Below are 55,240 nucleotides of genomic sequence, written 5' to 3'. Positions count from 1 at the left end.
TGCCTTTTCCACCGTTCCCTCTTGCGGAGGCGTACTTGCTAGCACTGCCACTCCTTACCCTCGGACTTAATTAGGCCGGATTCGCAGCCGGAAGCACCAAGGCTCTGCTCCCGTTCAAGCGGCAAGCGTTGTAGGAGCACAGCAACCCGCGAGGCAGTCAAAGCGTAGCTCCGCCTGCAGAAAGCCTGGGGAGAAGGCCCGGGCGAGAATCATATGCGCCCTGCAACATCCACCATGCCGGGCCACACTTGCATCTCGTATCGTGAAAGCAGTGTGGGAACCACTAGAACCACGCTAGGACGGCCCTCGCCTAAAATCATCCGTACCGACTACTCGAATTTGAGGACCGGCGGCTACCTAAGTACTTGTAGGCAGGGAAGAGCCGAACAGCTCCCGGGCCTACGGAAATGAAACGGAGTATCTTGGCACTGGCAGATGCCCTTCTGCAGAACATTCAGATTATTAGTCTCAGAATGTGGAAGTTGGGAAGTGAGCTCGAGGCCCTTGCCGGCTCCAACCGAAGGATGGTGCAGATGCTCCAGCCTGCGCCGACGATGGCCCGCGGGCCGCAGGTGCAGCCTGTCCAGCCGACCCCTGTCTTGATGCGCGGCGTTGATCCGACGGTGTTGCCGTAGTACTAGAGGGTCCCGGCGGCGTCGTAGGCAAGGATTCCCGGATACTGGTCGTTTTACGCCAGTGGCCGACGGTGACGTGGCACCGGCCGGGCATCGTCCTGGACACAGAGGGCCACATCCTCACCAACACGCATGTGGTGAGCATTTCCCCAGGGTTTGTCCCTCCCGCACCTTGCACTGGCAAACCCCGCCTCTTCGTTTCCCACGGAGAGGGCGATGCCGTCCTGCCGACTGACCGCACCAGCCGCCGGTTGGTGCCCCTCCTAAGAACGGACGGCTACGAGGTCACTTACGCGGCGTTCCCAGGGCCCCCATACGGTATTCACAGCCATCGCCGGGGAAGCTATCAACTGGTTGGGCTGGCAGAGGTAGAGGAACAGAAGCGCTAAGCGGCACTTCCGTTTAGCGGGTTCCCGCCGGGCCTCCCTTGGGGACGCTGAACAAGTCACAGGGCGTGTGTCCATGAAGAGTACCGCCACCGTCCGTGAGTGGACCACCGTGTACCGGCTGACGCCGTCCACCCAGGAATGAATCCCGGTGTACTCCTCGACGTCCAGCCCCCGGCTGGGTGTTTGAAACCTATGGGGACGGGTGCCTTCTCTGCCGGCCTACTCTCGGGGAGGCGACATATGGCCGGTTATCGGCGTTCGACCTGGGCTGTTATTAGACGGGTGAATCACCCAGCAGCCAGCGGGAAGTATGCAGGTGTTGGACAGCCGGAGCGGGCGGTCACTGGGGGGATGGTCGTGCCCGGACCCGACTGTCCATCCCGCTGGTCAAAGCTGGCAGGTCATCCAGCAGGGAGTTATTCCATCATCCGCGATACACCTGAGAAGAACCTGAGGCCTCGGGAATTGCCTTAGAAGTTCCACCTTCGGGAGGACAAGGTGTGAGCCCCATCAGGAAGAGGTTTGCCTTCAGCCCGCCGGGTATCAGCGCATCGAGCCCAGCTCATTGCCACTCCCCCGCATCAGCTGGGGTGCCTGCTGCGTACTCGAGGTCAGGCTGCGGCAACCTCGTGTGGCCGTCGTCCGGGAGTCCGGCACCTTTGACCAGTCTCTTGCCCACCCACTGACGCCTCATAGGCTCATGGTGTGAGTGGCGGGGACGGCAATCCGAAAAGCGGATTCCGCCCGCGGCCCGTGAAGGAAACAAGCATGGCAACAGGTACAGTCAAGTGGTTCAACGCCGAAAAGGGCTTCGGTTTCATCGCCCCCGACGACGGAAGCGCTGACGTGTTCGCACACTTTTCGGCAATCGCATCAAGCGGGTACCGTTCCCTCGACGAGAACCAGAAGGTTCAGTTCGACGTCACCCAAGGCCCTAAGGTCCGCAGGCGGAGAACATCCAGCCGCTCTAAGCGGTTGCCAAAAAGCTGACCGGCACAACCCGCGGTCAGCTTTTTTGTTCCCACAATGCCCTGCAAAGGCGTGCGGTGGAGTTCGTCAAGGAGAGCCTTGTCTTCACCGGCGAGGACTCCCCCACGGCAAACCACGTGCTCTCCGTCATGGGCGCTTTCGCCGAATTCGAACGCTCCTTCATCAGCGAACGCCAAAGTAGGGACGGCATCGCCCTTACCAAGCAGCGCGGCGGCTACAAAGGGCAGGAGAAGACCTCACACCGGTACGGGCTGCCGATCTGGTCAAGCCGTGGTCGTCTGGTCTTTCCAGGGTCTGGAGTCATGGCACAGGTTGCGCAAGCGTGAGGGCAGCAGCCGGCTGCGCTGGTCACCGGAACCAGTGGCGGAAAAACCCGTGTCAAACACCGATCGAGACATGATCACTCAACCGTTCAGGACCTTCGGGTGTCACCCATCCACTACGCGCCACGCCGAAAGATTAACACAAACAGGCCTAAGTAAACGGCATTGCTCCTAGGAGGGATCTTCTAGTTCCCAGTCTTTGACGTCCGCCAGAGGAGCAAAGACGGAGGGGTCGAGTTCCCCGAATTCCAGGTTGTTGCGGACAAGATGCGGCCAGTTCCGGTTGGCCAGGGCGGCTTTACCGAGCGCAACGACGTCTGCTGAGCCCTCTGCCAGCATGGACACCGCCGTGTCCGGATCGTCGAGCTTGCCGTTGGCGATCACGGGCACTCCCGAGTACTGCTTAGCCAGCGCAGCCAGGGTTTCCTCTGCATCCCTGAACGCGGGCTCTGTGGCGCGGTATTCGGTGGTGTGGACAAAATCGATTCCCGTGGCGCCCAGCGAGGCGAAAATGACTTCTGCTTCTTGGACTCCTCCGCTCCACTTGTGGTCATTGTCGCTGACCTTGGACTGGGAGATGCGAATCCCCACTGTCATGCCCGGGCCAACGGTTTGGCGGACGTCGCGGCAGATTTCGGCGGCGAAGCGCACCCTGTTCTCCGGTGAGCCGCCGTAGTTGTCGTCGCGCTGGTTCAGGTATTCCGTGAGGAACTGGTCAAGCAGGTACCCGTTGGCACCATGGATCTCGACGCCGTCAAAGCCGGCCTGCTGTGCATGCAGCGCCGCCGTGACGAAGCCATCACGGACCTCTTCCATCTGGGCCGCTGTGATCTCCGAAGGAACGGGATAGGGACCTTCACCGCGGTAGAACCCCAGTTGCTCCCCTTTGGGTGCCACCGCCGATGGTCCCACTGAGGAGCCCACGAACCGGTTTCCCTGGCTCTGCGCCCCCGCATGCATCAGCTGGGCGAAGATCTTGGAGCCCGCTGTGTGGACGCCGTCGACGACTTTCGCCCAGGACTGTGCCTGCTCCTCGGTGGCGATGCCTGGCTGGTAGTGGTAGCCCTGGCTGTGGGCAGTGTCCGGATAGATACCTTCCGTGATCAGCAGCCCGAAACCTCCCCGCGCGAACGTCCGGTAGTAGGAAGCCATTATTTCCGTGGCATGCCCGTCCTCGGTGGCGCTGATCCGTGTCATGGGAGCCAGCGCAACCCGGTTGTCCAGTTCCGTGGAACCGATCAGAGTGGGTGACCAGAGCGGGGTGTAATCAGTCATGAACATCTCCTTGGGAGTATTTGCGTGCAGCTGGTTCCGGCAACAGCCCCGCCGCTAGTGCCGCGCGCGCGGGCAGGCCGGCATTGGCTGGATCAGCTGCGTACGCCTGCCGGCGTTTGCGCAGGTGGTCCAAAACCGATGCGTTTGTGAAGCAGCCCAGCACGGCGGACCACAGTTCTTCAACGGTCTGGCACTGCCTGGAGCCCCCGGAGGGGCTTGTCATCATCCAGCCGTCCTTGACTGCAGTCACCTTCGGGGCTCCCGGGAGGCCGGAACAAACGGCGTTGATCGCCCCGGCCACGATCAGATGTTGCCTGCTGGTTCGTACCGGTCCCAGGGCAGGATCGGCGACGGTAGTCCTCCCGCAGACACCACACATGTCTGCTCCCTTCCCTTTACGGCATGACGTCGCCGGAGTTGGGCCCCAGCGTCTGTCCCACAAACAGGTTTCCGCCCGGGTCGCTGGCCAGCAGCACGGCGGCGGGGGCCACTTCCGCTGGGCGCCCGAAGCGCCGGAGCGGCAGTTCGGCGCGCTTGGCGGCCTTCCAGCTTTCCGAGATGCCCTCCACCAAGGGGGTTTCAATCGGCCCCGGCGCGATGCAGTTGACGAGGACATTGTCCGCCGCCGTTTCCAGGGCAAGGGCCTTGGAGAACCCAATTACGCCTGCCTTGGCAGCACTGTAATGGGTCAGCCCCATGCCGCCTTTGATGGCCAGCTGGGAGGAGATGTTGATGATGCGGCCCCACTTCCGGTGCCGCATCTCCCCCACCACCTCCCGACAGCACAGGAACACACCGGTCAAGTCCACCGTGAGAGTTTCGTTCCATATGGCCAGGGACATGTCCTCCAGCGGAGACTCCGTCAGCAGACCCGCGCTGTTGACCAGGACGTCGATGCCGCCCAGCCTGTCCCGGGCCTCAGTAAAGGCCGCCCGCACGCTGGCTTCATCGGCCACGTCTACGCGGATGGTGTCGTCCCCTCCAGCCCGGTCCAGCACGGCTACCCGGTCCCCGTTGGCTGCGAAGGCCTCGGCGATGGCCTTGCCGATCCCGCTGGAACCGCCGGTGACAACCACCCTCCGGCCGTTCCCGGCTTGAGCCTTCCCGGACTCCGGGTCAGCAGCATGAATCGATGTGTTCATCGTGTTCTTTTCCTTCTCGGGCGCGCTCTCAGGCGCGCATCTTCACGGTGAGGCCGCCGTCAACCACCAGCGCCTGACCCGTGATGTAGCGGGACTCATCGGATGTAAGGAACCCGATGACACTGGCTACTTCCTCAGGTTTACCTACCCGGCCCCAGGGGATGTCCTTCCCTGCCCGCTGCAACCCCTCGGGACCGAGCGAATTTACGGGGTCCAGGGACTGCGGTGTCTCAATCAGTCCCGGGATGACGGCGTTGGCGCGGATCTGTCGCGGACCGAGTTCCACGGCCACGCTGCGGACAAGGCCAAGGACGCCTGCCTTGGCCGCGGCATAATGGGCGTGTTCCTCCCACCCGTACACGCCGCCGGCGATGGATGAGATCGCAACCAGCGCGCCGCCGTCGGTCATTCTCTCCGCACCGGCACGCAGCGTGCGCAGCACGCCGGTGAGGTCCACGTTGAGCATGTCGTGCCAGCGCTCGTCCGTCATCTCCCCCAGCGGCGAATTGCGAAGGATTCCGGCGTTGGCGATGGCGTAGTCCAGCCGCCCGTACTCGTTCACAGCACGCTGCGCGAGGGCGTCCACGGAAGCGGTGGTCCGGACGTCCACCTCGTGGATCACCCCCTCGCCGTTGGCTTCCTTGACCAAGCGGAGGGTTTCCTCCGGGTCGTGGGGGTCGCCGGGGAAGGTGCCGATGACTGACACCACTCCCTGCCGCGCGTAGTGAACGGCCAGGGCGCGTCCAATCCCGCTCGCGGCTCCGGTAATGATTGCAACTTTGTTATGCGACGTCATGGGGGTGGTCCTCCAGGAGAGCTTCGACCGGCGGCTTGGCGGCGATCATCAGGAGTCCGGACACGAGGGTGCCCAGGGCACCCACCCACAGAGCAGCGCTGCCGGTGCCGCTCCCAGCCGCGATGGCGGTGAAGATGGCGCCGCCGAGGATGGTTCCGGGCTGGCTCATGGCGCCGATGAAGGCGGTTCCGGTAGCGCGGCAGCTCACCGGGTAGCACTCGGCCATGAAGTATTGGATCGCGGCGTAGGGTCCCACGAGGAAGAACAGGCCGGCGCCGTAGGTGAGGATGATCATGAACGGGTCCGTGGCGATCGGGCTGAGCATGATTGCGAACGAAATGCCGGAGATGATCCAGCCGCCGATGATGGTGCGTTTGCGGCCGATCTTGTCACCGAGCCAGCCGTGGAAGACGTAACCGAAGTACGCCAGCAGGTTTATGACGATCAGCATCCAGAAAGCGTCGGCCAGTTCCACGCCCTTGGCGTTTTTCAGCACCGAGCTGCCCAGAACGCTGAAGATGGTGATGCCGAAGAAGTTCACGATCCACGCAAAAGAGAACACGATGGTGTTCCGGCGCAGATGCGGCTCCCAGATCCGCTTGAGCGGAGCTGCGGAGGAATGCTCGACGCCGTACGCGTGGGCCAGCGAATGTGCGTCCTCAGTTTTGCCGCTCTTTTCAAGCTGGGTCAGCTTGTGGTGCAGTTCGAACTGGGGTGTCTCCTTGAGTTTTTTGGCGATCACCCACACGATGACGGCGGCCGGAATGGTTGCCATCAGGTACAGGGCGCGCCAACCGAGGGAGGGCAGGAAGGCCAGGGCCAGTGCGCTGGCCAGCAGGAAGCCCAGCGGCCATCCGCCCTGGATGAAGGAGTAGTGGAATCCGGGGCGCTTGCGCTTGTCCGCCACTTCGGTGACCTGGTAGACCTCGTTCATGTAGGTGGCGTTCACGGCCTGCTCGGAGAATCCGAGGCCGCCGAAGGAACGCACCACCACCAGCAGGGCGTTGCTGAAGAACGGGATGCCGGTGGGAATGAGGGCCGTGAGGCCAGAGACGACGGCGGTTCCACCGATGGTGGTCATCATGCCTTTGCGGCGGCCCAGCCGGTCGATTACGGGCCCAATGCCGAAGCAGACGATGGCCGTGCCGACGGCGATCCACGTGTTAATCGCGTACGCTTCCGTGGCGGACCAGCCGAACTCCTCCTGCATGGCCGGCAGCAGGGTGCCGAAGAGCCCGTAGTCGAAGACTGCGACGGTCCAGGCCAGCAGGGCAAGGACGGTAGCGGTGGTGGTGTTGCGCTTGGAAAAGACCGGGAAGCGGCGCTTCTCATCCGGCCGTGGCTGCGACAGGTCTACAGCCGGTTCTTGAATGGTCATGACTGGTCTTCCTTACGGGGGCTGCGGGAAAGGAAGGAGTCAGCGATCTGGTCGAAGGTCAGCCAGCTGACACCCTCATGGGAGTTGATGTGTTCAATGAGGCGTTCGAGCATGAGCAGCACCTGAGGGCGGCCGGAGACGTCCGGGTGGATGGTCATGGTGAAGACGGCCTGGTCCATTTCGCGGTAGACCCAGTCGAACTGGTCCCGCCACATTTGTTCGATGTCGCGGGGATTGACGTAACCGTGCGAGTTCGGCGCTGCCTTGATGAACATCATGGGAGGCAGGTCATCGAGGTACCAGTTCGCTGGGATCTCAACCAGGTCCGTTTCCTGCCCGCGTACCAGCGGTTCCATCCAGGTTTCGGCGTCCTTGGTGTAGTCGATTTTCTTCCACGAGTCGCCTACGCGGACGTAGTACGGTTCGAAGTCACGGTGCATCAGCGAGTGGTCGTACTTGATGCCCCGCTCGAGGAGGATTTCGTTGGTGACAGGCGAGAATTCCCACCACGGCGCGACGTAGCCCGTGGGCCGGCGGCCGGAAACCTTCTCGATCAGGTCGATCGAGCGGTCAAGGATGGCGGTCTCCTGTTCCCGGGTCATGGCGATCGGGTTCTCGTGTGAGTACCCGTGGACGCCGATCTCGTGTCCGGCATCCACAATCATCTGCGTCAGTTCGGGGAAGGTCTCGATGGAGTGGCCCGGCACGAACCACGTTGCCGGGAGGTTGTATTTCTGGAACAACCGGATCAGCCGGGGTCCCCCGACTTCGCCGCTGAACAGGCCCCGGGAGATGTCACACGGGGAGTCCTCGCCTCCATAGGAGCCGAGCATGCCCGCCACAGCGTCAACGTCCACGCCGAAGGCGACTTGAATGTCCTTAACCACTAGATTTTCCTTTCAATTCGTACAAACAGGGTGTTCTTGGTGTCAGGTGGAGGGCTCAGGAGGCCTCCCACGGTGGGCGAAGATTTCGGTGATCCGCTCCCGGTCTCGGTTGAGCCTGAGCAGGAGACTGAGCAGAATCAGCGACTGGGACGGCCGGAGGTGGCCCGATCCGATGGCCCCGGCCGCGCGGAGGTCCTCGCCGCCGCCGCCGGCCCCATATATCGGGACCACGGGTCCGGCGTCTACGCGGGTGCTGGTGACCACCACGACGCCGGACGCCACCGCGGCGGCGACCTCGGAGCAGAGGCTGAGGTTGGCATTGCCGCTTCCGGTGCCTTGCAGGATGATGCCCGCCGCTCCCGCTTCAAGGGCGGCGTGCATCAGGGTGGAGTCGGCACCAGGGTAGACCGCAACGAGGTCCACCCGTGGCGAGCCGCTGCCCGGCTGGGGCAAGGGCAGGGCCTCAGGCCTGCTGCCACCGCCCCCCATTGCAACTTCTCCCTGGGCTGATACCTCGCCCAGTACCCCAAAATCGGGGTTCGCGAAGGCATTGAGCCGAACAGTCTGGCTTTTCCGGACGCCGGCGGCAGGGAAGATGGTGCCCGCAAAGTGCACCATCACGCCTTTTCCCCTTCCGTCTTTCGAACCCGCGACGGCGATGGCGCGCGCCAGGTTGTCCGGCCCGTCGGGAGCTTCCGAGTCAGCGGCCCGTTGCGAGCCGGTGAAGACAACCGGCCGCTCGTCGCTGTGGGTGAGGTCCGCGAGGTAGGCGGTTTCCTCCATGGTGTCCGTCCCGTGGGTCACCACCACACCCAGAACCTTGGGGTCCTTGAGGACTTCCTTGATGGTGGCGCAGATCCTGAGCATGTCTTCGAACGTGAGGAGGTAGGACCCCTTCTGGAACACGTCCAGCACCCGGACGGGGTGGGAGGCGGGCGAGCCGAGGGCTTTGAACACCTGCTCGCCGGTATCCGAGGCGACGGCGCCACCGGCATGGGAAGAACGCGAGGAGATGGTGCCTCCAGTGGCCAGCAGCACGACATGGGAGTCGGTAACAGTCATTTCAGCTCCGGTGGTTCGCTGCGCGGTCCGTAACCCAATCGTTTGGGTAACCTTCCACGGAAAAGGGCTTTACATGAGCAAAGGGAGCGGCGCCGAGGGGTGGGGGCGCCGGGAGGGGAATCGGAATCCGCCACCCAAACGTTTGGGTAGCGTTGATGAATGACTATAGGATGTGAAGCGGGTCACGTCAAGGGCTGCCCGGGGCCCTGCTGAGCAGACCTGGGCATCAGACCTGGGCTACAGTGACCCCGGTGGGCAGGAGAGGCACATGAAAGAAAAGGCCGACGGCGGCCGAACCGTCACGCTGAAGGATTTGGCGCGGGAGCTGGGCGTCCATCCGTCGACCGTTTCCAGGGTCCTGCATTCCGGCTCTGACGTGGCCAAGGGAGCCGCCTCGGCTGCCACCGCGGAGCGCGTCCGTGAACTGGCCCGCAGGCTCGGTTACTCCCCCGATCCGCAGGCCGCCAGCCTTCGCACCCGGCGGACCAAACTGCTGGGCGTCATCGTTCCCCGGCTTTCGGACCTGGTCCTGGCCATCATGTACGAGGGCATCGACGAGGCCTCAGCCGAGGTGGGGTACTCCGCGTTCGTGATGAACTCGCGCGATGATCCCGAAGAACAGCGGCGGAAGATCGACCTCATGCTGGCGCGCCGGGTGGACGGCCTGATCATTGGCGACGCCCACCTTGACGGCGGACTCCTGCAGGAATTGACCGAGCGGAAGGTCCCGTTCGTGCTGATGAACCGCCGGGTCCCGGGCTACCCGTCCGCCACTTGCGACGACGTCGTCGGGGGCGAACTCGTGGCCAGTCACCTGTGGGAGATGGGCCACCGGCAGGTGGCGGTGATTGCCGGCGAGCCGTACGCAAGCACCGCAGTCGACCGCACTGGCGGCTTCCTGGACCGCTGGCGTTCGCTGGGCGGCACCATCTCCGAGGAGGACGTGGTGTGGTCCACATTCGATACGGCCGGCGGCCGGGAGGCCGGGGAAAGGATCCTCGCCAGCGGCAAGCCGCTCCCCACCGCCATCTTCGCGGTCAACGATTTCGCCGCCATCGGAGCGATGGGAGCCCTGCGCTCCCACGGCCTCACCGTAGGACAGGACGTGGCCGTGGTGGGCTACAACGACACCTCCCTGGCGGCCGAACTTCCCATTCCGCTGACCTCGGTCCACTCCCCCATGGCGGACATTGGACGGACGGCAGTGCAGCTCATCCAGGCCGTGCTCAGGGGCGAAAAACCCGAACCTGCACGGCTGAAACCCACCCTGTGCGTGCGGGAAAGCAGCGCCGCCAGGGCGCGGGCGGAAGTGGCCGCCACCTAGGTCCCGGCGGCCACGATCCGCAATGCCAGCAGGCAGGTTGCGCGGACTTCGCCGTCATCCAGGTCAACCCGCAGAAGCTCCTCGATCTTGCGCAGCCTGTAGGTCAGGGTGTTGCGGTGGATGAAGAGCTCCCTGCAGGTCTCGCGGGTATTCCCGCTGTGCCGCAGGTAGGCCTCAAGCGTTTCGCGCAGGGCGGTGCCGCCGTCGGACATCAACGGGGCCAGGAGGCGCCGGGACATGGCCGCCACTCCCGGCCCGGGCAGGCCCCCCACCACGCCAGCGAGGTCTGCGACGGGCGCCAGACGGAGCCCCGGCTCACCTACCCGGCGCCGGGCCAGCTGCAGCACCAGCGGCAGTTCGTCCAGCATCCGGCACTCGGAGACGACGGCGGACAGTTCCGGCGCGTCCTGGAAGGACTTCCGGACGGCTTCGATCAGCTCCATTCCCGTTTCCCCGCGCTGCATCAGCAGGGTGGTGAGGCCAGCCTCCTCCATGAACCGTACGGTCCTGTATTCAGCCTGCAGGCCCACCCGCACCCGCCAGGCGATGGTCCTCAGCTTGACCGGCGCAACCTCCCCCGCGCCGCCGATCAACACCGAGCCCCACCCGCCGTCCGGCTCGAACCCGGCCTCCGCGGCGTAGCGCCGCAGGACCGGCGTCGGCGTTCCCCTGGCCTCGTAGAGCGCCTCCATGAACCTTGCGGCTTCCCGCGAATGCAGGGGCGACCGGGAACCAAGGGTGTAGCTCAGCTGCATGGCAATGACCGCAGCCACCGGTCCTAACAGCGGCTGCAGCACCACGTTGCTCTTGATTCCCTCGATGGCCAGCTTGAACCGGAGGATTCCGCCGCTGGGCAGGCTCAGGGTGGTCCGGGCCGTTCCGCCCCCGGCTGTTCCTGCGGACAGGAGTTCGAAGCCGTTGTGGTCAAGGACCGCCACCCGCGCCCGGATCGCGGTGGCTACCCGCTCCAATACCTGCGCCAGGGAATGGCCGCCCGCGGCCAGTCTCGTGCACTCATCCGCCAGCTCCCACCCGGCGCGTAGCTCGGCATAACGTTCGGCCGCGATGAGCTGGTCCGCATGCCTCATCACCAGGACAAACGGCACCTCTGGAGGTAGCTCAAGCAACGGAAGGCCATGGGCTTCGCAGGCCTTCACCAGGCCCGCGGGCAGTTCGCGGTGGGCTGCGCCCAGGCCGAAAACCAGCCCCGACACGGGCACTGACATCAGGCGCTCAACGTAGGCATCCCAGATGCGGTAGTCCTTGACGTTGAGGCCCATCCCGTTGGTCAGCAGCAGCGCGTTGACGCTAAGGAAGGGCGTGGGGTCCATGTGTTCCGTGGGCGCGCACCACGCGATGGGGCGGCCAAGTCGTCCCGGGCTGCCCTCGACGGCAAGGCGGATGTTCAACGCGGGATCCGCCACGAGATCAGCGACGCGCATGAGAATGCCTCCTGGTAGTGCAAGCATCATAGTTCACGGGCCCAGATTCAGCGATCTGCCCAATTCCCGCCCCGTCATTGCCTCGGTACCGTTGCCTGCATGCAAAAAAACGTGACGGAAACCACGCCTGCCCAGGTGCTCCTGAATTCGGACATGGGTGAAGGCTTCGGATTGCACGAGTTCGGAAACGACGTTGCCCTGATGGAGATCATCGACGTCGCCAACGTTGCCTGCGGCTACCACGCCGGGGACCCCGACGTCATGAACCGGACGGTGGCCCTTGCCGCCGAACACGGCGTGGCCGTCGGAGCCCATCCCGGGCTCCCTGATCCCATGGGTTTCGGCCGCCGCCGCATGGTCCTTACTCCCGGGGAGGTTGAGTCCATCATCCTCTACCAGACGGGGGCCTTGAGCGCCTTCCTAGCGAAGAGCGGGCTGTCCCTCAACCACATCAAGCCGCACGGCGCCCTCTATGGCATGCTCGCCGGAGACGAAGACCTGATGCAGGCGGCCGCCGGAACAGCCAAACAGTTCGGTGTTCCGTTCTACGGCCTCGCCGGCACCGCCCACGAATCCGTGTGCCGTGCCATGGGTGTGGACTTCGTTGCGGAACTCTACGTGGACCTCAACTACGGCCCGCGCGGCGAGCTCCTCATTCAGCGCCGGCCCGCTCCCACGGACCCGGCCGCGGCTGCAGAACGGGTCAGGCGGGCGGTGGCAGGCGAGCCCGTGCCCGCCGTCGACGGCACTCCCCTGAGCATCACGTTCCAGAGCATCTGCGTCCATTCCGATGCTCCCAACGCCGTCGCAGTCGCCTCCGCCGTTCGCAGGGCACTCAACTCACCCCGTTCCACCCACTCCTGAAAGCGAGCAGCACATGGCCACGATCGTTTCACCCCTTCCCGGAGTCTTCTACCGCAAGCCCGGACCGGGCAAACCCCCCTTCGCCAATAAAGGGGACCCCATCGAAGTCGGGCAGACCATCGGCATCGTGGAAATCATGAAGCAGTTCACCGAGATCCAGTCCGACGTCGCCGGGACCCTTGAATCCTTTGAAGTCAACGAAGGCGACATGGTCAACCCGGGCGACTCCATCGTCGTCATCCGGGAAGGATGAAGCACCCCATGAAACTGTTCATCGCAAACCGTGGCGAGATCGCCGTGCGGATCGCCAGGACCGCCCGCGAAATGGGCATCGAGACAGTCCTGGGGGTCAGCGAGCCCGACGCGGAATCACTGGCAGCCCGGTCAGCCGACCACTACGTGGTGGTTGGCCCGGCCCAGGCAGGCGCCAGCTACCTGAACCAGGACGCTCTGGTCGCCGCAGCGCGGGAGCAGGGGTGCGACGCCGTGCACCCGGGCTACGGCTTCCTCTCGGAGAATGCCGACTTCGCCCGGAAGGTGGCAGACGCCGGCCTGACCTGGGTGGGCCCGAACGCGGGCACCATCGCCATGATGGGCAACAAGTCCCTGGCCCGGGAGTCGGCAGCCAAGGCCGGGGTCCCCGTGCTCCGGGGGTCGGATGGCCCCCTGGACCCGGAGGCGGACGCCGTGAAAATTGCGCGCAGCATCGGGTACCCGCTGGTGGTGAAGGCTTCCGCCGGAGGTGGCGGCAGGGGCATCCGCTTCGTGCACGATGAAAGCGAGCTCCTGGCAACCATCGAAATGGCCCGGGGTGAGGCGGGTGCCGTCTTCGGTGACGCCACGGTCTACCTGGAACGGTTCGTGGAGCATGCCCGCCACGTTGAGGTGCAGGTCCTCGGTGACGGGACCAACTTCATCCACCTTGGTGACCGCGACTGTTCCATGCAGCGCCGTTCCCAGAAGGTGTTGGAGGAAGCCCCGGCCCCGGACCTTCCGGAGTCCGTTCGCACCACCATCCGCGAGTCTTCCGTGGCTCTTGCCCGCGAATGCGGCTACCACGGAGCGGGGACAGTGGAGTTCCTGTACAACCCCGTCAACCACGAGGCGGCGTTCATTGAGATGAACACCCGCATCCAGGTGGAGCACCCCGTCACCGAGCAGATCACCGGTGTGGACCTGGTCCGTGAGCAGCTCCTGATTGCCTCCACCGGATCCATGTCAATTTCCCAGGACGATGTTCGCTTCAGCGGGCACGCCATCGAGTGCCGCATTAACGCAGAAGACCCAAACCGCCACTTCTTCCCCAGTCCGGGGGTCATCCGGTCCCTGGAATGGCCGACGGGCGAGGGAATCCGGGTGGACACCGGAGTGGAGGCAGGCTCGGTTGTGAGCCCGTACTACGACTCCCTCCTGGCCAAGCTGATCGTCCACGCCCCGGACAGGGACGCCACCATCGCAGCTACCCTGTCGGCTTTGGAGGCAACGCACATTGAAGGGGTCAAGACCACCGTCCCCGTGCACACGGCGCTGCTGGCACGGCCTGAATTTGCCGATGTCACGCACCACTCCAAGTTCATCGAAACCGCAGCCGACCTGTTGGGGGCGAAATGACCGCCGAAGCCGCCGTCCTCCCGGGTGCGCGCTACACCTGGGGCGGGGATGAATTTCTGTTCGTGGAAGTCTCCGAGGCCATGAGCCTGCCCGCGAACTTCAAGGTCATGTCCATCGCCGGCACGCTCTCCGATGCCCGGCTCCCGGGAATCGTGGACATCTGCCCCGCCAACGCGTCCCTGCTGGTGCGGTTTGATCCTGACGTCCTGCCTCCGGAGCAGCTGGAAACGGCCGTGCGTGACATAGAGCGCGATCTGATGAACCACCAGGAGCGGGCGCTTGAAACCCGGATCATTGAAGTCCCGGTCTGGTACGAGGACCCCTTCACCGCCGAAGTGGCCCAGCGGTTCCGTGAGGGCTTCCACCAGGAGCCTGAAGGCAGCGACATCGACTATGCGGCCAAGGCCAACCACCTCAAGGACGCCGCGGAGTTCATCCAACGGCACCATAAACAGCCGTGGCTGGTGTCCATGGTTGGCTTCGTGGCCGGGCTGCCGTTCCTGTTCCAGCTGGTGGACCGCGACAAGCAACTGGAGGTCCCCAAGTACCTGAGCCCGCGGACCGATACCCCCAAACTGACCGTGGGGCACGGTGGTTGCTTCGGCTGCATCTATTCCGTTCGCGGCGCCGGCGGGTACCAGATGTTCGGCGTGGCCGCCGCCCCCATCTTTGATCCCGGCCAGGCTCTGGCGGACTTCAAGGATTTCATGGTGTTCTTCCGCCCAGGGGACATCGTGAAGTTCAAGCCGGTCACAGAGGCGGAATACAACGCGATCCAGGCGGAGATCTCCGCCGGCACCTTCCGTTACCGGCAGGCGCCGGTAACCTTCGAGTTGTCCAAGGCACTGGCCGACCCCGAAGGCTACAACCGTGAACTCATGGAGGCCCTCAATGGCATTTGAAATTGGAAACCCAGGCCTGGCCACCACTGTCCAGGACCAGGGCCGCAAAGGCCATTACAACGTGGGCATCCCGCAAAGCGGTTCCATGGACCAGTACTCCGCTGAGCTCGGAAATGCCCTGGTGGGAAACACGGCACGGGAAGCGGTCCTTGAGTGCACCTACCTCGGCCCGGTGCTGACCACCGACAGCGATGCCGTCATCGCCATCACGGGCGCCCCTGTGGAGGTGAAGGTCAACGGGGAGCCGCAGCCCCAGTGGAGCCGCCTGATCCTGAAGGCAGGGGACCAACTCTCCTTCGGCGTCATCCAGGGCGGCACCCGCTACTACATAGCTGTCCAAGGCGGCGTCGACGTCCCAGAGGTGCTCGGAAGCCGGTCCACGTACAGCCTCGGCGGGATCGGTGGGTTCAAAGGCCGGAAGCTTGAGGCGGGCGACGTCGTCCCCGTGGGCGCTCCCCTCAACGGCGGAAAACTCCCCCAAGCCGAGAGCGTCCCGGAGGAATTCCGGCCCGTTTACCCCAAAGAGCAGGAAGTCCGTATCGTGCTGGGCTTGTATGACCACCGCCTCACCGAAGAAGGCCTGGGCAATCTCCTGAATGAGGAGTGGAAGGTGACGCCGGTGGCTGATCGGATGGGTCTGCGCTACTCCGGCCCGGGGGTGAAATGGAAAGAGCGGGACCAGCCTTTCGGTGCCGGCTCAGACCCCTCCAACATTGTGGACGCAGGGTACGCTGTGGGGTCCATCCAAATCCCCGGCGGCACCCAGCCCATCATCCTGCACCGCGACGCTGTCTCCGGCGGCGGCTACGCAATGGTGGGCACGGTGATCAGCGCCGACATGGATCTGGTCGCCAGGGCTGCCCCCGGAACGGCAACCCGGTTTGTCGCTGTCAGCCTGACTGATGCCCTGGAGGCCCGCAGGGATCTTGCTGAACGCCGCAACAAGGCATGGGCGGCAATAAGTTTACCCAGGCAGTAGCGTGGTTGCACTGCTTGCTTAGTACAACTAGGGCACACCCCAACCTGACGTCAGGGGCCCTGACAAGGGTGTATTCGGCATGCCGGCGTAGGTCCGGTCTTGTTCTCCGGGCGTCGACGAGCCATAGCAGGTGACATCGGAGTCTTTGTCCTAAGCGGGATTCATCGCGTCCAAATTCTTTGGACTATTTCGACCTCATAGCGCCTGCGCCGCGAGGGACTGGGGGCATTTTCGTCAGCAGCTGCACCGCGTTTCCGTCCATTGTCTGTCAGAGTGGGATCTAAGATTTCCGTGAGCCACTGTCAGTTATTGAGGAATTTCGGCCTATTCTGACGCCGCTCCGCTTGTGCTTCTTTCCGCGCGCCCGGATCCCGTTCGCGCTCCGCCTTGCCCAGCACGGGTAGTTGGACATATTGTGGCAGGAGTTTCACCACTTTCACCAGTTTCACCTAGTTTCACCTATTATCCACGGGAGGTCGGGTGCAGAACCCCTTCAAGCCCACGGCCGGGGCGACGCCACCGGAGCTCGTGGGGCGGGCTGGCCTTCTAGACGAGTTCGAGTACGGCCTGCAACAAGGCTCCGGGGCCCCTGGCCTTCTGACCATCATCACGGGATCCCGAGGCATCGGCAAGACCGTCATGTTGAGCGCCGCCGAGGACATCGCTCGAGCTCAGGGATGGGCCGTCATCTCGCGGACAGCAACCCCAGGGTTCCTGGCCCGGGTCGGTGATGACATGCTCCGGCTCCTCGAGGAACTCGGGGACGGGCCTCCCGCCCGGAAAATCACCGCCTTCTCCGCAGCCGGATTCGGGCTGACAACGCAACTTCCCCCAGAACGGGCCGTGGATTGGCGCCGGACCGGTCAGGAGCTGCTACGCGTTCTGGATTCGAAGGGCACAGGACTGGTCATTACCGTTGACGAGATTCACGCCGTCGACCGGACGGAGATCTCGCAACTGGCAGCCGATGTCCAGCACTTCATCCGCGATGGGCTACCCATCGGCCTGATCTTCGCCGGCCTGCCGTCAGCCGTGTCCGACCTCCTCAACGAAGGCGTCGCAACCTTCCTCCGGCGGGCCGACAGGATCAATCTTCACGAAGCAGCCATCGCCGAAGTCACCACCTCGTTCAGCCAATTGTTCAGCCAGGGAGGCATCACCATCTCCCACGACCTCATCAGCGAAGCGGCAGAGGCAACCGAGGGATACCCGTTCCTGATCCAACTGGTCGGCTACTACCTCTGGCTCGAAGCCGACAAGGCAGGATGGACGCTGGACCAGGCCAGCGTCCAACGTGCCATCGCCACAGCTCAACGCCGCAACACCCTGGTCGTCGTCGAATCGGCCCTCTCGGACATCTCCGACAGAGACCGTCAGTTCCTCGACGCCATGGCAACGCAGGATGGCCCCTCGGCCGCAGGGCAGATCGGGGCCGTCCTCAAGGCCAAACCCAACGTCGTGTCTAAATACCGCAACCGGCTCATCGCCGCAGGACTCATCGAGTCCGCAGGCTATGGAAAAGTCGACTTCGCAATCCCCGGACTACGCCAATACCTCCGCCAATAAAGCGACAGAATTGCTCATCGTCCCTAAGAGGTCGGAGTGCTCCAGATGGGACTGGCGAGCAGGTGGTGGTTCAAAGCCTCGCTCTTCGCTGCCCAGCACGATCAATGGCGTCCACCGATGTATACCTAAGGTACTTAGCAGCTACTTGACGGAATCTTCATTATCGGTTCTTAAAATAGGCCGGGGAGCGCCAATATGGAGGGCAGTGCCGGCATCATTCTCTGGTCCGGTGGGATTGCAACGGTATCGCCGATGGAGGTGGCATCGTGCACGTCGAACGTGAACCCCCTCGGACGCGTCCCACCAGGGCCCGCCGATCAGCAAGCTGTAGGCAGGAGGGAGTCAAAAAGTAGCTGTCCATAAATCTCCGGCGCCGTGATATCGCTTGTGCAAAGGGAAAGCCCGATACCGCCTAGTGAGCAGTACCGGGCTTTTCCGGTCTGAAGTCGCCGGATAAAGGCCTCTAGAGCCGGGTGTCGAAGGAATCGCAGAACACGTTGTCGTTGAACGTGCCCTGGAACTCCGACTTGCCCTGGATCTTGGCGATGGTGGCCCGGATCGCTTCCCGGGAACCGGCATGCGCGTGGATCGCCGTCTTGACCATGGGCACATCAATCAGGTGGTTGGGCTGGTTGAGTGAAACGAACACCGTGGGCACTTCGGTGGCGTACCACGGGATCTCGGCGGCCATCGGTGAGGACCACTTGATCCGGATGGCTGCTTCCTGCGCGAAGCCCTTCACATTGGCGAACACCAAGGCGGCGTCGTACCTGTCCGCGTAATCGCCGGTGGCTTCCTCGGACAGGACCCGCATGAAGTTCATGCCGGTCTCCCCCGCGGCCTCCCGCTGCTCCGCCGTCCTGAAGATGTGCACCTCGAAGCCGGCCGATTCCAGCTCTTCCTTGACCGTGTCCAGGTAGGCCAGCGGATCAGCGCGTGTGAAATCAGCCCCGCCGGAAATCCCGTACAGGCGAATCCGCGGATGCGCTTCCGGCGTGATGGGCAGGTTGTTGGCGGTGTCCTTGACCAGCGTGACGGTCTTATCCGCGATTTCCGCAGCGATGGCACGGTGCGCCTCACTGCCGATCACGGCCAGCGTTTCCGCAGGCGGCACGAGTTCCGAGGCGGGCTTCCGGTGCAACCCCAAGGAGGCTTTCAGCCCCAGGATCCGGCGGAGTGCATCGTGCAGCCGCTGCTCCGTGATGACGCCGGACTTGTAGCCGTCCAGCATGTAGCCGAAGTCCTCCGCCGGGTTCCGGAAGAACAGGAACATGTCGCAGCCGGCCGCGATGGTTGCCGGCACCAGGTCCTTACGCTTCATGGCCTGGGCCAGGCCCACCATCAGCGAGGCGTCAGTGAGGATCAGTCCGTTGAAGCCGAGCTCGCTGCGGAGCAGGTCCTGGAGCAGCTCGGGTGCGAGCGTTGCAGGCAGGATGTCCTTGTCCGCCAGGCCGGGCCGGAAGTGGCGGGACAGTTCCGGCGCCCCGATGTGCCCCACCATGATGGACTGCACGCCGTGCCCGATCATTTCGCGGTACACGTGCCCGTACGTCCGGCTCCATTCCTCGTAGCTGAAGGTGTTGTAGGACGTGACAACGTGCTGGTCACGCTCATCCACGCCGTCTCCGGGGAAGTGCTTCATGGCGCAGACAGTGGGGGACTCGCTGATGCCGTCGAAGTACTCCTTGGCCCGCTCCACCACGACCTCCGGCGTGTTGCCGAAGGCCCGGGTGGAGATGACCGTGTTCCGCCAGTTGTAGTGGATGTCCACGATCGGGGCGAAGGCCCAGTTGCACCCAAGCGCCGCGGTTTCCACACCGGCCACCTGCCCCATCTGCCGGGCGATGGCCTTGTCGGGGTGCGAGCCGGCCTGCAGGTGCGTCGACACAAACGTTCCGTCGTCGCAGCTTCCGGCTCCCCCCATTTCCGGGTTGGAGGCCACCAGCAACGGGATGCGGGTCTTGGACTGCGCGTAGCGGATGTGCTCCTGCACGGCAGCGGACGGGCCGGGCCGGTACCGCATGCCACCCACGTGGAAGTTCTCCAGCACACCATCGAGGTACTCCGGGGAGTAGTCGTTGTTGTGGTTGATGAACAGCTGGCCGATCTTCTCCTCGAGGCTCATGCCGGCCAGGGTGGATTCCACCCAAGTGACGGCGTCGTCGTCGAGGTTGAACGGCGCGGCCGAAAGGTCGACGTCGAACTGCCGTAGTTGGGTGCCCTCGGCACCCTTGGCGTCGAGCGCCGCGGACGGGCCGACGGCGGCAATGTTCGCCAGTGCCGACGCCACCACCTCGTCGACGGGAGCGGCGATGTCGACGATGAACCCGGCTTCATCCGGCTCCAGGGCTTCAAGCGTGGCGAGCTGGGATACCAGCAGCGCGGGCGGCATGAAGTGTCCCGAGCGCCCTTCGAGGCGCTGGCTGAGGACTTCCTCGCTGCCGTGCAGGTGCAGGAAGACGGTGTCCGGAGCCTGTGCCCGGATGGCGTCCCGGTAGCTGCGGCGCAGGGCGGAGCATGCCAGGACCAGCCCGCCGTCGCCCGCTTTGGCCAGCTCGGCGCCGACGGTGGCGAGCCACGGCCAGCGGTCCTCATCAGCCAGGGGTGTCCCGGCTGCCATCTTGGCGACGTTCTCCACGGGGTGGAGGGAATCGCCGTCGAGGAACGGTACGCCGAGCTCACGGGCAACAAGATCGCCGATGGTGGTCTTGCCGCAGCCGGACACGCCCATCACGATGATGCGGTGCTTGGATTGGGGGACTGGATTCATAGTGCTCACCAGTCGTGCACCGTTCCGTCGACCAGGCGGTTGTAGGGCAGGTAGGCCTGCTGGTACGGGAACGCCGCTGCTGCTTCCTCGTTGAACTCGACGCCGATGCCCGGCTCGTTGCCCGGGTGCAGGTAGCCGTCCACGAAGGTCATGGACTGCTTGAAGACCTCGTTGGTCTTGTCCGAGTGCTGCATGTATTCCTGGATGCCGTAGTTATGGATGGCCAGGCCCACGTGCAGCTGCGCGGCGAAGCCCACCGGGGAAATGTCGGTGGGGCCGTGGAAGCCGGACTTGATCTGGTACTGCGCGGCGAAGTCCATGACCTTCTTCAACGGGCTGATGCCGCCGAAGTGCGTGGACGCGGCCCGGACGTAGTCGATCAGCTGTTCCTTGATGATGGTCTGGTAGTCGTACACGGTGTTGAAGATTTCGCCGATGGCCAGCGGGGTGGTGGTGTGCTGGCGGACCAGGCGCAGGGCCTCCTGGTTCTCGGCCGGGGTGCAGTCCTCGAGCCAGAACAGGTCATACGGTTCGAGCGCCTTGCCGAGCTTGGCTGCCTGGATCGGGGTCATCCGGTGGTGCCCGTCGTGCAGCAGGGGGATTTCCGGGCCGAACTCGTTGCGGACCGCTTCGAACACGGTGGGCAGGTGGCGCAGATAGGCGCGGGTGTCCCAGTCCTCTTCCTGCGGGAACGCACCGCGGCCGGCGGGTTCGTAGTCGTAGCGCTCACCGGAGGCCTGGGCCTGTGCGGCCACGCCGTAGACGGCTTTGATGCCCGGGACGGCGGTCTGGATGCGGATGGACTTGTAGCCCAGTTCCAGGTGCTCACGGACGGAGTCGAACAGCGATGGCAGGTCCGCGCCGGAGGCGTGGCCGTAGGCGCGCAGCCCGTTGCGTGACGCCCCGCCCAGCAGCTGGTAGACCGGCATGCCGGCGAGCTTGCCCTTGATGTCCCACAGCGCCATGTCCACCGCGGCGATCGCGGCCATGGTCACCGGGCCGCGCCGCCAGTACGAGGAGCGGTAGAGGAACTGCCAGGTGTCCTCGATCCGGTGCGGGTCCTTGCCGATCAGCAGCTGCGCAACGTGTTCCTTCAAATAGGCGGCGACGGCGAGCTCACGGCCGTTCAGCGTGGCGTCACCTATACCCGTGACACCATCCTCGGTAGTGATCCGGAGCGTCACGAAGTTGCGGGAGGGACTTGTCACGAAGACGTCGGCGGCAATGATTTTCACTGCAGGTCCTTTCAGGGGCTGGACAGGTTCAGGGGTCAGTTGGTGGGCGCTGCGGGCGGCTGCGGGGAGAGGGCCGTTTCGGTGCCGTGCGAACCGGCGTTGGCAGGCTCGGCGGCGGCATCGTTCTTTTTGGGGGCATCGCCGCTTTCGTGGCGGGCCCGGATTTCCGTGAGGATCTCAGCATGCATGGCGTCGGTGAGCTTGTACTTGGACATAACGAGCACGGCCAGGATGGTCATGACGGCGGGGAGAGCGCCGGCGGCCATCTGGATTCCGAAGACGGCATCGGCGGTCTGGGTTGCACCGGACTTGTAGCCGCCCAGGGCCAGGGCGTAGGCGGCGAGGGCGCCGCCAACGGCCTGTCCCGTCTTGCGGGTGAAGGAAAACAGGGCGTACGTGATGCCTTCTGTACGGACACCGGTTTTCCATTCGCCATACTCCACGGTGTCGGCTTCCAGGGCCCAGACCACGATGTTGACGGCGAGGACGCCCATGACGCTGATCAGCAGGCCGCCGAAGCCGATCCACACCTGGCTGGACGGGGTGAGAAAGATGATGACACCGCCGATGACCGTGAGCAGCGATGAGTAGATGTAGACGCGCTTTTTGCCGAAATTCCGGACCAGCCGAGGCATGAATGCGGCCAGCACGAACGTGAGGACAAGCTGGATGATGGACAGGACCGGGTACAGGTCCAGCCGGCCCAGGACGTCGCGCAGGTAGTAGAGCTGCACCGAGGTCAGCGCGAGGTAGCCGGTGAGGAAAAAGAAGGAGCTCAGGCACAGCATCAGCAGCGGTTTGTTGCCTTTGAGCGTGTCCATGCTCTGTTTGAAGGTGACGTTGGGCACGGACCGGTGCACGCGTTCCTTGGCTGTGAGCACTGTGAAGAAGTACAGGACAGCGCCGATCACCACAAAGACCAGGGTGATGGTGGTGAAGGTTCCCTGGAGGTCGGCTCCCGGCTTGATCAGCGGCGCTACGAAGATTCCCAGGGCAGAGCCCACCAGGAGTGCTCCGATCATCCGGGCGGAACCGAGCTTGGCCCGGTCTCCAGGGTCCTGGGTCATGGCCCCGGCCAGGGAGCCGTAGGGGATGTTGACCAGGCTGTACGCCAGGCCAAGGGCCGCGTAGGTGACGTAGGCGTACAGCAGGGTGCCGGACTCGCCGAGCTGCGGCACGGAGAACGTGGCAACGCTGAGCAGGAGCAGCGGAATGGAGCCGAACATGATGAACGGACGGAACTTGCCAAACCGCTTGCTAAACGCCCGGTCCACCACGCGCCCGGCGAGAACGTCAGCGAAGGCGTCGAAGATGCGCACGGCCAGCAGCAGTGTACCTGCGGCGGCCGCGGAAATACCCGCAACGTCGGTGTAGTAGACCAGCAGGAACATGGTGGCCGTGGTGAAGGCCAGGTTGTTGGCTGCATCGCCGGCGCCGTAGCCGATGATGCTGAGTTTGTTCAGCTTTTTCATGAGGTGGGCTCCTTCACCCAAGTGTCTGCCCAGGGGGCAGCGAGAAATAGTGAAAAATGCTAGGGGTTGTTGATTTTTTTGTCGCTGCCGTTTTTGACGCCGGCCAAAGCGGTCCACCGTTGGCGGAGGGAATACGCGGCCGGCTTGGGCTGGCGGTCTCGCGTGAACACACCCTTCTTGTTGCCGTCCACGCGCATGACGCCGTTGGACGTCTGGAAGTCAGCGAAGTTCCACACCTGCTCGCCCACCATGGCGTCCACCCGGTCAAAGACCCGGTGGTACATCGCCAGGAACGCGGCTTGGTATTCCTCACTCCAGGGCTGTTCGTAGATGGAGTGGAAGCCCGGCATAGTGTCCGGCCCGTACTCGGTCATGATCATGGGCTTGCCATATTTGGCTTCCCATTCCCGCAGCTCCTTTTCCAGGACCTGCTCCGCTGTTTCCAGGTCCCCGTTGTTCAAATACCAGCCGTAGTAGCGGTTGAGCATGATGACGTCGAACAGATCGCCGAGGAGTTCCTTGTCCGGGGTGTCGAACATGACGTTGACATAGCCCACAGGACGGGTCGGATCCAGCTCCCGGGTGAGTTCAACCAGGGGCTGGAAGTATTCGCGGGCGCCTTCCTCGGAGCCATTGGGCTCGTTGGCGATGGACCAGATCACCACCGAGGGGTGGTTCTTGTCCCGGGCCACGAGTTCGGTGATGGCCTGGCGGTGGTTCGCTGCTGTGTTGGCATCCACCCCGCCTTCGACGTACGTCTTCTTCGCGATCCCGCCGAACACCGCACCGAAACCGAGGTGCAGCCCGACGGCGGCCGTTTCATCGATCACCACGATCCCGTGTCGGTCAGCGAACTCCATCACTTCCTCGGCGTAGGGGTAGTGCGAAGTGCGGAAGGAGTTGGCTCCTATCCAATCGAGGAGCTGGAAGTCGTTGACCATCTGGGCGTCGCTGTGGCCCTTGCCAATGGCCACGTGGTCCTCATGCATGCCGAAGCCGGTGAAATAGAACGGTTCCCCGTTGATGAGGAATTCCTTACCGCTGACCTCCACGGTCCGGATTCCCACGGGGAGGGTGTAGCTGTCCAGCAGCCGGCCGCCGTCATGGATCTCAGCGGTGAAGCTGTACAGGTAGGCAGCACCTGGCTTCCAGAGCACGACGCCGTCAATCTTCAGGGCACCGTCAGCGCCTTCTGCAGCAGCGACTTCAGCACCGCCAGCATCGCGCAGGGTGACCTTGATGGTCTCGTTTCCGGTGCCGCCGGCGGCGGCGACCGCGTAGTCGACGCTGCCGGTGCTGCCGTTGAAGCCGGTCACCACCGTGATGTCCTCCACCGTGACGGCAGGGGTGCTGTAGAGCCAGACGCTGCGGTGCAGGCCGGCGTAGTTGTAGAAATCGTGGAGGTAGCTCTGCTGGCGCCGTCCGTCCCCGGTGACGGTGATGCTGCCCGGCGGAATGGTGGCCTGGGTGAGCTCGTTGTTCACGGAGATGGTCAGCCGGAAGATTTGGCCCGGGGTCACGTGCTCGGTGATGTCGGCGCTGAAGGGCATGTAGCCGCCCGTATGCTCGGCAACCAGTACGTCGTTGACCCAGACCATGCCCTCATGGGTGGCGGAATCGAGCCGGAGGTGGATCCGCTCCCCTGCCCAGCCGCGGGGAACACGAACCTCGCGCTGGTACCAGACGTACCCCACGTGGTCGCGGATGGTCTTGTCGGGGAAGACATCGTTGTAGCTGGCAGGGACACCCATTTCGAGGTCGGTTTCCAGCGTTTCCCTAAACCATTCCTGGCGGTGGCCTGCACGCTCGAAGTCCACCTTGAAGCGGTAGATGCCGTCGAGGTTGACCAACTCGCGGGTTTCGCTGGCCTGGGGCTTGAGCATTTGCAGGGTTCCTAACGCGTCTTTGCGGGCTGAGCCGGAGTGGGATTCTTTTAGCGGACCGGCGATACACCGGGTTTCTGCTCGTGTTGTAATCCTAGTCACTTGGCAATGAATTGGCAAGCGGTTGCCAATACCGTTCGGTATCAGTCATGAAAGCAAGGCTGCCCGGCTCTTATGGCAGAGCCGGGCGGTGCGGAGATCGCTAGGGCGAGAGGGTCGGCTGGTCGAACGTTCCGCACAGGTCTGTAATCAGGTCAACGACACCGCGGTCGGCGGCCAGGACCGGGTCCACCAGCTTCAAAAGTGCCTGGATCCTTTCGGTGCCGCTGAGCCGGTTGGCTTTGGCGATGTCGGCGGCCAGGGGATCCTGGACTTCGGCAGCCGCGGTGTAGTCCGCCCAGGCGGCAATCATGAGTGCAGCGGCGGCACCTGACCGGCCCGCGGCGCGCTCGGCCTGCAGCACCGGAACAGCGCGCATCCGCAGCTTCGTACTGCCGTCCATGGCAATTTGTGCCAGGTGGTGGGCAATGCGTGTGTTGCTGAAGCGTGCCAGCAGGGCGGTGCGATAGGCCGGAATCTGCAGGTCAGCGCCGCCTGCTGCGGGGCCTGAGAGGTGCACCTCGGCTTCATTCCAGAAGTGTTCCACCGCGTCGAGGCACTGCGGGTCCGCAAGAGCCTGCGCCACGGTGGTGTGCCCGCGGAGCTGGCCTGCGTAGGCAAGCAACGAGTGGGCTCCATTGAGCAGCCACAGCTTGCGGTTCTCGTAAGGTTCGATGTGGTCCACGAAGACGGCGCCGGCGTCTTCCCAGCGGGGTCGGCCGGCGGGAAAACTGCCGCTGAGAACCCAGTTGGTGAATGGCTCAGCCACTACCGGCGAGCTGTCGTGATAGCCGCGGGCGGCCTCGACGGCGGCGATGTCTGCTTCGGTGGTGCGCGGGGTGATGCGGTCCACCGAGGTGCTGACGAAGCTGACGGTGGACTCAATCCAGGCAGCCAGGCCCGGGTCCCAAGACTGGGCCATGCCCAGCACGGCGTTCCGCGCCACGGTGCCGTTGTTTGCCAGGTTGTCGCAGCAGACCACGGCCAGGGGGTGTGCTCCGGCTGCCCGGCGGGCGGCGAGGGCGAAGACCAGCCGTCCCAGCGGGGTCGCCGGATTTCCGGTCCCGGATGCCAGCAGGGCAAGGTCCGAGGCGACGTCAGGTGCCGTGGTGTCAAGGTGCCCGTGGGAACCGAGCCGGTAGGCGGCCTCGGTGATGGTCAGGGTGATCACTACAGTGCCGGGTGCCGCTACGAGCTGGGCAAGTCGCCGGACGTCTGCTCCGTCCACGGCTTCGACGATGCTGCTGACCACTGTGAAGGAGTCTCCGCCTCCGGCGCGTTCCACCAGGGTGAAGAGTCCGTCCTGTTCAGCCAAAGCCAGCGCAGCGTCCGGGCGGCGGCCGGTGAAGGCAGCTATGCCCCAGTCCCCTGCGTCCTTCGCCTGGTGGGTGTACCACGCCTGGTGTGAGCGGTGGAAGGCGCCCAGGCCCAGATGGACGATTCGCACCGGTGCCTTTGCTGACGGGCGCAGGGAGCGGTTGAGTCGGGGAAGGTCCAGGGGGGATTCCGCTTCTGGCTGGGCTTCAATGCTCACAGTTTGAATACCTTTCGGGGTGAACCGTCCACGATGTCCACGATGAGCTCGTGTGCGCGGTCCTCGGTGACGCGGTGTTCGGCTACCAGCCGGGCCAGGAAGGAGGCTTCGATCCGGCGGGAGGCGTCGTGGCGGGCGGGGATGGAGCAGAACGCGCGGGTGTCATCGATGAAGCCTGAGGACCGGGAGAATCCGGCCGTCTCGGTGACGGCGGAGCGGAACCGCAGCATGGCGTCCGGTGCGTCCAGGAACCACCAGGGTGCGCCGAGGTAGACGGAGGGGTAGAAGCCGGCCAAGGGCGCGAGTTCGCGGGAGAACACTGTCTCGTCCATGGTGAAAAGCACCAGGTGGAAATCCTTGGCCGTGCCGAAGTCCTGCAGCAAGGGCCGGATAGCCTCGGTGTAGTCGATCGCGAACGGGATGTCGTGGCCGCTGTCTGCGCCGAAGGTGTTGAAGGTGGACTCGTGGTGGTTACGGAAGGAGCCCGGGTGGATGGTCATGACCAGGCCGTCCTCCACCGACATCCGCGCCATCTGGTACATCATGTGGGCTTCGAAGTCTTCGCGGTCCTGCGCCGTAGCCTGTCCCGAACGGGCCCTGTCAAACATCTTTGCTGCGTCGCCGGCGTCGAGCTTGAGTGTACGGGGGGTGCGGACGCCGTGGTCGGCAGAGACCGCTCCGTGTTCGATGAAATAGCGGCGCCGGTTCTCCAGCGCGGTGATGTAGCCGGCATAACCCGTGCCCCCGTCGCCCGCTGCCGAGATCAGGCGGTCAACGTTGTCGGACCAGGTGGGGTGCGCGATGTTCAGGTAGGCGTCCGGCCGGAAGGTGGGCAGGACGCGCCCGTGGAAGGTGGGATCCTGGGCGATTGCCTTATGGCTGGCCAGGGTGTCCAAAGGATCATCCGTGGTGGCCAGGACCTCGATGTTGAAGTCCTTGAAAAGCTCGCGGGGCCGGAAGCCGGGTTCCTGCAGCTTGGCTGAGATGGCGTTATAACTGGCATCGGGGTCCGCCGCGCTGGGTTCGTGCTGAAGGCCAAAAACGCTGTGGAACTGGTTGCGCAGCCAATATCCGGAAGCGGTGCCTTCGAAGAGCGGCCACGCTTTGCAGAACTCGCGCCAGACCGTGCGTGAGTCCGGGACGGCAGCAGGGTCGCCCGAAGCGCCTGCTTGAGGGCGCAGGAGGTTTTGGTCCACGCCGCTGGCGTGGATCAGACGGGTGACGTAGTGGTCCGGGCTGACCAGCAACGCTGCCGGATCAGGGAACGGTGTGTCGTGCTCGATGACGGCAGCGTCAACGTGTCCGTGCGGGGAAATGATGGGAAGGTCCTGGACACGTTCCAGGAGGCCCCGCGCAATGCTGCGCGTTCCTGGATCAGCGGGCAGGAGCCGGTCTGGGTGGGCGGCGATCGACAGTGACATACGTCAATGCTCCAGCCTGCAGCGCGTTCTGTCAACCGGTTGCCAATTGTTGCAAAACGGTGGCTCGAGGGGCGGCGCCGTCAGTGCAGGGGCAGGAGCCTGCCGCTCGAACCGCGCAGCACCAGTTCCGTTTCGACGCGGAGAGTACCGGCAGGTTCCCCCCGTCCGCTGAGGAGATCAAGCAGCCTGGCGGTGGCGCCCGCGCCGCACTCCCCCAGCGGCGAACGCACGGTGGTGAGCGGCGGGGTGGTGAAGTCTGCGCCGAAAATGTCGTCAAAGCCCACAATGCTGATCTGGTCCGGTACCACCATTCCCGCGGCCTGGAGCTCCTGCATGAGTCCTATGGCGAGGAGGTCGTTGTAGGTCAGCACGGCCGTGGCGCCGCTGGCCCGGACTTCCCGCGCAACCTGTCGGCCGCCGTCGACGGTTGGTTTGCTGGACTCCAACCGGACAGCCTCCAGCTTGGACCAGTCGCAGGCGGCCTGGACCCCTTCCCAGCGGCGGGCCGACATCCAGGACCGGGGCGGGCCGGCAACAAATGCCAGCTTTTTGTGGCCGTTCCCGGCCAGGCTGCGGACCGCCTCGCTGATGCCCTTGCCGACATCCGGAATGACGCAGGGCACACCGTCCACCTCGCGGTTGATGACCACCACGGGTTTGTCTTTGGCAAGGGCGCGGATGTCGTCGTCGTCCATGCGGGGGCTGGCCAGGATGAGGCCGTCCGCTGTCGCCATCATTCGCCGGGCCGCCGTTAGTTCGGTAACGGGTGATTCGGCGGATTCTGCGAGCAGCAGGGTGTAGTCGCGCAGCGTGGCCGTGGTCTCGGCGCCGCGGATGATGTCGAAAAAGGTCGGGTTGGTGATGTCCGCGACGATGAGGCCGAAGGTGTTGGTCCGGCCGGTTGGCAGGGCCCGGGCGAACGGGTTGACCTGGTAGTCCAGCTGCGCTGCCGCGTCCTCGATGAGCTTCCGTGTCTTGGCGCTGACCCTTTCGGGCTTGCTGAGGGCACGGGAGACGGTGGAGGGGTTCACGCCGGCCACCTTGGCGATGTCATAGATGGTGGCGTGGGACTTTCCGTTCCTGGCCTGCTTTTTTGCAGCCCCTGTCAATGCGGCATGGCCCTGCGTTCTAGGTTCGGTCACCGCCCCATCCTAACGAGGAATGAACCAACCGGGTCGTGGCTAACGTCGCCATGAGCGGTCCTGGCGATTGCTAACTGCGACCCGGTTGGGATGGGATCGTCCGGCGCTGGCGGGCGGGAGTTAGGAGCGTTCCGGGAACTTGCCCTCTTCGGTGATGCGCTTGTTGAGCTCCCGCAGGAACTCGTCCTCGTCGAAGTCGAGGGAGACTTCCTTGCCGGTCCAGCTCGAAAGGTGGATGGCGTTGGCCAGGCGGACTCCGTTGATGCCGTCCGATCCGGGGGCAAGCAAAGGAGTGCCGTCCAGGATGTTGGCAGCGAAGTTCTCCAGGACACCGGCGTGCTGCGCCCCCCAAACGGACTCGAACTCGATGACCTCGGTGCTGTAGTACTCTTCCGGGTTCAGTTGGCCCATGAAGAGCTTCCGGACATCGTCCATGTCCATGCCGTCGCTGAGTTCGCGCTCGGGCTTGTGCAGACGCGTCACGGTGGCGGTCTTGCTGCCTTCGACGACGATCTTGCCCTGGTCGCCCAGGATCTCGAAGCGGTCGGTCCCGGTCAGATCGTGGGTGGCGGTGACGAAGACGCCGGTGACACCGTTGCCGTAGTCGACCACAGCAGTCACCTCGTCTTCAACGGCGATGTCGCGGCGGAAGCCGAAAGCAACCTTGGAGTAGACCGACTTCGGCACGCCGCAGATCCACTGCCACAGGTCCAGCTGGTGCGGTGCCTGGTTGACCAGGACGCCGCCGCCTTCGCCGCCCCAGGTGGCGCGCCATTCGCTGGAGTTGTAGTAACCCTGCGGACGCCACCAGTTAGTGATGATCCAGTTGCTGCGACGAATCTTGCCGATCTCGCCGTTGTCGACGATTTCCTTGAGCTTCTGGTACAGCGGGTTGTTGCGCTGGTTGAACATTATGCCGAAGGAGAGCTCCGGCTTGGAGGCCGCGAACTCGTTCAGTTCCTTGACCTGCTTGGTGTAGACGCCGGCCGGCTTCTCCACCAGTGCGTGGATGTTGCGCCTGAGCGATTCGATGCCGATTTCCGGGTGCAGGAAGTGCGGGACGCACGTGACGACGGCGTCGATGTCGCCGCTTTCAAGCATCGCAATGTAGTCGTCGTAGTAAGGAACCCCGGGATACTGGGAAGCCGCCAGATCCTTCTTCGCGGGGTCCGTGTCGCAGATGGCGCCGATCTCCATGTTGGGGACAAGCCCGTCGGTGATGAATTTGGCGTACATGCCGCCCTGCTGGCCCAGGCCAATGATGCCGAGGCGTACTTTCTTGCTCATGGATAAATCTCCGTATCTGGTTACAGGTGATGGGTATGCGGGAGAAGTCTTAGAAACGGTCCGAGAAGCCCATGGCAATAAGGTTGTCGTAGGAGGTCTGGAGGGCTTCCCACACCGTGCGGCCATAGAGTTCGTCCTGCTCCACCAGCAGGTACTGCGCGCCGGCTGACTGGGCGGCAGGAATGATGGAGGGGAAGTCGAGGTTGCCCTCGCCGACTTCGGCGAACTGCACAACGTTCTTGAATTCCTGCATGAAGCCGGCGAAGTCGCCGGCCTCCAGCATGCCAAAGGATGCTTCCGGCATCTGGCCGATCCGGTAGTCCTTCAGGTGCACCATGGCGGTCCGGCCGGCATACTTCTCCAGGGTCCGGACCGGGTCCAGGCCACCGCGCTGCACCCAGTGGACGTCGATTTCCATGCCCATGGCCGGCGAGTTCTCAGCGATGATGTCCAGCATGTACTTGCCGTCAAACTTCGCGAACTCAATGTGGTGGTTGTGGTAGTACAGGCTGATGCCCTGCTCCTGCAGGCGCTCGGCGTAACCGTTGGTTTCCTTGGCGAAATCGACTACGGCCTCAATCGACTTCATGGCGGGGAAAGGCAGCATGCCGATGCGCAGCAGCTTGGAATCGAGCCGTTTGGCGTCGTCCACGATCTTGTCGAAGTCGTCGCGGAGCGAGTCACCCGGGCGGCCTGCCGGTTTTTCCAGGGCCACCGACAGGGCTGCGATGTCCATGCCCAGTTCGGTGCGGGAGCGCTCAAGCTCGGCCACGTTTTCCGCGGACATCGGGATCTGGGAAATTTCGACAGCGTTGTACCCGATCGCGCTGACCTTGCGGAGGGTCTCAAACGCTCCGATCTCCGCAAAGCTGTCCTTCAGCATCATCGCTTGTACGCCGATGGTGGCGGTTGTTCCCATGGTTTCGTCCTTCGTCTTGTTTGAGGGGGTGGTTCAGGGGCAGGAGCCTAGGCGGGCACGCCGGCCTGCTCGTTCTGTTGCCGCTGCATTTCAAGGAGCCGGTGCCGGTCCGCGCGACGCTTTTCCTGCCGGTCCGGGTCCGGGACCGGCGAAGCCAGCAGGAGCCTCTGAGTGTAGGGGTGTTCGGGATCGCGGGTGACAACCTCTGCAGGGCCCTGTTCGACAATTTCTCCGCGGTACATTACCGCTACACGGTGGCTGATGTGCCGGACCACGTCCAGGTCATGGGAGACAAACAGGTAGGAAACACCGGTGTCTTTCTGGATTTGCAGGAAGAGGTCCAGAACGCGTGCCTGGGTGGACAGATCCAGCGCGCTCACCGGTTCGTCACAGACGATCAGCTTGGGTGAGAGTGCCAGAGCCCGGGCGATGGCGACGCGCTGGCGCTGGCCGCCGCTGAACTCGCGCGGCAGGCGGTGGATCGCGTCAGACGGCAGTCCCACCTGGTCCAGCAATTCCTTCACACGCTTCTTGGCAGCCGTGGCCTCCATGCCCTGCACGCCCAGGGGTTCGGCGAGGATATCGCCGATTTCCAGTGCCGGGTTCAGCGAGGTGTACGGGTCCTGGAAGACCACCTGCATGTCCCGGCTGAGCACGCGGCGCTGCCTACGAGTGGCATGGCTGATGTCCTGGCCCTCGAACGTGATCCGGCCGCCGCTCACCGGGGCGAGGCCCAGCACGGCGCGGCCCAGGGTGGTCTTACCCGAGCCGGACTCCCCCACCAGGCCCAGGGTCTCCCCCTGGCCGATGCTAATGTTGATGTCCGTCAAGGCTCTGAACTTCTTGGCCCGGAAGCCCTTGCCCGCGTAGTCCACCACCAGGTCTTCCACGCGCAGGAGTCCGCGTTGGGTCGGGGCTGATTCCGCGGCATCCAGGGCTGCACGTTCGGTCACAGTACGTTCTCCTTGGCAGTTGATCGCGCCGTTACAGATGAGGGTGCCGGCACCAGCATGGTCATGGGTTCCTTGCCTTCGAGCATGGAGGCAAGGAGGGTCTGCGTGTATTCCTTTTTCGGGTTGCGGAGGATCTCCCGTACGGGGCCTTCTTCGACGAGCCGTCCGTTCTGCATGACCACGACGCGGTCGCAGAGGTCGGCCACGACGCCGAAGTTGTGGGTCACCAGGATGACGCCGACGCCGAGGCGGCGCTGGAGGTCGCGGATGAGGTCCAGGACATCGGCCTGGACGGTGACGTCCAGGGCGGTGGTGGGTTCGTCGGCGATGATCAGGTCGGGTTCGCAGCTGATGGCCCCGGCGATGAGCACGCGCTGTGCCATGCCGCCGGAGACCTCGTGCGGATAGGCCTTGAAGGTCCGTTCCGGGTTGACGATTCCGACGTCGGCGAGCAGCTTCATACCCCGCGTGGTGGCTTCTGCCTTAGAGATGCCCAGGACGCGCATCATGGGGGTGACCAGCTGGTAGCCAATGGTGAACGCCGGGTCCAGGTTGGACATGGGTTCCTGCGGGATGTAGGAAATCCGCTTACCGCGCAGCTTGGACAGGCGGTCCTGGCTGACTTTGTCCTCGCCGGGCGCGACGGTGTAGTTGCCGTCGAACTGGATGGCGCCGGCGACGATGCGTGCAGTGTCCGGGAGCAGGCCCAGGATGGAGAAAGCGGTCTGGGATTTGCCCGACCCGGACTCTCCCACAATGCCAAGGATTTCGCCCCGGTCCACGTGGAAGGATACGTCGTCCACCACTTTCTTGACTGAGCCGTCGGCCTGGGGATACCCGACGCCGAGGTTGGTGACCTTAACGAGGTGGTGTTCGGTTCCGGCTTCGACGGTGGCGACGGTCTTGCGTGCTGCCTTGGCGGCGCTGGCCGTGGCGGCGTCTTCTGCAGTGCGGATCTTTTTCCGGCGGTGTTTGATCTTCTCCCCGTCTTCGAGGGCGTCTCGGATGGCGTTCCCCAGGAGGACCAAGGCGCCGATGGTCAACGCCATGGCGAACGCGGGCCAGAACAACAGCGACGGGGTGAGGTAGACGTTCTTGAATCCTTCGCTCAGCATCACGCCCCACGTTGCCTTGGCGGGATCGCCCAGGCCCAGGAATTCCAGTCCGGACTGGATGGCGATGGCAACGCCGGCGATCGCGGCTGTCTGGATGATGATGGGCGCACGCACGACGGAGAAGATGTGGCGGGTGATGATCCGCAGGTCCGACAGGCCGGAGACGCGGGCCGCGTCAACGTAGAGTTCATTGCGGACCGACTGTACCGCTGACCGGGTTAGGCGGAAATAGGACGGACTGATGAGGACGCCGAAGGCAATCATGGCAATCCACACCGAGGGGCCGAACGCTGCGCGGATGGTCAGCAGGACGATCAGGCCGGGAAGGCTCATGAGGATGCTGACCACCCAGTTCGAGACTGCTTCGAACTTGCCGGCGTAGTAACCGGCAATCAAGCCTGCCGGCAGGCCGATTGCGATGGCAACGGCCGCGCACAACAGGGCTGAGGCGAGGGTCAGTTGCGCACCGAACAACAGCCGGCTCCAGACGTCGCGGCCTGAGCTGTCAGTGCCCAGGATGTTGACCCCGTCCGGGGCAGCCAGCGTCTTGGAGATGTTGGCGAAATTCTCATCGAACGGGGCCAGAGCATCGGCAAAAACTGCCATGACGGCCATGGCCAGGAGGATGACGATGGCGATGATGCCAAGGGGGTTCTTGAACAGGCGCCGCAGGACTGTTGACCGGACCACGGTGCCGGTCTGGCCTGATTTTTCTGGGACGGCGCGGCCTGGTGCGGGGGTCAGGGCGGCGGTTTCAACGGACTCGGTCACGAGACACGCACCTTCGGGTTGAGCCAGCCGTTCAGCAGGTCAACGATGAGGTTGACCACGATCACGACGACAACGGTGTACATAACAACGCCCATAACCACAGGCTGGTCACTCTGGCTGGTAGCGGCAACGGCGAGCGGGCCCATGCCGGGAAGGGCAAAGATCTGCTCGATGATGACCACACCGCCGAGCATGCCGATCAGCTGGAGGCTGAGCACTGTGAGCCCGGCCGGGGCCGCGCTGCGCAGGACATGCTTGAAGAGGACTTCACGCTCGCCGATTCCCCGGCTGCGCAGCGTGCGGACGTAGTCACGTTCGAGCTGCTTGATCACGGCGCTGCGGATCTGCTGCGCACCGCCCGTCACGCCATTGATCAGCAATGCGATCACTGGAAGCGCCAGGGACAGCGCCCAGGCGTCTGCTCCGACGCCGGGAGCGATGGTGCTGGTGGCCGGGAAAAAGCCCATTTGGATGGCAAGGATGGTGACGAGGATGATGCCGATGACGAATCCGGGGATGGAGTCGCCGATGATGGCGCCGATCTGGACTACCCGGTCGACCCAGCCGCGCTTCACTGCGGCGGCAACGCCGATGAGGGTGGCAATAATGGCGATGAGGGTCATGGCGACGAAAACCATTGTCATGGTCACGGGAATGCGGGTGGCCAGTGAACTGGCCACAGGTTCAGACGTAAACCAGGATGCTCCCAGATCCCCTCGCAGGGCGCCGGTAAGCCAGCTGAAGTACCGCGCGAGGATGGGCTGGTCGAGCCCCAGCTCGGCATTCTTCACAGCAAGCTGCTCCGGTGTCGCCTGGTCACCCAAAATGTTTCGTGCGATGCTGCCGCTCGATACGTAAAGGAGGGAAAAAACGAGAATCGAGACGACGAACAGGACTACGATCCCGCTGCCGAGGCGTTTGAGGATGAAGGTGATCATTGCTGGCTCCGTTGAACTGGCATGGTGTTGAATGCTGGTCCGGCAGTCCGCGAGTTGCGTCTGCCGGACCAACGCCGGTTGTGGTTGCTAACCCGCTGCTAGGAAGCCGGCGAGTAGTTGTACAGGGAGGGAACAGCCTGCTGGATCTGCGGTTCCACGGCGATCTTGGAGTTGTGGTAGTACATCTGGTTGACCCGGTACAGCGGGGCAAACCATGCCTGCTCCACCACGTACTTATTGACCTCCTGGGCCAGCTTGCCGGCGTCCTTACCGCCCTTTTCAACCGCATCGATCTTGGCCTGCAGCTCAGGAGTGGTGTTCTTGAACGGGTTGTAGAGCGCCTTGGTGGAAATGATCTGGTTGGTGGCAACCCACGGCTCTCCCTGGAACAGCGAGAACAAGATGCTGGTGAACTTCTGGGCCGAAATGTCAGAGGTATAGGTATTGGTGATCGCGGCGCCGACGTTGAGCGTGATGCCGATATCGTTCAGCTGCTGCTTGATCACCGCAAGCTGGGTTTCGAATCCTGGCACTGCGGGGACGTCAAGGGTGACACCGGTTTCGTAGCCGGCCTCCTTCAGGAGTGCCTTGGCCTTCGCGGGGTCGTAGGAGTAGTAGTTTTCAAGCTCCTCGGTCCACGCGCCGCTTTCCTTGCCGAACGGCTGGGACGTCGGGGTGCCTTGGCCGAGAAGGACCTGGTCCACGATGGTCTTGCGGTCAAAGGCGTAATTGATGGCCTGACGGACCTTGACGTTGCCAAGGGCGGCGTTCTTGGTGCCGTCGCGGTCCAGCAGCAGCAGTCCCTGCCAGTCCACCTGGTTGGAGGCCAGCTTCATCTTGGCGCCCTCCGCCTGCTTGCCGGTCTTGGGGTCCAGCAGCGTGGCGTCTACCTGCCCCGAGACCAGGGCGTTGGTGCGGGCGGTCAGGTCAGTGAGGGTCTTGAAGGTGACCTTCTCGAACTTCTGGATGTCCTTGTTCCAGTAGTCCTTGCGGGCTGTGAACACGGACTGTGAGTCCTTGACGGTGGCGGCCTTGTCCATAACGTACGGTCCGCTGCCTACGGGCTCTGTTTTGATGCCTTCAGTGCCCAGGGCTTTGGGGCTGCCCATCAAGCCGGCGGCCTGGCTGAGGTAGTACTCAAGTGAAGGGTCCGGTTGGGTCAGGTTAAGCTCGATGGTGTCGGCATCCACGACCGCGACGTCGGAGACGGCGGTGAGCTGGGCCATCTGGGGACCGTTGGCGGTCTTGAAGTGATCCAGGTTGGCCTTTGCTGCTTCGGCGTCGAACTTGGCCCCGTCGCTGAACGTCACGTCCGTACGGAGGTCCACCGTCAGCTTGGTGTTGGTGTCGTTATATTTCCAGTCGGTGGCCAGCATGGGGCTGAGCTTGCCGTCCGGTTCCCGGAGAATCAGGGAATCATAAGCCGCTTGGTAGGGCTGCAGAATGTGGCCCACGTGGGCCTGCGCCGGGTCCCAGGAACGGATTTCCTGAACTGTACCCAGCGTCAGCGTGGTGGTCTTGGGGGCGCCGGGGTTATTGCTGCCCGCTGCGCCGCCTCCGCCGCAGGCCGTCAGCGCAAGGGATGTGCTGAGGATGAGAGCGGCTGCTGCCGCTTTGGGACCTAACTTCATTGTTGGCTCCTTGCTAAGTGGAACGTGATCCACCAGATGGATTGCTTCTTGCGGTGGTGTGGCCCGCGCCACACCTTCCTTGTGAGATTCAGGGTACGCAATATTGCCGTCTTCGGCAACCGGTTGTCGATCGGAACGTGTTTTAAGGGCCGATCCTGTATTTTCTGCAACCTTGTATAGACGTGGGTCGCTGCAACGGGTTGCCTTCGAGGCGGGTTCAGGAGACTTTCTCAGGGAGGTCGGGGTAACTCTGGCGGTAGATTTCCTTGACGATCCGCAGTGACTTCTCCGCCTCCTGGGGGTCGATCCAGAAGGGGGTTGCCTTGTTCAGTCGGCCGTAGAAATCGGCAATCAGCAGTTCATGTGAAACGCCCCAGTAGGCGCGGCCGCCGGATTCCATTACCCGCTCCGGAACCACTTCCACTCGCCCGTCGGCGTAGGCGACCGTGAGGTCCCCGCGTAGGCTCAAGGTTGCCCTTTCCGTGACGATCTCCATGGTCACAGGGGCGTTTACCGCGTGGGCGAGGGTGGCATAAAAGGCGCTGCGCGCCCCGCTGGAGTGCTCGGCGACAAATTCCGCGGTGTCCTCCACTTCAATGGTGCTGCCGAGGAATCTGGTGGCGGCGTTGCCTGAGAGCGAAACCACGTCGCCCACCAGCCACTGCAGCAGATCAACGGTGTGAATGGCCTGGTTCATCATGAGTCCGCCGCCTCCACCTTCCCAGGTGCCGCGCCATGGCCGGTTGCGGTAATACTCCGGGCCGCGGTGCCACAGCACGGTAGCAGAAGCACCCAGCACGGCACCCAGTTCGCCGGAGGAAAGCAGGGAGTGCATGGCCTGGGCGGTGGAGTTGTAGCGGTTCTGGAAGCAGACAGCAATCTTCGCCGTGCTCGCTTTGGCGGCCGTCACGAGGCGGCGGCCTTCCTGAAGCGTGTGCGCGAGAGGCTTCTCTACAACCACGTGTACGCCCTGCTCAAGGCAGTCCACAGCGATTGAGGCATGCAGGTTATGAGGTGTGGTGACGTGCACTACATCCGGCCGAATGGCCTCGATAAGGCTGAGGTGATCGGGAAAACCTGGTACACCGTAGGCCTCTGCCGCGGCCGCCAGCCGTTCAGGATCGGAGTCACACACCGCCGCCAGCTGCACGCCTTCAAGCTTTGCGATTGCCTCGAAATGCACCGTCGATACGTCTCCGCAGCCGATGACGGCGGCCTTCAGGCCCGTCACGAAAGTTCAATCCCGTTCTTGGCTGCCAGGGACGCAAAAGCGCGTGCGGCGGCACCGAAGGCTACAGGCCCGGAAAAGCCGCCCAGCTCATGCGCGCTGGCCAAGTGCGGCTCCAGGGACGCGAAGCCGGCGAAGCCGTCCGCTTTCAGGGCGGCAATAGTGGCGTCGAGCTCGCCGTCGCCCTCACCTGCAGGCACCACCTCGCCCGTGGCGAGCACGGCATCTTTGACCTGGAGATATTCAAGGTAGGGGCGCAGCAGGGCATAACCCTCGGTATAGGGCTTGACGCCCACCTGGACGAAGTTGGCGTTGTCCCAGGCGACCCGCAGTGCCGGGGAGTCCACGGACTGCATGATGTCCAGGACGCGCTCCGGAGTGTCCCCGTAGATGCCTTTTTCATTTTCATGCAGGAGTACAACGCCGGCACTGGCCGCTTCCGCTGCAAGGGCGCGCATGCGGGTAAGGACTGCGTCGCGGATGTCATCAGGACCCTGACCTTCACCGGGGTAGAACGAGAAGATCCGGATGTACCTGGTGTCCAGGCCTTTGGCGACAGAGATGATCTGGCGCAGGCGCTGAACCTCGTGTTCCACGGGAAGGCCGATGTCTACCTTGCCGATAGGGCTGGCCACCGCCGAAACTTTCAGGCCCTTATCTTCAAGAATTTCCTTGAGCCCGGCCACCTGTTCGGTGCGTAGTTCCGATACGTTAACGCCCCAAGCGCTTCGCACTTCAATGTGACTTGCCCCGAGCGCCAGCAGGACGGCGGCCTGGACCGCGGGGTCAGGGTCCACTTCATCGCCGAAGCCCGAAAGGGGCCAGGAAACGGTAGTTGCTTCGTTAGATGGTGCGCTCACGCAGGTCTCCTTTGACGGGGCGACGAGGACAATATGGATCTGCTCGACGCGCGGTGATTCGGTTCACAAAGATCGTGACTGAGTCTAGACATTCTGCATGCATCTGACAACCGGTTGCCAAGCGCGTAGGTTTTGTGGCACTCTGAGTTGTATGTGGCTGTGGCAATGGTCACAAAGACCTGTGACGCCGTTCAGAGGGGAACGCTATGGCGATGAAAGCAGCCGGAACCGACCGTCCTGCCACCATCCACGACATCGCTGCTATCTGCGGGGTGGCCGCCTCAACCGTCTCACGTGCGCTCTCCACTCCGGAGCGCGTCAATATCCGCACCCGCGCCCGCATCGAAGCGGTAGCCACCGAACTGAACTACATACCGAACATCCAAGCCAAGGCACTGAGCTCGGGCCGGACCGGAGCGGTGGGCGTCCTGGTCCCGGACATCACCAACCCGTTCTACTTTGACCTCATCAGAGGAACCCAGCTACAGCTCAAGGCAGCGGGTTACACCCAACTCCTCGTGGACACCGAGGAATCGGACGAAGTAGAGGCCAGCAGCATGGAACAGCTGCGCAAAGGCGCGGACGGAATCATCGTCACGGCCTCCAGACTCAGCGACGAGGCCCTGCTTTCCGCGGCGGCCAAAATTCCCATCGTAGCGATCAACCGCGACGTACCCGGCGTACCCGCCGTGGTCATAGATACTCCCTCCGCAACGAGCCAGGCGTTGGATCACCTGATCTCACTGGGGCACAGCCGCATTGCCTACGTCGCCGGCCCGGTTACCTCCCAGTCCAGCACACTGCGCTGGGACGCACTCGCTGCAGCTGCCGAGGAACGTGGGGTGGATGTGCGCAGGCTCGGTCCGTTCGCCCCCAAAACCCAATCGGGCGCTGCCGCCGCGGACGCAGCGGTCCACTCCGGTGTTACAGCCTGCATCGCCTTCAATGACCTTATCGCCATCGGCATGCTTCAGCGCCTGCGCGAACGCGGCATCCGGGTACCGGAAGACATGAGTGTTGTGGGCTGCGACGACATCTTCGGCGCGGACTTTTGCAATCCCCCGCTGACCACCATGGCTTCCCCAATCGAACAGGCAGGCCGTGTAGCCGTGTCCATGCTGCTCGCCCAACTGAATCCACGGGGTGGCGGCGGCACCCGTAACCGCTCGCTCATGCCCACGCATCTCACCGTCCGAGGGTCCACTGGGATGGCTCCGCGCGCCTGCTAAGAGCGACACGAAGGGCAAGTGCACTTAACGGGGCTTTGCCTCAAAAGGCTCAAGAGGTACCTCGGCGCAGCCTGTCCGGTGTTCCCGCAGGTAGACCCTTCCACTCGTCCCAACAGTCCCACCGTAAAGGGGTTGCGGCCAAGCCGAGACCAACCATTGCATCAGAAGCGATAATGACTGCTCGGCTTTACAGAATCGCTGTTATCGGCGTTTCAAGTGGGCTGCCACTAGACGAGAGAATCCCGCATCTAACTGCGGGTGTAGTCGCGTCTTACCTATGGGGCTGGGCGTTTGTCACCGGCGTCCTCTGGCCCCCAGTCCCGGTTCCAGTCTCGTTGGGTGGACCAGCTAACCTTCATTTCCATGACGAAGACGAAGGGCTGGGGTTGGTATCCGCCACGATTTTGTGCGGAGCTTGGCAGGTTCGCATTCGTATTCGCGGACGTGGAAGGCGTAGCTGGCGAGTTGATCGTCGTGCATCACGGCTATGCCGAAATGATGAAGGGCGACTGGAGCCGTAGCGGTAAACAGTGGATAGCAGCGCTCCGTGAGTGCTTTGATTCTCCGAACTTCCAGGAAATGTGCGATGCCCTCGACGAGTTGACGAAGACGAGGAACCTATTTATGCACGGTGAGTGGTCATTCCTCTCGGACACAGTTGCAATGGTTATGAAGCGCCACCACGATAAGTCGTCACAGTCGCCTGGTTATGAGATGGCGGACAACATCACACCCGAGATGATCGCTTCGCAGACCCAGCATCTGATCGCCATCGAGGTAGCCCTTGGAAACTACCTTGGGGACAAGATGGGCATCTCCTGATCGGAAACCGCATCCCGGACATCTTCCACGTTAATCCCCCTTGGCTTCCGCATGTAAAAAGACGCCGGCAACTTCCATGCCGTGATAGCCTGCCCATACGTAAGTCATAAGCGAACAGGGCTCGATGTGGAAATTCCCAGTGATCTTATTGCTGCAGCCACAGAACGACGCCTTATTCCCTTCATTGGTGCAGGTTTCTCCGCGCCGATAGGCCTTCCAGACTGGGACTCGTTGCTGCGCCAGATTGCGGCTGAAGTTGAACCATCATTGACGTATGAAGAGATAGCCAATTACGCTAATGACGACCACTTGCAAATCGCTGAGTATCTTTACCTCAAGTCCAATAAAAAAATTGGCCCGCTCCGGCATTTTATTGCAAAAAACCTTCACCATACAGGTGATATCACTAGATCAACTAGTCACGTGGAGCTAGTGAATCTAAAGGCCCCTCAGATTTACACCACAAACTATGATGAGCTTATAGAAGATTCATACAGGCGCCTAGGGGTACCGTACCGGGCTATCGCACTGGGCCGAGATGTATCAGAGGCGTCAGGTACTGCCACCCAGATTGTTAAGTATCACGGCGATCTACGTCACGAGGACACGCTAGTACTAACGGAATCCTCGTATTACAAGCGGCTCGACTTCGATTCACCAATGGACATCAAGTTTCGGGCTGATCTTCTTGGCCGTTCCGTGCTTTTCATGGGATATAGCTTTCGGGATATTAATATCCGCATTATTTGGTTCAAACTCAATCAGATGATGATGGACATACCGGCGGCGGACCGCCGTCAATCCTACATACTTCGGTTGAAATCGAACCCTGTCCTGGAGGCCTTATACGAGGCCGCGGGCCTCAAGACTATTGTTTTGGATCCCCCGGACAGCGAAGGCGGGCTAGGGTCGCCATGGTCAAACCGGGCAGGAACAGGTTTTGCCCCAATCACCTCGACCGGCGCCCTCCTTGCCACCTTGGCTAACAAAGTAGAGACGGCTGACGGGGGACGGGACAATGCCGCCCCCTTATTTGTCAGCAAGATGATGATCGATGAGGCACATCGGGAGAGCTCTGCAAATCCGCTCGCGAACATAAGCGCTGTGGAGAACATTTTTGAGCGGTCCATCCCCTACGGCTTGGAAGAAGAAGCTCAAAACCTTACGTTATCGATGCTAAATAAAAAGCCGCAGACATGGAAGCTGTCCAGCAACCTTATTCTCGCTTCGCAGTCAATAGGGCCGAGCGAAGACCTTACATGGCATGTCGTAAGAATTCTACTCGAAGATTCCACCGAGACCTTTCGTGAGGATCTGTTGTCATCTTCCAGTGTCAGTTGGGGGGTAGTATGGTCGGCGCCGCTGAAATCCGGCGAATGTGAGCAGGTTCTTGAACGCTTCGAAAGAGAGATTGGTTACCATCGCGGCGCGGCGGGCGACATGGATCTGGCCTTCGCCATAGATCTTGCTTTGCGTATAAAGTATCAGGGCTTGGCACGGCCATACGATGAACGACGAACAAGACGCATAGAAACATTGCTTATGTCGGCTCAGGCGCTTTATCCCCGCGTCGCAGATGTAAGTCCCATAAGAAACGGCCCGCCAGATCCGTCCTGGCTGAAGCAGGAGCTGAACGATGGCATTGTCAGACAGCGGCATTTGACGAAGGATCCCGACGAGGTATATGCATTAAAAAAACGACGCAGCTACGACTTCGTTGATCCTGATGACGTGATCAACCCCGCCAGCCCAATTCGTCCGCCAAAGTGATGCTGGTTGTGGTGTCCTGCAGGAAATTTGGACCCCGCTGACCTCGAGAATCTGGTCCAACGCCGGCCTCAGGTTGACGAAAGGCCGGTTATCGGCGTTCTGGAATCGGCCCGAGTGTGGCGAAAAACAGGTCCTCCCAGCTGCACGGCCGAAGGTGACCTACTCCCGTCGGCCGGGCCGGAGCTCGTCCATTACGGGCGCATATGTCCCCGCAGAATTCGTATTCCGCCTGGACTATTCCCTTGTCGCCGTCTTCGGCCATGGCAGCTCTTCACGGCGAAGAAGTCTCCTTGCGCCGAGCAATCGGTTCGCCCTGCCGAAGCACGTGGAAAGCGCAGGCAGGAATCCCATACCGCGGCGCAAAGACAGGATTTTCTTTCTGCCGTGGCACGATTGGGAACGCGTACCGCTCCGGGTAGAGCGCGTTTCACGGCCCCAAGGGGCGAGGCCTCCTGTTGCGCGGTCAACAACATTTGGTAAGTTTGCTGATTATTGTTTGATGCCGCGGACCGAGCTCCTATGGCAGACCGAACCGTTCAGATCAGGAAGCGATATCAGCAAATCCACAGCAGGAGGAAGCATGACGCAGGAAGACCACCGGGCTGAATCGGAGATGATCCCAGGCGGCGATTCCGAGGAATCGGCGCCCGTCTCGTCGGAATCAGGTCAGGATGCCGCAGCCATTCCGGACGGCAGCGGCAACGACCTTCCACAGGAGAAATCGCCCAATGACGATGACGAAAGCTTCGACGCCGGATAAGGCGTGCCACCACGTCCAGGCCGCGGCTGGCGATCGTGGTGACGCTGGTGTCGGAAGCGTCTACGCTGCGCATCAGCAGCAGCTTGGCGGAGTTCTGCCTGCGGCACCCCGCTGACGCTCTCCCGGCCCAGGTGAGTTGGCCCCGGCGACGCCGGCGCCCTGGGCACGTCCGGAACTGACGCCGGCCAGCGGCGTGTTCATCATCGTATACGGGGCCGCCAACAGCCCGGAGTCGGACGCGTACACACCCGACGGCAAGCTTCCAGCCGTACCGGACGGGGTGCTGGACACCGCACGGACATCCCGCTTCGAGGCGGTGACCTGGCAGCCTGGAGCTGGACGGCGGATGGCAATAGTTCCGCCCATCGGCCGGGAAGGTTGTGGCGGCAGGGCAGTCACTGGCCACGGACGAGGACAGTGACCGCGGGACCACCCTGGGCCTCGGACGGCTCTGCAGCGTTTCGTCATCGCGGCCGGCTATGGAGCGAACGAGTTTCTCGGCGCTGGCCATAAGCGGCCTGCAGCACGACAAGGCGGCAACCGCTGCAGCATCTTCGGCGCCTTCCAAGAAATTCGTAGTAACGCTGAAGCGTATCGGCTTCAGAGTTCGATTGCCCAGCCGTCTTGGTAGTCGGGGTGGTCCCTGTATGGGGACGCCATGCACATGAGGACGAATTCACTGGTTGCGCCGACCTCGCTGGCCATGTCGGTGACTACGAGCGGGACATTGGCAAGCATCTGCCGTTTCGCAGCGCATTCAGCGAGGATGCGGCCCGGGTTGAACTGCGCGATATAGACGCGGTCTTCGGCTTTGCAGGACAGATATCCCGGCGCGTGGCCAGAGTACGCATCGAGCACGGTCTGTTCGTCCGCGCCGTAAAGAGCAGGGGCGGGATTTCCGTCTTTGGTAAACCACTCCCAGGGTGCGGGGGACGCCGCCCTGGCGACGGCTTCGTCTTCACTGATTCGTGCTTCGAGGAAATCAACGATGTCCATGCCTTCATCCTGCCATCACGTGTCTATCCAATGCCCTTTGATCAGCTGAACGGGGGCGCCCTTGCTGCGGGACCGGGAGGCCGTGCTGGGAGCTAACTTACGCCTCCGTCATGACGGCGCTGAGCACTCTGGCGGGCGGCGTTTCAGTTCCGGCCAGGAGTTCTTGACACCCCCAATGACCGGGCGTACTTTGATGGCTCATCGGGTTATTCCCGCCCCCGGTAGGAAGGTGCGGTGAAGGCTGCAAGGCAGCGACACGAGGATGAGTCAGCTGCCTGAACTCGTAATCAGGAACACCCCCCCTTGTTTGTTTCAGCTTCTCGTTTCAACGCGGAACCGTAGCGCATCAACGCTTACGGCCGCTCGCCCCAACCGGCCACAACAACCGTCGGAACAACGTCATGCAGAAAAAACGATCACCTGTCCTTATCGGGCTTTGCCTTCTTCCAGTCCTCTCAGCCTGCGGCGGCGGCCCATTTGCCGCTCCCGCCACCACTGCCACCCAGACAGTGACAGTGACACCCAGCCAGTCACAGACCGAGCCAGGACTCCTGCCCACGGCACCCGAAACAAACACCTCCACCGAAACATCAACGCCGACGCCCGAGACGACCGCTACAGAGTCCGCTACCGCCACGGGAACCGAGTCAACGACGGCCACCGGAACAGAGTCCGCGACGGCCACGGGAACAGAACCAGCGCCCAGTACAGAAACCGGAACAGGAACACCTACTGATTCTCCCGTGGCCACCAGACCACATTCGGATCCCAAAACCATTCAAATCAACGGCAAGAAATACGCCTGCTCCGACCTGTCCGTGAACGCCTGCGATAAGGGAGTCACGGAAGCCTTTGATAAATGGGGTGACAAGCTGGAAGGATTCGTGAATTCGGACCGGCTGGGAACTCTGGGCAGGGGCGGCTCGGCGAAGCTTCCAGATGGCCGGATCGCCCGCCTCGGACTGCTTTCCTGCATGTACATGGACCTCAAAGCTGATTCAACCAAGTTCCTGGAGGGTGCGAAGGCACTGGAACCACGAGCCAAGGACACAGACCTGCTGCTGTTCTGGCTTGAATCCAACAGGGTGATATGCCCGGAGCTCCAGCTTAAGGCGTAACCCTAAACCCGTCAGCTCCAACAGATTCGGTCATTCGAACGCCTTAGTTTTGCAAGCCACCGCGGCAATGCTGCCCGCGATGACCCGACGCCTGTTGCCCCGGAGGGATGTCATGACCCACAAAGAGACCACCAGACCAGCGAAAATCGTGTACCGCCCCATCGGCCTGGCCCCAGGCGGGCCGGAGGCATCATTACCGGGCAGGTCTTTTAAACAGGTCTGGAAGCACGCCGCGCCAGGGGACCGGAACGAGGCCCCCAGACCCCTATCTGCGGCTACGACCTGAAAGAGATCCTCATCGCCGCCGCCATCCAAGGCGCCGGCTTCGCCGTGATCAAGCCCAGCGGCCGAATCAGCGTCATCGTAAGCGGACCACAGAGGGCTAATTTCTCCTCGGGGTGTCAGACGAATAAGCGGCAAGCCCCACAGCGCTCACCTCTGAGTAGATGGTCGCTGAGGCGCGCCCAGTTCTCAATAAGCGAAGGCCAGACCGGACTAAAGCCTGGCCGGCTTTCTCATCGAAATAGCACCCTGCTGCGCCACTGGGCGTCAGGTGACAGAATGCCAGCGGCGTGAACCGGCCCGTTGCAAAGTCGTCCTGGCGGGGGCGGTGCCGCTGACCTCAGGATCTGGATGCGTCCGAAGGTGGCCAACCCCGGTGTGACCGGATTGTGCCCGAAGGAGCCGAAGCCTACGCCGGAACGGCTCCCCGCGATGCCCTGAGGACATGTCCCGGATGAGGCCGGTCCCGGCAACCTCCCTAATGAGACCTATGCCGGCCGCCGCCTGACGCTTCGTCGGAAAGATCTCTGACACGGCCAGGAGTTCGCCCGACGGCCCTCGGAGCCGAGCGCGGAATCCTCCATCAGGGGCATCGATAATTTCGAAGTACCCGGACATATTGCGCCTCCGTTTCTGTTGGTTGGAGAGGACGGGCCTGGCCTGCTGTCCGATCTCGGCCATAATAGGTCCGAAGTTCTTGGCAGGCAGCCATTTAGCGGGTCGAATTGTCCAGCACCTTCTCGCACCGGCACCGGGGCGACCGCTTCATGCAATCGAGAGCATCAACGCCCGGATCCGCCGGGCGGTGAACGCCCGCGGACATTTCCCCACCGAACAAGCGGCGCTGAAGTGCATCTACCTCGCGATCATGAGCCTGGACCCCACCGGCAAAGGCCGAAGACGCTGGAGCAACCGCTGGAAGGCCGCCCTGAACGCCTTCCAATCACCTTCGACGGACGCCTGACCGCAGGTAGGAACTAGAAAAAGCAACAACCCCAGTTACACCGAATAATTGACAGACCCCGGAGTGCCGCCCTCGAGCGGAGGGGTGTTGCCGGGTCCGAAGCTGCTGGGGGGAGTGCGCCGCACCCGGCCATCCGGAGCTTCGGGTTTGCAGCCTCAAGCTCCAGCCAGGACGAGTTCAGTCTCGCCTGACGGCCATACGAAAAAACGGGATCTCCCCCCCAAATACGTGGTACTCCCCGACCCCACAATGAGGTGTGAGCAACATTCCGGGACGTTTGCTCGGGCGGTAGCCCGGACAGTCAAGAAAGAAGGACAACTATTTCAGCTGCCCTTCTTCCTATTGTTGAACTAGACCTTCTCGCCGGTCCTGTCAGGAGCTTTCTCGGGTTCCTGGACCGTGAACTCCCTGCGGCGCCATGGGAAGGCCCAGAACTTGAAGTCCTTCGCTTCCACCCGGCGCTCCCGGCGCTGGCCGGTTTCCCGTGTGGCGTCTTTCGTGGCGTCGCGACGGAACTCCTTGCCATACGAACCGCACATCACTGACCTCCTAGCTTGAACGGTGCTCCTTAATCGTCCTCCCATAGAGCGCCCCGGTCGAGAGGCAAACGATCCGCGGTCTCCAGGTCGTTTTTCGTCAACAGGGTCATAGGGTCAACAGCCCGTCCGGGCCATGAAGTCGATGCCCTGCTCCCTGGTCCGCGTCAGGGAGCTTGCTGCACTGCTCTTGCTGATTCATTGCGGTCGCCATGGGATCCATGGTTTCGGTCATGATCAGTCGTCCCCGCCACGCACCGCGCCGGCGTGTCAGGCCAACCCGGTGTCCACCGTTATTCAGACGCTCCCGGGCTCAGAGGTCCCCGGGGAGGAATCTTCGATGTCCTCTGCGGCATCGGCGGTTGCGTCCGGATCATCTTCAGGTTCGAAAGTGTTGGGCTCTGTGCCCGCGCCGATCCCCACACCGCCCGCCGAACCGGGAATGCTGCCATCCGGGCCGCGGCCCTCAGTGCCCGTCAGCTTCTGTTCGCTGGTGGAATCGTCTTCGCGGGGGTCTTTCCCTCCCTCATCCATGCCTAGGTTCGCCTCCTGGCTCCGGCTTCCGGTGGGATATTCACGGTAGCATTCACAGGGCGGAACAGTAAGTGCACTTTCGGTTGCCCAACACTGGGGACGAACTGATCCAGCACAAGAAAACGCGACGTTCAGCAAAGCTGGATGCTTCAACCGGAGGCGGCTCATCAGTAGCAGAGGCCCCGGTTGCCTGTTGCACGATAAATTCGTGGCGGAGGAACGCCGCGTGGACCAGGGTGCGCGTCGCGCACCTACCGTACCGCAGCCGTCCTCCCAGGTCCGCCAGCCAGGACGGCTGGTTCAACCCACAGCCCTCAGCTCCGTCAGCCGCCGCCGTTGTGAAACGGAGCGACCCGGCCCAGCCAGAAACTGCCACGACGGCACCTGGCACGTTCGGCGCACCCCCTCCCAACCCGGAACCGTCCAGGGGACGCCGGAATCGAGGACATCAAGCACGACATCGAACAGACCCGGGAAGAGCTCGGCGAAACCGTCGAAGCCCTCACCACGCAACTCGATAGCAAAGCACAGGCCAAAAAGAGGGCCGACGCCCTGAGAAACCAGGCAGTCAGCAGGCTCGCGGCGGGCAAAGAACAGGCCGCTGGGGCAAGCCGGTCCGGCCGTGCCCGGCTGGACCGGCATGCCCGCCAGGCCAAAACCTATCAAGCGGAAAACCGGCGCAGAGCCAGACCCTGATTACCGGAGCATGTGCGGTCGCCGGAGCGCCTCATCACCATCATCTTCTGGCGAAGTCTGCGCACACGTCCAGCGTGCCCGCCGTCGAGGTAAGGCACCCCCGCCAAGGGCGGCCGGAGTCGGGCGCCCCTTACCGGCTAAACCGGTCACGGCCAGGCGTGCGAGCTTGGGGTCACGTTTACCCTGGCTGCGGCGGAGGAGGGCCTTGCGGCAGGGTCAGGTCAACCTGCCGGGACGATCCGCTGCTGGTGCTTCCTGCCGGGTGATGGTTCGAATGAAGATCCGGTCTTCCTCGGAGAGAATGGTCTCGCCGTGCGGATCTGCGCTGGCGTCTTCGCCGGTTTCGGCGCTGACTTTGGCCGTCAGAGTGCGCGGCACCATCACGCATCCGGGATTGTCGATGAACCATTGCCGGGTGGCAGGGGAAAGCCGGTTCCAGTGGTCCTTGATGCGCAGGTCAGTCGGTGCCGCCTTTCAGGGCCCACTGCGGTTCGGTGTTGGTTGAGGGTGAATGCCACGGATTCCCGGGGTGTGGTTCTCAGGAAGTGTCCCGGCGCCAGTGGGTTGGTTCAGCTGTTCCAGGTCAAGGTGATTTCCCCGCCCTCGGGCAGAGCGGTCACATGCACCGACAGCTCCAAGCCCTCGGGAGCGCGGCTGGGGTCAGAACCCGTCGCATCCGTGACCTGATCAATGAGCAGGCTTACTGCCCGGGACAGCACCCGGGCCAGTCAGCGGGACGGGTGCTGGAGGCCTGCACCCTCACCGCCAGCGCCTCACCCCGGCCGGTAGAGGTCACGGTTGCCGGTCCGGTCTCAGGCCCGCTCTGCATTCATCATCCTTCCGTCGGGAAAGCATGCCATCTCAACAAGCCCCGGCTCTCTCGACAAGCCTGAAGTGCGGGCTCAGCTATAACTCTCGGGTGGGATCGGGATGCGGGGGTACCGGTCCGGGGTCAGGAACGGGCAGCGGCCCTGGTGCCGGATCAGGGTGTGGTGGCTGTGGAGAGGTAGGGTCCGGGGAATCGGGCCCCAGCGGTCCGGGATCCGGAGGGAATGGATCCGGTTCAGGCAACGGCGGAATAGTCATGAGCTTCTCCTGGTGAGGCCACGGCAGGATCCGGGGATCCCCGGACGCCGGGATCAGGATACGTCCGGACCGGCGTGAAGAACAGAGCAGGTCGTCACCGGTGCCGTTGGTTTGCCGCTGAGCGGGATTTCGGGGCACAGGTCCGGTAACGTGTCCCGTTCCGGCGTATTCTGGCACTGCACGGATGCCGGCCACGGCGGCCTGTTTGTCGGGGAACGAACGGGACACGGCCGTCACCGTCCCGTCCGGGGCCGTGAGCCTGAACCTGACGCCCAGTCCCTCATCGTCGGTGACGAGTTCAAACATTCCCGCCATGGATCTCCTCCTGCACGGGGGCCGCTGGCCCGCACGTGCAGTGTTCCGGCGTCGGGGCCGGAACACTGCACTGTATTCCCGGCCCCGACGGTCTGCTGACGCTGCGTCGGCTGTCCGCCCAAAAGGGTATGAAAACCCCGGGGCAACTGACCGAGCACCAAGGCAGCTAATGTGTGAACCACGCCACATGTCCGGGCCCCTTAACTTACCCCCAGAATTCAGTACCCGCCCGTAAATTCTCTGGCCGCTGGCCAGCGTCAGCGGGGATCTCTTAAATTTTCGGCATCGCAAGGTGCCCTGTTCAGGGGTGGAAGCCCGGCTTTTCCTAACCTCCGTCAATGACCCTCGCAGGTGTCCCGGTGCTGAGGTCTGAGCGCCCGTCACCGCCGGGACGGTCGGGGCCGGACGCACTCCCCCAGATGCCCCGGACCCAACCCTCACACCCAGGAGCCGGACGGGCGAATCCGTTCCCGCTGTCGCTACAGGGGCATCTTCCGGGTGCGGGCCGGTTACCTCGCAGGATGAACAAGCCCCGGAAGGCGGGCCGATGACCGCTTCACGGTGCCTGTTGCCACGGGTGTCTCCTTCGACGATCTCCATACCGGGCTCCTGACACCCGCAGGACCCAAGGGTAGGCCGCGCCAGCCCCGGTGGCTACGAACCTGGCTCCTCAGAACGGCTCTTTCAGCAGCTGCGCCGGTGGATCCAGATTCGGGGCGGTCACGGAGTTCCCGCTGGCCAAGGCCGTGCTTGAGTAGCTCGAAGGAGCACATGGCGTAACTGCCGCCGATCCGGCCGGCGCGTCCTGGGACAGCAATTTCGTCTGTGCCCCCAGCGGACGGGGATTTCGGGGCCGGCGCCGGTGAACTGCACCCTTCAGCCGGCAGGGGGCAACCGGCCTGGCCGCGTGTGTGGTTTGTCCCGGACAGTCGAGAGCAGGAGGACACCTGCCACGGCGAAGACGCCGGCGAGGATGAAAGCGGCAACCGCCACCGGCGGAGCGGTGCCGGCCTCGCCCAGGACGGTGATGCCGATGGTCACCGCGACCAGCGGGTCGATGACGGTCAGTCCGGCCACGACGAGTTCGGCGCTTCCTCTGGAATGGGCGCTCTGGACCAGATACGAACCAAAGACGGCAGCGACCACCAGCCCAGTGAGGCTGGCCAGGGAAAGCCACTCGAAATGACCTTCGAAGATCCTGGCGATCACGGTCTTGGCCAAGGCGGCGACGAACCCGAAGAGAACCCGGGCCCCTGCGGTGTAGGAGACGGCGTTCACCCGCCGGCGCAGTGATGTGAACACCGGAACAATCACCGCCAGCGTGAAGCCAAGCAGGGCAAGGATCGATAGGAGCTGTCCGTCACTGATCTGCACGTCCGTGGCCCAGACGGCCGCGACAATCACGAACGCGCCGACCCCTCCGACACACAGGATAACCGCCGTCAATGCGCGCCGGCCCGGCCGACGGCCACTGATGTGGGCGGTGACAAGGGTGGTTACGACCAGGGCCAGCGCGCCGATGGGCTGAACCACGATGAGGGGCGAAAAGCGCAGACTTGTAAGCTGCAAAGCAATAGCCGCCCCGAGCATCAGGGTCCCTCCGAGCCACGCCGGCCGGAACACCAGCCGCGAAAGGCTTCCACCGGCCACACCCTGCTGCCATCCGGCCCGGCTGACACCCCGGTGCTGGAACAAGGTACCTAGAGACAGCAGCACCGCCCCGGCAACCGCTATTGGGATACCGAGCCATTGGGAGGACGCGATCGCCGCCTCGGTTGCCGAAGCCATCATCCCAGTGCACCCCGCAAGTAATTGCGCAGCCGGTCCGCCTAATCAGCTGCTTGCATGAGGCATCCCGACATTCCGAGCACCCCGCGGTCGTGCACCCCTATCGATAGTGCCTCGATGACGACAACCACGAGCTCTTTGATCGTCTGATCCCCTAATCAACGCACACGCCCCAACCGCGCGCTCCGGCTACAGCAAAGGCTACAGGTTGACCGCCCCAGGTCCTTGCAGCGTCCTGTTTCCTTCGGAACAGAACCGACGCCAGGCGTGACTCCTGCCCCGACCCGAATATCCAGTAAGGACCACTCGGGCGGTTTCTGCACTGCGCTTCCACGGCATCACGACCGCAGCGACGATACTCCTGACCAGCGGCGACGCCGGCACCTTCACCTCTCCCGGACACCTCGCGGCCTATGCCGGCATTGTCCGGGTGACACGGCGGGACCTCGATCCGCGGTGAATTCCCCGCCCGCTCGGGGAACAAACAGCTCAAGAACGCCCTGTTTAGATCCGCCTGGATCGCCAGCTGCCACCACCCCGCGTCAAAGCCCCACTACCAAAGAACGGGCAAAGGGGAAGAACCACAACGCCGCCGTCATCTGCCTGGCCCGGCGCCGCTGCGACGTCATTTACTTAATGCTCAGACACGGCACCCTATACGACGAGAAACCCGCCCAGGCCGCTTGACCAAAAGCATAGGGACACCCCCGATACCGCCGACAGGATGCCGAGGCAAAGAAGCCGGGGAAAAACCGGAATCTCACCCATGCCATCCCGCATTGAACGACGAACTAGGCATCGGAAAGCTTAGTGCAGGGGGACCTTCCCCGGTCGGCAGACGCCACGGAAAAGCCCCTCGCCGCCTTCACATCGTGATGAGGATTTGGCGGCACTTGCCCACCCCGCAGACTGAACTCCCGCATGCGCAAGGACTCCGGCGCCGGAGCGGATCGTTCCTGGAAACTGGGACCAGGAGGGTGAGCCGCGCCAGCGTAGGGGGTCGCCGGCACTGGCCACAGATGTTTCTCTGCCTCAAGCGTCCGTGCCAGCATCATCCCGCAATTCGACAAATTCCTTGAACCTGAGCAGGTCTGCCCTGACCTGCATGGTGTCGAATCCCAGGGCTGCCCCCGTTCTCTCAGCGAAGGTTTCCGGGGACCATTCCAACCGGACCCAGACGCGGGTGCTTTCGGGGTTTAGTTGCGTGAACGAGACGGCTCCGGCGTGGGATATACCGTCAGTGCTGCGCCAGGCGATTCGCTCGTCCACCCGGTCTTCTATGGTCTCGGCATCGAACTCCCGTTCCGCGCCTCCGATGTTCGTCACCCAATGGGTGATCCTGTCACTGACCCGCGTCACCGATTCAATCCCCGACATGAACTGAGGAAAGGATTCAAACTCCGACCACTGCTCATACGCTTCGCGCACGGGAACAGCCACCTCAATGGTGTCTTCCACAGTCTGCATTTCCTCCTCCTGCACCTAACTCCGGATCCGCTGACGGCTCCTCGCCGGTGTGTGCTGGAAAATGGACTCTCGTTCGTCCCGGGGCATCCGATATTTCCTTTTATGGGTACGTGGACCGGCTGAACCCGATACGTTGCCTTAGCCGCACAGTCCTCTCAACGGCCACAACGAGAAGAATACAACGCTGAATAATAAAATCTACGCGGTAGTGGATACCAATTTGCGATGAAAGGGTCTTCCGGGCCGGGTAGGGAAGCCCGACTGAGGCCTTCCGCGGCCAAGCTGGACGGCTCACACCAGCTAATGGAGACCGTCCCGCGTACTCCCAGTGCAGGCCGACAGCGGAGGATCCAATGGTCTCCCCACCCCATGTGGACACCCAGTCCGCCGCCGGTCTTACTTACCCTCAGCTGCTCTTGCTCTTGTGCCCAAGGAACGGGAACCGTAGCTTAGGGGCCAGCGGGATAGCGCGCGCAGGGCGGCTACTCGGCCACGGCTCTCTGTCCCGCCCCACTGGCTCCGGGCTCTAGAACCGGCGGCGTTTCGGCGGGAAGTGACCGCGCAGGGAGGCTTCCCGGATGACGTTGCAGATCTGGGTGGACAGCTCTTTTTGTACACTCCCCACATCGGGGCTCTGGCCGTTCTTCAGTGCCTTTTCAATGTCGCAGCAGTAGGCTGCGAGCCGGACCGCGCCAACCATCTCGGAACTGGCGCGGAGGCTGAGCACGGCGTCGAGTCTCTCAGCTGGATCGCCGCGTCTAAGGGTCTTGAAAATCTTCAATCCCCTGGCAAGCAACAGCAGCAGGTAGTCCTCAATAAATGCCTGGGCAGCAGCTTCGCCTGCATCGTCTTTGAGATCCTGAAGGGCGCCGTCGTCCAATACAGGGAAATCGTCGCCCGGTTCGCCCGTCATGTCAGAACACCTCCTCCGTGGATCAGATACCGTCTGGCCCTTGGGAAAAGTCCGGAACCTTGCGATTAAAGTTGCCCAGGCCACCAATTTGGGGGGGTGGAAACCTCATCAGGAAATCCTCGCAGTTCCCCGAGTGACTCGGCACCCTAGGGCGGGCCGCGGAATAAAGCCCCCGGCCTTCACTCAGTGTTCGATGGTGCACACCGAGATAAACCACGTGGCCGTAACGCCTTGACATCTGAGGGCGTTCCAACCGCTCGAGGCGGCAGACGCCGGTACGCCTCCACCGTGAATCTGTTCTCCGAACCGCAAGTCAGGACTGACCAAGGACAAGGCACAGCCCGAAAAACGCTGGCCAGCAGGATCAGAAATCGGTCCAGGGCCGCAAGATGCGGCGGTAATCAGCCGACTTCGGGAGGCAGCACGCACTCCGCCACGCTCTCATCTCGCGATCGGTTTCCACACCTTTGCTGCACTCGACCATAGGCGACCGGCCGCGACTATTGAATGGGACCCGGTTTTCCCTGGCCGTGCGGTGGCTGGTGCGGAGGGTGAGGGCCGGGATGCGGGCGCGGGGGCACATGTTTGTGGAGGTGTGGCGGCGGGGGCGGCGGCCCGCCGTGGGGCAGGGGATGCGGGGGCCGTTGCCCTGGAGCCGGCAGCCGGGCGGCCTCGATCCGTCCTTCCTCGCCCACGGCATCGGCCGTAGTTTGGGTTGGCATTGCGTCCCCGGCTGCCGCCGTTGAGTCGTCCGGCCTTGATCCTGTGGAGGATTCTTCATTGGATGCGCCGGTGTCGAGCCCGTAGTAGCTGTAGAGCTCCTGCTCCTGCGTCTCCGTGATGGCGCCGCGGTCGCTGTCGATCCGAGGGCCGTTCTTCACTGTGTCTTTGGCGAAGGCGATCCTGATCCTGGATTCCTCGAGGCTGGCGCCGGAGAGCGGGGCGAAGGATTCTGACATGCCGAACAGGCCCGTCCGTACGGTGACGAAGACCGGCTCCCCGGAATCGCCGCTGGTGAAGACCTGTTCCACGGAGCCTATTTTCTCCCCGGCCATGTCCAGGACGATGCCTCCGTTGAGGACGATGTTGTCTATGTCCTGCAGGCTGAGCATGAGGCACGTCCTTCTTCTAAGTCGCTCCG

General features: G+C 63.1%; 44 protein-coding genes and 4 pseudogenes. 17 read left to right on the top strand and 31 right to left on the bottom strand.

The features are described from left to right. Positions 1-1,792 precede the first annotated feature (1,792 nt). Both J7I85_RS22475 and J7I85_RS25340 read left to right on the top strand, forming a co-directional pair. A pseudogene (locus J7I85_RS22475) lies at positions 1,793-1,995 on the top strand (cold-shock protein). A gap of 75 nt (positions 1,996-2,070) precedes the next feature. Continuing rightward, positions 2,071-2,297, top strand: a pseudogene (locus J7I85_RS25340) (recombinase family protein); the annotation flags it as partial. Positions 2,298-2,508: 211 nt separating this feature from the next. On the opposite strand, the gene J7I85_RS22465 reads toward J7I85_RS25340, so the two are convergent. From J7I85_RS22465 to J7I85_RS22440, 6 genes are all read right to left on the bottom strand, one after another. Continuing rightward, positions 2,509-3,612, bottom strand: coding sequence for a tRNA-dihydrouridine synthase (locus J7I85_RS22465; RefSeq protein WP_214857459.1), 1,104 nt, complete (start codon positions 3,610-3,612; stop codon positions 2,509-2,511). Between the two features lie 395 nt (positions 3,613-4,007). Beyond that, the gene (locus tag J7I85_RS22460) at positions 4,008-4,754 is read right to left on the bottom strand and encodes an SDR family NAD(P)-dependent oxidoreductase (RefSeq protein ID WP_214857457.1); all 747 of its coding nucleotides are present in this window, start codon (positions 4,752-4,754) and stop codon (positions 4,008-4,010) included. Positions 4,755-4,782: 28 nt separating this feature from the next. After that, positions 4,783-5,550, bottom strand: coding sequence for an SDR family NAD(P)-dependent oxidoreductase (locus J7I85_RS22455; protein WP_214857455.1), 768 nt, complete (start codon positions 5,548-5,550; stop codon positions 4,783-4,785). Then, positions 5,537-6,928 (bottom strand): MFS transporter, encoded by a 1,392-nt coding sequence (locus tag J7I85_RS22450; protein WP_214857452.1) that lies wholly within the window; start codon positions 6,926-6,928, stop codon positions 5,537-5,539. The genes J7I85_RS22455 and J7I85_RS22450 overlap by 14 nt, the downstream gene beginning before the upstream one ends. After that, entirely contained in the window at positions 6,925-7,815 is an 891-nt protein-coding gene (locus J7I85_RS22445) for a polysaccharide deacetylase (RefSeq protein WP_214857450.1), read from the bottom strand. Before J7I85_RS22445 ends, J7I85_RS22450 begins: the two co-directional genes overlap by 4 nt. 42 nt (positions 7,816-7,857) lie before the next feature. Further along, positions 7,858-8,877: an asparaginase gene (locus tag J7I85_RS22440; RefSeq protein ID WP_214857448.1), complete on the bottom strand. Its 1,020-nt coding sequence runs from the start codon at positions 8,875-8,877 to the stop codon at positions 7,858-7,860. 268 nt (positions 8,878-9,145) lie between these two features. On the opposite strand from J7I85_RS22440, the gene J7I85_RS22435 reads away from it, so the two are divergent. Then, the gene (locus J7I85_RS22435; RefSeq protein WP_214857446.1) at positions 9,146-10,201 is read left to right on the top strand and encodes a LacI family DNA-binding transcriptional regulator; all 1,056 of its coding nucleotides are present in this window, start codon (positions 9,146-9,148) and stop codon (positions 10,199-10,201) included. On the opposite strand, the gene J7I85_RS22430 is transcribed toward J7I85_RS22435, so the two are convergent. Next, on the bottom strand, positions 10,198-11,643 hold the full coding sequence (locus J7I85_RS22430) for a PucR family transcriptional regulator (protein ID WP_214857444.1): 1,446 nt from the start codon (positions 11,641-11,643) through the stop codon (positions 10,198-10,200). The two genes, J7I85_RS22435 and J7I85_RS22430, sit on opposite strands and share 4 nt — an antisense overlap. 99 nt (positions 11,644-11,742) lie before the next feature. Here J7I85_RS22430 and pxpA point away from each other — a divergent pair, with 99 nt between their 5' ends. From pxpA to J7I85_RS22400, 6 genes are all read left to right on the top strand, one after another. Then, entirely contained in the window at positions 11,743-12,507 is a 765-nt protein-coding gene (gene pxpA, locus J7I85_RS22425; RefSeq protein WP_214857443.1) for a 5-oxoprolinase subunit PxpA, read from the top strand. Between the two features lie 13 nt (positions 12,508-12,520). Continuing rightward, positions 12,521-12,760: an acetyl-CoA carboxylase gene (locus J7I85_RS22420; RefSeq protein WP_214857440.1), complete on the top strand. Its 240-nt coding sequence runs from the start codon at positions 12,521-12,523 to the stop codon at positions 12,758-12,760. 8 nt (positions 12,761-12,768) lie between these two features. Further along, entirely contained in the window at positions 12,769-14,118 is a 1,350-nt protein-coding gene (locus tag J7I85_RS22415) for an acetyl/propionyl/methylcrotonyl-CoA carboxylase subunit alpha (RefSeq protein WP_214857438.1), read from the top strand. Further along, complete coding sequence (locus tag J7I85_RS22410; protein ID WP_214857436.1) at positions 14,115-15,020, top strand: allophanate hydrolase subunit 1; 906 nt, start codon at positions 14,115-14,117, stop codon at positions 15,018-15,020. Before J7I85_RS22415 ends, J7I85_RS22410 begins: the two co-directional genes overlap by 4 nt. Next, on the top strand, positions 15,010-15,999 hold the full coding sequence (locus J7I85_RS22405) for a biotin-dependent carboxyltransferase family protein (protein ID WP_214857434.1): 990 nt from the start codon (positions 15,010-15,012) through the stop codon (positions 15,997-15,999). Before J7I85_RS22410 ends, J7I85_RS22405 begins: the two co-directional genes overlap by 11 nt. A 480-nt stretch (positions 16,000-16,479) precedes the next feature. Next, positions 16,480-17,565, top strand: a complete 1,086-nt coding sequence (locus J7I85_RS22400) for an ATP-binding protein (RefSeq protein WP_214857432.1) — start codon at positions 16,480-16,482, stop codon at positions 17,563-17,565. Between the two features lie 463 nt (positions 17,566-18,028). Here J7I85_RS22400 and J7I85_RS22395 read toward each other — a convergent pair whose 3' ends face one another. From J7I85_RS22395 to J7I85_RS22325, 15 genes are all read right to left on the bottom strand, one after another. Further along, the gene (locus J7I85_RS22395; RefSeq protein ID WP_214857430.1) at positions 18,029-20,335 is read right to left on the bottom strand and encodes a gluconokinase, GntK/IdnK-type; all 2,307 of its coding nucleotides are present in this window, start codon (positions 20,333-20,335) and stop codon (positions 18,029-18,031) included. A 5-nt stretch (positions 20,336-20,340) separates the two neighbouring features. Continuing rightward, entirely contained in the window at positions 20,341-21,570 is a 1,230-nt protein-coding gene (manD, locus tag J7I85_RS22390; RefSeq protein WP_214857428.1) for a D-mannonate dehydratase ManD, read from the bottom strand. Between the two features lie 35 nt (positions 21,571-21,605). Further along, entirely contained in the window at positions 21,606-23,042 is a 1,437-nt protein-coding gene (gene uidB / locus J7I85_RS22385) for a glucuronide transporter (RefSeq protein ID WP_251024711.1), read from the bottom strand. Between the two features lie 59 nt (positions 23,043-23,101). Continuing rightward, positions 23,102-24,925, bottom strand: a complete 1,824-nt coding sequence (uidA, locus tag J7I85_RS22380; RefSeq protein WP_214857426.1) for a beta-glucuronidase — start codon at positions 24,923-24,925, stop codon at positions 23,102-23,104. Positions 24,926-25,127: 202 nt separating this feature from the next. Beyond that, positions 25,128-26,558: a mannitol dehydrogenase family protein gene (locus tag J7I85_RS22375; protein WP_214857424.1), complete on the bottom strand. Its 1,431-nt coding sequence runs from the start codon at positions 26,556-26,558 to the stop codon at positions 25,128-25,130. Continuing rightward, the gene (gene uxaC, locus J7I85_RS22370) at positions 26,555-27,979 is read right to left on the bottom strand and encodes a glucuronate isomerase (RefSeq protein ID WP_214857422.1); all 1,425 of its coding nucleotides are present in this window, start codon (positions 27,977-27,979) and stop codon (positions 26,555-26,557) included. Before uxaC ends, J7I85_RS22375 begins: the two co-directional genes overlap by 4 nt. Positions 27,980-28,059: 80 nt before the next feature. Next, positions 28,060-29,121 carry a LacI family DNA-binding transcriptional regulator gene (locus J7I85_RS22365; RefSeq protein ID WP_214857420.1) on the bottom strand — a complete coding sequence of 354 codons (1,062 nt, stop codon included), beginning with the start codon at positions 29,119-29,121 and terminating at the stop codon, positions 28,060-28,062. Between the two features lie 120 nt (positions 29,122-29,241). After that, positions 29,242-30,408, bottom strand: coding sequence for a Gfo/Idh/MocA family protein (locus tag J7I85_RS22360; RefSeq protein WP_214857418.1), 1,167 nt, complete (start codon positions 30,406-30,408; stop codon positions 29,242-29,244). Positions 30,409-30,457: 49 nt separating this feature from the next. Next, positions 30,458-31,327: a sugar phosphate isomerase/epimerase gene (locus J7I85_RS22355; protein WP_251024710.1), complete on the bottom strand. Its 870-nt coding sequence runs from the start codon at positions 31,325-31,327 to the stop codon at positions 30,458-30,460. Between the two features lie 47 nt (positions 31,328-31,374). Next, positions 31,375-32,280 (bottom strand): ATP-binding cassette domain-containing protein, encoded by a 906-nt coding sequence (locus tag J7I85_RS22350; protein WP_308159616.1) that lies wholly within the window; start codon positions 32,278-32,280, stop codon positions 31,375-31,377. Beyond that, positions 32,277-34,166: a dipeptide/oligopeptide/nickel ABC transporter permease/ATP-binding protein gene (locus tag J7I85_RS22345; protein WP_214857416.1), complete on the bottom strand. Its 1,890-nt coding sequence runs from the start codon at positions 34,164-34,166 to the stop codon at positions 32,277-32,279. Before J7I85_RS22345 ends, J7I85_RS22350 begins: the two co-directional genes overlap by 4 nt. After that, entirely contained in the window at positions 34,163-35,104 is a 942-nt protein-coding gene (locus J7I85_RS22340; protein ID WP_214857414.1) for an ABC transporter permease, read from the bottom strand. The genes J7I85_RS22345 and J7I85_RS22340 overlap by 4 nt, the downstream gene beginning before the upstream one ends. Before the next feature lie 98 nt (positions 35,105-35,202). Further along, positions 35,203-36,735: an ABC transporter substrate-binding protein gene (locus tag J7I85_RS22335; protein WP_214857412.1), complete on the bottom strand. Its 1,533-nt coding sequence runs from the start codon at positions 36,733-36,735 to the stop codon at positions 35,203-35,205. A gap of 217 nt (positions 36,736-36,952) precedes the next feature. After that, entirely contained in the window at positions 36,953-37,966 is a 1,014-nt protein-coding gene (locus J7I85_RS22330; RefSeq protein WP_214857410.1) for a Gfo/Idh/MocA family protein, read from the bottom strand. Further along, positions 37,963-38,823: a sugar phosphate isomerase/epimerase gene (locus J7I85_RS22325; RefSeq protein ID WP_214857402.1), complete on the bottom strand. Its 861-nt coding sequence runs from the start codon at positions 38,821-38,823 to the stop codon at positions 37,963-37,965. The genes J7I85_RS22330 and J7I85_RS22325 overlap by 4 nt, the downstream gene beginning before the upstream one ends. 212 nt (positions 38,824-39,035) lie before the next feature. Here J7I85_RS22325 and J7I85_RS22320 point away from each other — a divergent pair, with 212 nt between their 5' ends. The 4 genes from J7I85_RS22320 to J7I85_RS22305 all read left to right on the top strand — a co-directional run bounded on the left by J7I85_RS22320 (position 39,036) and on the right by J7I85_RS22305 (position 43,404). Then, positions 39,036-40,052: a LacI family DNA-binding transcriptional regulator gene (locus J7I85_RS22320; protein WP_214857472.1), complete on the top strand. Its 1,017-nt coding sequence runs from the start codon at positions 39,036-39,038 to the stop codon at positions 40,050-40,052. A gap of 339 nt (positions 40,053-40,391) precedes the next feature. Beyond that, the gene (locus J7I85_RS22315; RefSeq protein WP_214857401.1) at positions 40,392-40,874 is read left to right on the top strand and encodes a hypothetical protein; all 483 of its coding nucleotides are present in this window, start codon (positions 40,392-40,394) and stop codon (positions 40,872-40,874) included. Positions 40,875-41,000: 126 nt separating this feature from the next. Then, positions 41,001-42,644, top strand: a complete 1,644-nt coding sequence (locus J7I85_RS22310) for an SIR2 family protein (RefSeq protein ID WP_214857399.1) — start codon at positions 41,001-41,003, stop codon at positions 42,642-42,644. A gap of 580 nt (positions 42,645-43,224) precedes the next feature. Then, on the top strand, positions 43,225-43,404 hold the full coding sequence (locus J7I85_RS22305) for a hypothetical protein (protein ID WP_214857496.1): 180 nt from the start codon (positions 43,225-43,227) through the stop codon (positions 43,402-43,404). 600 nt (positions 43,405-44,004) lie between these two features. Here J7I85_RS22305 and J7I85_RS22300 read toward each other — a convergent pair. Next, entirely contained in the window at positions 44,005-44,400 is a 396-nt protein-coding gene (locus tag J7I85_RS22300) for a DUF6221 family protein (protein ID WP_214857397.1), read from the bottom strand. A 515-nt stretch (positions 44,401-44,915) separates the two neighbouring features. Between J7I85_RS22300 and J7I85_RS22295 the strand changes: the two genes are divergently transcribed. Beyond that, positions 44,916-45,518, top strand: a complete 603-nt coding sequence (locus J7I85_RS22295; RefSeq protein WP_214857394.1) for a hypothetical protein — start codon at positions 44,916-44,918, stop codon at positions 45,516-45,518. Between the two features lie 549 nt (positions 45,519-46,067). On the opposite strand, the gene J7I85_RS25835 is transcribed toward J7I85_RS22295, so the two are convergent. Then, complete coding sequence (locus J7I85_RS25835; protein ID WP_214857392.1) at positions 46,068-46,418, bottom strand: DUF1508 domain-containing protein; 351 nt, start codon at positions 46,416-46,418, stop codon at positions 46,068-46,070. A 148-nt stretch (positions 46,419-46,566) separates the two neighbouring features. On the opposite strand from J7I85_RS25835, the pseudogene J7I85_RS22285 reads away from it, so the two are divergent. Next, positions 46,567-46,764 (top strand): annotated as a pseudogene (locus J7I85_RS22285) (transposase); the annotation flags it as partial. Positions 46,765-47,114: 350 nt separating this feature from the next. Here J7I85_RS22285 and J7I85_RS22280 read toward each other — a convergent pair. After that, a complete protein-coding gene (locus J7I85_RS22280) occupies positions 47,115-47,303 on the bottom strand; it encodes a hypothetical protein (RefSeq protein WP_214857390.1) in 189 nt (62 codons plus the stop codon). Positions 47,304-47,597: 294 nt separating this feature from the next. Further along, positions 47,598-47,834, bottom strand: coding sequence for a hypothetical protein (locus tag J7I85_RS22275; protein WP_214857388.1), 237 nt, complete (start codon positions 47,832-47,834; stop codon positions 47,598-47,600). Between the two features lie 369 nt (positions 47,835-48,203). Here J7I85_RS22275 and J7I85_RS26060 point away from each other — a divergent pair, with 369 nt between their 5' ends. Further along, positions 48,204-48,530: a DUF3618 domain-containing protein gene (locus tag J7I85_RS26060; protein ID WP_214857470.1), complete on the top strand. Its 327-nt coding sequence runs from the start codon at positions 48,204-48,206 to the stop codon at positions 48,528-48,530. Positions 48,531-48,746: 216 nt separating this feature from the next. Here the strand turns inward: J7I85_RS26060 and J7I85_RS22265 are convergent, their stop codons facing one another. Further along, positions 48,747-48,911, bottom strand: coding sequence for a hypothetical protein (locus J7I85_RS22265; protein ID WP_251024708.1), 165 nt, complete (start codon positions 48,909-48,911; stop codon positions 48,747-48,749). Between the two features lie 1,896 nt (positions 48,912-50,807). Further along, the gene (locus J7I85_RS22260) at positions 50,808-51,722 is read right to left on the bottom strand and encodes a multidrug DMT transporter permease (RefSeq protein WP_214857386.1); all 915 of its coding nucleotides are present in this window, start codon (positions 51,720-51,722) and stop codon (positions 50,808-50,810) included. A gap of 331 nt (positions 51,723-52,053) precedes the next feature. On the opposite strand from J7I85_RS22260, the pseudogene J7I85_RS22255 reads away from it, so the two are divergent. After that, positions 52,054-52,406 (top strand): annotated as a pseudogene (locus J7I85_RS22255) (transposase); the annotation flags it as partial. 345 nt (positions 52,407-52,751) lie between these two features. Here the strand turns inward: J7I85_RS22255 and J7I85_RS22250 are convergent. From J7I85_RS22250 to J7I85_RS22240, 3 genes are all read right to left on the bottom strand, one after another. Continuing rightward, positions 52,752-53,186: an SRPBCC family protein gene (locus J7I85_RS22250; protein ID WP_214857384.1), complete on the bottom strand. Its 435-nt coding sequence runs from the start codon at positions 53,184-53,186 to the stop codon at positions 52,752-52,754. A gap of 526 nt (positions 53,187-53,712) precedes the next feature. Then, positions 53,713-54,099, bottom strand: coding sequence for a hypothetical protein (locus J7I85_RS22245; protein ID WP_214857382.1), 387 nt, complete (start codon positions 54,097-54,099; stop codon positions 53,713-53,715). A gap of 500 nt (positions 54,100-54,599) precedes the next feature. Further along, positions 54,600-55,211 (bottom strand): hypothetical protein, encoded by a 612-nt coding sequence (locus tag J7I85_RS22240; protein WP_214857380.1) that lies wholly within the window; start codon positions 55,209-55,211, stop codon positions 54,600-54,602. Between the last annotated feature and the right edge of the window lie 29 nt (positions 55,212-55,240).

It is taken from the genome of Arthrobacter sp. ISL-65, assembly GCF_018613795.1.
Classification (GTDB): Bacteria; Actinomycetota; Actinomycetes; order Actinomycetales; family Micrococcaceae; genus Arthrobacter.
This window is presented reverse-complemented; position numbering and strand designations above follow the sequence as displayed.

Bases quoted from the DNA above. Each gene is read 5' to 3' on its own strand.
- J7I85_RS22360 (WP_214857418.1), bottom strand. From the start codon at position 30,408: ATGAGCAAGAAAGTACGCCTCGGCATCATTGGCCTGGGCCAGCAGGGC.
- J7I85_RS22430 (WP_214857444.1), bottom strand. From the start codon at position 11,643: ATGCGCGTCGCTGATCTCGTGGCGGATCCCGCGTTGAACATCCGCCTT.
- J7I85_RS22440 (WP_214857448.1), bottom strand. From the start codon at position 8,877: ATGACTGTTACCGACTCCCATGTCGTGCTGCTGGCCACTGGAGGCACC.
- J7I85_RS22260 (WP_214857386.1), bottom strand. From the start codon at position 51,722: ATGATGGCTTCGGCAACCGAGGCGGCGATCGCGTCCTCCCAATGGCTC.
- J7I85_RS22450 (WP_214857452.1), bottom strand. From the start codon at position 6,928: ATGACCATTCAAGAACCGGCTGTAGACCTGTCGCAGCCACGGCCGGAT.
- J7I85_RS22245 (WP_214857382.1), bottom strand. From the start codon at position 54,099: ATGACGGGCGAACCGGGCGACGATTTCCCTGTATTGGACGACGGCGCC.
- J7I85_RS22395 (WP_214857430.1), bottom strand. From the start codon at position 20,335: ATGAATCCAGTCCCCCAATCCAAGCACCGCATCATCGTGATGGGCGTG.
- J7I85_RS22435 (WP_214857446.1), top strand. From the start codon at position 9,146: ATGAAAGAAAAGGCCGACGGCGGCCGAACCGTCACGCTGAAGGATTTG.
- J7I85_RS22355 (WP_251024710.1), bottom strand. From the start codon at position 31,327: ATGGGAACAACCGCCACCATCGGCGTACAAGCGATGATGCTGAAGGAC.
- J7I85_RS22280 (WP_214857390.1), bottom strand. From the start codon at position 47,303: ATGTGCGGTTCGTATGGCAAGGAGTTCCGTCGCGACGCCACGAAAGAC.
- J7I85_RS22465 (WP_214857459.1), bottom strand. From the start codon at position 3,612: ATGACTGATTACACCCCGCTCTGGTCACCCACTCTGATCGGTTCCACG.
- J7I85_RS22455 (WP_214857455.1), bottom strand. From the start codon at position 5,550: ATGACGTCGCATAACAAAGTTGCAATCATTACCGGAGCCGCGAGCGGG.
- uidB (WP_251024711.1), bottom strand. From the start codon at position 23,042: ATGAAAAAGCTGAACAAACTCAGCATCATCGGCTACGGCGCCGGCGAT.
- uxaC (WP_214857422.1), bottom strand. From the start codon at position 27,979: ATGTCACTGTCGATCGCCGCCCACCCAGACCGGCTCCTGCCCGCTGAT.
- uidA (WP_214857426.1), bottom strand. From the start codon at position 24,925: ATGCTCAAGCCCCAGGCCAGCGAAACCCGCGAGTTGGTCAACCTCGAC.
- J7I85_RS22420 (WP_214857440.1), top strand. From the start codon at position 12,521: ATGGCCACGATCGTTTCACCCCTTCCCGGAGTCTTCTACCGCAAGCCC.
- J7I85_RS22305 (WP_214857496.1), top strand. From the start codon at position 43,225: ATGACGCAGGAAGACCACCGGGCTGAATCGGAGATGATCCCAGGCGGC.
- J7I85_RS22300 (WP_214857397.1), bottom strand. From the start codon at position 44,400: ATGGACATCGTTGATTTCCTCGAAGCACGAATCAGTGAAGACGAAGCC.
- J7I85_RS22410 (WP_214857436.1), top strand. From the start codon at position 14,115: ATGACCGCCGAAGCCGCCGTCCTCCCGGGTGCGCGCTACACCTGGGGC.
- J7I85_RS22335 (WP_214857412.1), bottom strand. From the start codon at position 36,735: ATGAAGTTAGGTCCCAAAGCGGCAGCAGCCGCTCTCATCCTCAGCACA.
- pxpA (WP_214857443.1), top strand. From the start codon at position 11,743: ATGCAAAAAAACGTGACGGAAACCACGCCTGCCCAGGTGCTCCTGAAT.
- J7I85_RS22240 (WP_214857380.1), bottom strand. From the start codon at position 55,211: ATGCTCAGCCTGCAGGACATAGACAACATCGTCCTCAACGGAGGCATC.
- J7I85_RS25835 (WP_214857392.1), bottom strand. From the start codon at position 46,418: ATGTCCGGGTACTTCGAAATTATCGATGCCCCTGATGGAGGATTCCGC.
- J7I85_RS22340 (WP_214857414.1), bottom strand. From the start codon at position 35,104: ATGATCACCTTCATCCTCAAACGCCTCGGCAGCGGGATCGTAGTCCTG.
- J7I85_RS22265 (WP_251024708.1), bottom strand. From the start codon at position 48,911: ATGGTGCCGCGCACTCTGACGGCCAAAGTCAGCGCCGAAACCGGCGAA.
- J7I85_RS22405 (WP_214857434.1), top strand. From the start codon at position 15,010: ATGGCATTTGAAATTGGAAACCCAGGCCTGGCCACCACTGTCCAGGAC.
- J7I85_RS22250 (WP_214857384.1), bottom strand. From the start codon at position 53,186: ATGCAGACTGTGGAAGACACCATTGAGGTGGCTGTTCCCGTGCGCGAA.
- J7I85_RS22415 (WP_214857438.1), top strand. From the start codon at position 12,769: ATGAAACTGTTCATCGCAAACCGTGGCGAGATCGCCGTGCGGATCGCC.
- J7I85_RS22275 (WP_214857388.1), bottom strand. From the start codon at position 47,834: ATGGATGAGGGAGGGAAAGACCCCCGCGAAGACGATTCCACCAGCGAA.
- J7I85_RS22320 (WP_214857472.1), top strand. From the start codon at position 39,036: ATGAAAGCAGCCGGAACCGACCGTCCTGCCACCATCCACGACATCGCT.
- J7I85_RS22460 (WP_214857457.1), bottom strand. From the start codon at position 4,754: ATGAACACATCGATTCATGCTGCTGACCCGGAGTCCGGGAAGGCTCAA.